Raw genomic sequence first — 57,671 nt, 5'->3', positions numbered from 1 at the left:
CACCTTTTTAGAAATGGATGCTCAAAAAATGACTTTTGAGGATGAATCATTTGACTATATTGTAGCGAGTTTAATTCTCTCTGTTGTACCGGATGAAAATAAATGCTTTGGAGAGATGATAAGAGTATTAAAGAAAAATGGAAGCATGCTAGTCTTTGATAAATTTGCGTCAAATAATCAAAAAAAACCACTCGCCCAAAAAATGTTAAGGCCCATTATTAGCCTTTTAGGTACTGATATTGGTCGAAACTTTGAGGAATTGTTTAATAAAAATAATCAAAGGCTTAAAATTATAAAGGATGAACCAATCATGTTAAGTGGTATGTATAGAAGTATTGAAATAATAAAACTTTATTAAAAAACGTTTGAAAATAGGCATGATGCTTTTATAGCGAAATGCCTATTTTGGTAGTAAGATATTTCTTATTTGTAGTTAATTAAAAGTCTTCACTTGATGAAAAATATCCTTTTATTCTTTTTTCAATAAGTTAATTTTTTTATAACCATTTACAGATAATAAAAGAGTCTTTTGTTCATTCCATACACTATAAGGAAATACTAAATTTACAATAGTATAATCGCTCTTATGTTCAACATTTGCAGCATTTGCATAGAATGCTTCATTTTTGTCGGTTAAAAGTGCTATATCCATGATGAAGTTTTCATCGTCTATACTACGGTTGATTAGTAAGGAGATATGCATCGAACCGTTTGTTAACGTAGCTTGCTGTAACTCAAGTCCTGGAACTTCATTTTCCGCAACAAAAACTTTAGATTCGACTGTCGCCGATTTTAAATCAAATGCCCATTCTCCGTCCACAGAAATGATACCTTTTTGTTTGCTTGAAAAATTGACCGTTTCAATGACTATTTTCGCACCCTCTAAAGGAGGAATAGCTTTTACACTAGACTCTATCAGCATTTCTAAAGTTGCAGTATATTTATTTACATTACTCAATTTAAACGTGCCACTACTAAAAATTCCAGATGCTGTTTTTGGTTTCCTATCGGATACAAAAGCATCGATTTCTTCACCATTTTCGTTATAAAGGCGATATTCTACGTTCATATCGTACAAGTCGTCCAGTTGTATATCATCCGATTCGATTTTTAGCTGCATGGCGTATCGATACGCATCTGTAAAAAAGTGTTCCAGTGAAATGGTGATATCTTCTGATTGCTGTGATTGTGCCACATTCTCTACATCACCATGATCACTCGCTATCTCTATCCCAGGATCATTTAATCCGAAAAAGGCTTGTAATTTCGCTAGAACTGTATCATTTTTAAACATTACAACAGAAGCTAGTATAATTGTTGCCATTGCTACTGCAATAGTCGTAAGCCATTGTTTTTTAGGTTTTTTCTTTGATTGTTGGAGAAGCTGTTCATAGGTTTGATCCAATGCTATTCGAACTGTTTGTGGTAACTCTTGTTCTTTATTCATATCTCGCTTTAAACATTCCTCAATACTGTTTTTCATAGCAGTTGCGTCCCCTCCAGATAATAGTCATTTTTCAAATATTGCTTTGCCCTTGAAAGTCTTGATTTTATTGTACCTTCTGGTTCATCTAGCAATTCACTTATTTCCTTAGTCGTTAATCCGTTTACATAATAAAGTGTTAAGGCAATACGATAATTATCTTCTAAGCTATTTAATGCATCTTCTAACTCTATTGGTAAATTATCATGATGAGCTAGTTCGTTTAATGTTTCTGAATCAAGTGTTACAATCTTCTTATTCTGTCTCATAAAACGATAACAGTTGTTTAATAAGATGCGGCAAATCCACGTATTAAAAAATTGAGCCTTTTTTAAAGTAGATATTTTTTCAAACGCGGTTAATACAGTCTCTTGTAATATATCTGCTATATCTTCATCTTTTAAACCAAATGTCTTTGCAGTACGATAAAGAATTAATTCGTAATGCTTTATTAACTGAATAAAAGCCTCCCCATCCCCTTTCTGCGCTTTTGATACTAGAAATGCATATTCCATTTTTAACACCTCTTCTTCCTTCTCATACCGTTAGAGCATTTTGAATAGCAATTAGTTGCATAGAATGTAAATAATTTCATCACTCTATTTTAACGTGGTTCTTATTTCAAATGGGATGCACTATTAATAGTAATTCTAGAGTAGATGTTGTGTTGCATTTTTCTTAGAGTAAGCAAAACAATATGATACTTGGATTGAGGTTGTATCCCTTCGTCCGTGCTTATAGGATATAGTCGATATTATGTTCCATTACATACTGCTGTTCCCTGTATATTGCAATTTATAAATTTAAATATATCAACAAAAAGCACAAAAAAGGCACCTCCTCGATGCTGAAACTGAATCGGAAGTGCCTTGAATTTATATAAGATTATGATTGGACTTAATTTCTAACTCAATTAGTTTGTAAAGTCGATTACCATGCGGCCAGTAATTTTACCTTGTTCCATTTCTTCCATGATGTCGTTAATCTCTTCGATTTTACGTAATGCCACTTTCGGTACAACTTTACCTTCGGCAGCAAATTGGAATGCCTCTTGTAAGTCTTGGCGTGTACCTACTAATGTGCCAATTACTTGGATTCCATCTAAAACTAAACGAGGGATATTTAAATCCATGCTATCTACAGGTAAACCAACTGCTACTACCCGTGCGCCAGCTTTTACAACATCAATTGCTTGGTTAAACGGTGTTTTAGCTACGGCTGTAATGACTGTAGCATCTAAACCTTTACCATCTGTCAGCTCTTTCGCCTTTGCCACAGGGTCTTCATTTAATAAGTTAACCACAACGTCTGCACCTACTTCTTTCGCAAAAGCTAGCTTTTCATCACTGATATCAAATGCCACTACTTTTGCGCCATAGACATTTTTCGCGTATTGCACAGCTAAGTTACCTAGCCCACCTATGCCAAAAATTCCAATCCATTGACCAGGGCGAATATTTGACACTTTTACAGCTTTATAAGTTGTCACACCTGCACAAGTTACAGATGAAGCGGCTGCAGGATCTAAATTATCAGGTACTTTCACAGCATAATCTGCTGATACGATTACTTGTTCAGCCATCGCCCCATCTACTGTATAGCCTGCATTTTTGACGTCACGACATAATGTTTCACGTCCAGTTGTACAATATTCACAATGTCCGCAGCTTTCGTACATCCAAGCAATGGATACACGGTCTCCGACTTTTAAAGAAGTCACACCATCAGCAATTTCAATTACTTTACCTATACCTTCGTGTCCTAATACAATGCCAGTGACATCACCGAAATCAGCATTTTTCACGTGTAAGTCTGTATGACAAACACCACAAAATTCAGTTTGTACTAATGCTTCCCCGTATTTGATTGGTCGAAGTTGTTTTTCTTCTACACTGACTCTTTTGTCTTTCGTTACGACTGCTGCTTTCATAATTAATATGCCTCCTTAAATGTAAGAAATTCATTTTAATTAATAAGCGTGCATGCACTTAAATGTGAATTCGCTTCCATTTTATAAAGGATTTAAAATGATTACAATATGTTTAAATAAATTCATAAAAAATAAGGCTTGTTAACTAAAAAATAACTACATTCTTATAAAAATGAAATTTTCTGTCTATAATCGTCTGACACAGATTTGTTAACCTTTACTAAAAAAAATAAAGGATATTATATCACCTTCTGTACAAACTATTTTGCAGGAGGTGATATTCAATGGCTAACAATTATAAAACAGATGTGAATCATGTAAAACAACAAAACCAAAAAGCTGAAGCGAACAAACAGTATGCTTCTGGCGCAGCAAACTCCATGAAATCAATGGATGTAGAATTTGGTACTGAAACAGATGTGAATCATGTAAAACAACAAAACCAAAAAGCTGAAGCGAACAAAAAAATGGCTTCAGGTAATTATGGAAACGAAAACACTTCAAAATAAGTAAGCTAAAAAAACCGGCATTTTATATGCCGGTTTTTATATTCCTGTAAACAGTGTTTAACAGCATGTATTTGCTTGATTGACATGATTAATACTACATACACCGGTTTCTGGTAAATCCAATTCTACACGCTTTGACGCTTCGACATTACCAGATAAATAAGCTGTTATTGAACGTACTTGTTCATAGCCGGTTGCCATTAAAAATGTTGGTGCGCGGCCGTAGCTTTTGGCACCGACAATATAAAAATTATCTTCCGGTTGTCTAAGTATTTCTTCCCCGTGGGCTCTAACGGTTCCACAACTATGTTCATTTGGGTCAATAAGTGGTGCCAATGCTTGCACACTTTCTGTGGCTGGATCAATGGCAAGACGCAGTTCACTGTTGATTGTAAAGTCAGGACGATTGCCTGCATTTACAATCAGTTGATCAAAACCTGTTAACACTTGCCGTTCTCCGTTTATAGTACCGACAATATTAATGTTTTGCTCTTTTAGTAATTGTAAAATATAGAATGGTGTTATTACTTCCACTTTACCAGTATCCACTAATTCATGAATACGTGCTCCGAGTGCACCACGGGCTGCCAATGCATCTTTTTCTTCGCCACCATAGGCTTCTTCTACAGAATTTTTTCGCAATATCCAAACCAGCTTTGTTAATGGGTGCTCTTGTTGTAGTTCTGCAAGTGCTAGTAACGTATTAATCGCTGAGTGGCCACCTCCAATTACAGCAATTTTTTTATTGGCATATTTTTCACAAGTTGTATGAATATCTGGAATGCCATACGTTATAGAATTTGCTAACGCTTTTTCAGTTTGCAACCAGACGCCTGTAGTATTTGCTGGGTTTGGATTGCCCCACGTTCCTGTTGCGTCAATAACGGCTCTTGCCTCGATTTCACGAATATCATTTTCTTGTTCTACATAAACAGTCAAGGCCTGTGCTCGTCGATTTTTCGTCTTCATCTTATCATTCAATTGTCGTGCTATTCCTACAACTTTTGTATTTAACTGTAAGTTTACTTTAATTTGTTCAAGTTCGGATAAAGGTTTTAAATACAAATCAATGAATTCATGTCCAGTTGGTAACGCCTCTAAATTAGGTTCTTGCCAATCAGTGGCATCTAGTAAAGACTTTGCTGCCTTATTGATGTTATAGCGCCACGGTGAAAATAGCGTCACATGACCCCAATGACGAATGTTATGTGCTATTTCTCGTCCAGCCTCAAGTAAAATAAAGGCTTGCTTTTGTTCGACTAAATGAGCAGCTGCAGCTAAGCCAATGGGACCTGCACCAATAATTACAATTGGTAATTGATCGTTGTTATTTTGAGCAGCCTGCGGTACTTCAATGTCCTTAGTTGAGGTACAACAAGATCCTTGTTGGTTTATTGGTTTTAGTGTAATCATTATTAATCTCCTCTTTAATAAATTTTATATAAGCATTCACTTATATAATTCTCATAAGATGTAATTATAAGTAAACTCATTTGCCTGTAGGAATATGACAAAAATATTTCTTGGTAATACGTTAGCGTGATTAACTGTTATTTATTCATCATTCAATAGTCCAATTATCTAATTGTTGTAAAGTATTTTTTCTGCCACCGTAAGGCCACCGAAACAAGTGCTATGAGAACAGGTACTTCTACAAGTGGACCAATAACAGCGGCGAATGCCACGCCACTATGAAGACCGAATACGCCAACTGCGACGGCAATAGCTAACTCAAAATTGTTACTTGCAGCTGTAAATGAAAGGGCTGCTGTGACAGGATATGATGCGCCTGCTTTAAGGGAAGAGAAAAAGGAAACAGCAAACATGACTATAAAGTAAATAAATAAAGGAATTGCAATGCGTCCTACATCAAGTGGTAGCTCGACTAATTGTTCACCTTTCAAGGCAAACATCATCACAATCGTGAACAGCAGAGCAATTAGCGTCAGTGGTGAAATTTTCGGTAAGATCTTTTTCTTATACCACTGTTTTCCTTTAGTTCTAATCCCTATCCAGCGTGTGAGGAACCCTGCAGCAAATGGAATACCTAAGTAAATAAGTACACTCTTTGTAATTTCCCACATTGAAATGGATACATGAAAATTTGCTAACCCAAACCATCCAGGTAAAACATTTAAGAAAAAGTAAGCAAAAATTGAATACGTTACGATTTGAAAAATAGAGTTAAAGGCAACTAAACCAGCTACATATTCACGGTCTCCACGAGCTAAATCATTCCAAACAATAACCATAGCAATACAACGAGCTAAACCAATCATTATGAGCCCTGCCATATATTCGGGATAATCGTGCAAGAAGATGATGGCTAAAAAGAACATGAAGAACGGTCCTAGTAACCAGTTTTGAAAAAGTGATAGTAAAAGCACTTTCCAATCCTTAAATACTCGCCACATTTCTTCATACTTTACTTTCGCCAATGGAGGATACATCATCACGATTAACCCTATAGCGATCGGAATGGATGTTGTACCAATAGACATGGACTCTAATGCTTCACCAATATTGGGCATGGTGAAACTGAAGACAATGCCTATGCCCATCGCCACAAATATCCAAAGAGTGAGATATCGGTCTAGAAAAGAAAGCTGCTTGCTTAAAGAGCTATTATTCACTATCCTTTCCCCCTAGATGGCAACTATCTGTACTACAATTGCATCCGTTTAAAGGATGGATTTGCTCTAAAATGCCCTGCATTAGTGGCGTTTGAACCTCTACTAAACGGTAATGCTTCCAAGTTCCAACTTTTCGTTCCGTAATAATACCTGCCTCCTTTAATTTTCGTAAATGCTGGCTAACTGCTGGTTGTGATATGCCTAGAACATCCACAAAATCACATACACAAACTTCTCCATTTTTCATGCATGCAAGTAATTTAATGCGATTTAAATCTGCTGCTGCTTTTAATTGTTTTTCAATTAGGCTGTTTTCCATTTATTTGGCCCCCCTATATAATCATTTACTTATATATTATTTAAATAAAATCACCCATTAGAAGGGTTAATATATATGTATATAACTATATTCTTATATTATGTTAATTTGCAACTATTATGTATCCAATCTGAAAAAATTATTGCCATTAGGTTTGTTGTAACTACCCATGTTATGTTTATGTATGCAGAAACCTTATTTGCTCTATTTACGTAAATAAATCTATGTAAACCAATAATAGAAAACATCTTTTCTTCGATGTTTTTAAGTGGTTATGCTATATTCAAAAAGTTAGGAGTGAGTTGATGAAAAAGTTTTTAACAATTACCGCCGTAATTCTTATTTTAATCGGAGTAGCTGGCTATGCTTTGTGGCATTTTGGGACTAATATCGCTTCAGAAAAAATCATCGAAAAAGTGGAATCTAATTTAGATAATGAAAAATTAGAAGAAGTGAAATCTTATATTGAGAATGATTCGACTGTTCAAGATATTGTAAAAGAAGCAGCAACTACAAATCCAGATACACTTCCCTTCCAATCGAAGGAAGAGGCGACACGTGTATTAATAAAAAAAGTGGGCGTTACTCGTTTACTTGAAATTCAGGAACAAGTGCAAAATGGTTCCATTAGTAAGGATGAAGTATTATCCGAAATTGAAGGTAAATTATCCCCAGAAGAAATTTCAGCTTTAAAATATGTTTTATATAAGGAATTGAATAAATAAAGCTACCTCTAGCACCGAATTATCGTATTATCGAAACATTTTAATGTTCGTGTTTTATTGCAATGTAGTTGTGTCTGGCCGCTGAGCAAAACGCATTCCCTAGTTTTGAAAACGAACATTTTTAAGTAAAAAGCGAAATAAAGTTCGTGTTTACTGTTTATTATTCTTTTTAATGAGAAAAAGGCTTGTCAACACTGGTTGACAAGCCTTTTCTTTAACTATTTACAGCCTCTTTTTTAAAATATATTCCCTTTTTATTATCTAATACTGCTTTCAACGCTAGTAACCCAAGGAAGAAGAATGCACCTGAAGCGATTAAGCCAACAGGACGGATTGCAGTTAATTCTGCTACTAAGCCGATTAAAATCGTTAATACCACAATGCAAATGGCTTCAATGACACTAAAGATGCTGCCAAATCTCCCCATCATCTCTACAGGCACATGATTTTGATAAAAAGTTAAATAGCCTGTATTCGCAAACGTGATAGCAAATCCAATTAAAAAGACAGCTAACCCAGCACTAAAAAATCCACTCGCGCTATAAAACACTATATAACCAATTGCGGTGACAATGGTACCACCTCCTATTAAGAGATTTACAGCAAGTCGTGTAGAAAATACTGAATTAATAATAGAGCCTAAAATTATTCCAGCTCCAAAGACAGTTAACAAAAACCCATAATGGGTATCTGATATTGAAAGTATGCCTTTCGCGAAGGCAGCCTCGAGTGAATCGATGGCGGTCATAAATATTGTAGTACCAGAAAATAATAAATATATTTTTGTAATATAAATTTCGTTCTTACTGAACGTCCAAACAACACAAAAATCATCTTTAATTACATCCCACGTGAGTTTTCGCCCCGCTGTCCTTTGGCTTCTTGCATCAACATTTGGAAGTATCATAATGATGAATGCTGAAACAAATAAAGCTACTGCATTGATATAGATGGCAGTATTAGGGGTACCTAACCAAAATAATATGCCAGCAACCGCAGGGCCGATTAATGAACCACAAGAGTTTATAAAACTACGGAGTGCATTAAAGCGTTGCCGATCTTTTTCAGGTATTAATTTGGTCATGTAAACCATCGAAGTAGGTTGAAAAATCGCACTTGCCATATTTATAAAAAAAGCGAGTACATAAACATACATTAGCGAAGGTAAAGAAGGTATAAAAGCAATGCACAGTGCGCGAAAGATGTCTAATCCCATCATCAGTCGCCTTGTATTAATACGGTCAATTAAACTACCTGCCCAAGCATTAGTACAAATTGTTGCAATGGGGCCTAGAATATACAATATAGCTATGGCAAGGGGAGAACCTGTTTCATTTAAAAGTATCAAATTGAGTGCGATAAGGTAAACCCAGGCACCTATATTTGAAATGCCTATTCCCCCTAATAATATGAAAGGATATTTCCATCTGGACATCGTCACCACTCCTATTTTATTTATCAAAAAACAAAATAAAAAAACTCACCCCCAAGATATTATCTTGAGGGCGAGTTATATCGCGGTGCCACCCCAGTTCATTTCTACATTGCTGTAGAAGCCTTATCGAGTACGGCATCATAAATTATCAGCGATACTCTATCTCGTTAACGTGAGAATACGTTGCATCATCATTGTGTCCAAAAACAAATCCAATGCACAGCTCCAAGACTTGGTTCAACACATTTCCTATCCCTCTTTTTCAGCTTCCAGAGGTCTCTTTTGATAGTACGTATGTTTACTCTTCTTTTCATCGCTTTTCCTATCGATTTTTGTAAATTTTATACTATTCTAAATTAAATTTCAATACCATATTCGTCTGTTTTTTAAAATAACAAGTTATTAGTAAATTTTAGTCAGATAGTAAAGAAATTTTCTCGACAATATTATCAATTAAAGTATGTAAATCTGCTTCGCCATAATAACGAACATACATTACGGTATGAAGATGAGCAACTAAGACTTCTTTAGAGATCATTTCATCTTTCACAAGCAAATAATCTAATTGTGGATGATTCATTGCAATAAAATCTGTCTGATCTTCTCCATAACTGTATTTTTTGATTAAATCATGCATTAAATATTTTTTTAACGCTGCAACTCTCAACTGATATACCAAAGTATGTATATCTGGTGTATATTCACCACCAAGGTTGTCCCACTTTTTCCCTGGAACACGTCCACTTTCATTTGTCTCATATTGCACAGGAGCTAAAGGACCCCACTTAAATGTATAGCGATTTCCCCAATCAACATTATCATTTATGTATGATTCGACTCTAGTAAAAGAGGAATTATTTTCAACATCTGCTAATCGAACAATTGGTAAGCTTATCTCTGCTACTGGCAAAGTTTTTGTATCACTTTTTGCCAGCTGAATAAACGGAATGAAAGCACTTAATAAAAAGACTATAGTAAAACACAAAGATAACGTTTTATTTAACCGAAAAGACTGTTTCCAATAAGCTTGATGATTAATCGGTTTTCCTTCCATAAGCCCTTTACGCAAAGCTCGAATAGATAAAGCAGCTTGTAGTGAAGTAAAGTTCATATATCCGAAAAAAATAGTTAAGACCGTTTGTTGAATAGCTAACCCATCAACTAACACTAAGGTTGGTGTGCCGTCAAGAAACCAAACTGCTAGCAGCGTACAAATCATCATAATCATCGTCACACTAAAAATAATAGCATTCTTCGTTAGTTTCTTTTCTAGTTCATCAAATGTTTGAGCTTGTACCGTGAAATTGCTAAATAGCTCTGGCGCATTGCGTTCAGCAGGTGATGAAAATACATGGAAATAATAATAGCTTGTGACATATTGCCAACCCATTTTTTCAAAGTGTTCCATTTGGTCTTGTGAAATTTGTTTACTTGAGGATACATTAATTCTGTATCTTATTTCTTTCGGTTCCCCTTTAATAAAATGAGCAAAGGCACCCATCTTAGATAAATGAAGTCTCTTTGCTGCCATATCAGTAAACCAAGCCTCATGTTCACCGATACGCCAATATTGTCTTGGCCGAAATTTTAGAACCTTTTTATGCATGTTAACACCTTTCGTTATATGTTGTTTAGTATGTATTAAGAGATAATATGAATTCCCCTTCCTAAAAACACTACCACAAATTATACTTTTTCTCAAAAATACCCTTTACTGTATTGTAAGTAAAAATGCATTGTGCTGTTCATCCCTACCCTATGTACCAATGCATTCGTCTCGATTTGCTTTCTCAATATTGCACGCTGTATATCAATCGTTTATTGTTGTATTCAACGATTTGGTTCATTAACTTAAACGATTCATCTAATGATTGGAGATTTTACAGAATGAATAAGCGGGAGCAACTAGATATTATCAAAGAGGATTTTCTGCAATGTCAAAAAGTACTATTGGCTATTGGTGATGAAACACGCCAAGCGATATTATTTGTTTTAATGGGAACGGACTGCCAAACAGGATTACGTGTAGGTGAAATTACTGAACAAACACATTTATCTCGACCTGCTGTGTCCCATCATCTGAAGGTTTTACGTGAAGCCGGCGTTATTTTAATGCGTAAAGAAGGCACAAAAAACTTTTATTACATTAACGTACGTACAGAATTAGGACGACTAAGAACACTTATGTTGGATATAGATCAGTTCATGCAAAACTTTTATAACAATGATAGCCAATTACACTCTTAATTTGGAGGAATGACAATGAAAGCAATGATTATTGATGGCTATGGACAAGTTCCAATGCGACTTGAAAATATGCCAACGCCTGAAATTGGTGATGATGAAGTACTAGCAGAAATCCATGCTGCTAGCATTAATCCAATCGATTTTAAAATACGTGACGGCCAAGTGAAATTATTAGTTAAATATAACATGCCGTTAATTTTAGGCAATGACTTCTCCGGTGTTGTGGCAAAAGTTGGCGCTAAAGTAACTCGGTTTAAAGTAGGTGACGAAATTTACGGACGTCCTCGTAAGAGTAAAATCGGTACATTTGCTGAATATATCGCCATTCATGAAGATGATATCGCCTTCAAACCAAAAAATATAAGCTTTGAAGAAGCAGCTTCGATTCCATTAGTGGGATTAACCGCCTATCAAGCACTAACAGACATCTTACAACTACAAAAAGAACAAAAGATATTCATTCAAGCGGGAGCCGGTGGTGTGGGTACATTTGCTATTCAGCTCGCTAAATTAATGGGGGCAACAGTTGCTACAACAGCCAGTAAAGCGGGCGCGAATTTAGTAACATCTCTTGGGGCTGATAAAATCATTGATTACAAGTCCGAAAAATTTGAAGAGATACTGAAAAACTATGATGCTGTGTTTGATACACTTGGTGGTGAAACGCTCGAAAAATCATTTAAAGTGCTAAGAAGTGGAGGGAAAATTGTTTCTGTTTCTGGATTGCCCAATGCTCGCTTTGGAAGAGAAAATGGTTTTGGATTTTTTAAAACGTTGTTGTTTGCAATAGCTAGTAATAAACTGACTAAACTTGAAAAGAAGCATAAAGTCCACTATTCATTTTTATTTATGAAGCCAAGTGGAGAGCAGTTACGCATCATTGCTAACTATATTGAAGAGGGTAACATCAAACCGATCATTGATCGTGTTTATCCTTTTGAAGATGCTCAAAAAGCATTGGAATTTGCGGAATTAGGAAGAGCAAAAGGGAAAGTTATTGTAAAAATTAGATGAAAAAAGCCAAATTTCTCTTTTAGTGCAAGGGGAATTTTGGCTTTTATTTTATTACTAAAAGTTTACTTTTAACTCCCGATCGTTTCCTCATCAGCTGAGGAGCCGTACATGCCGGGAACTGCAATATCGAGAAGGCGCAAGTAGACCCCCAGTTGTGCCCGGTGATGGACTAAATGACTTAACCCGATGGTACGAAATGCTACCGCTCGTGGTGCTTGTTGGATAATATGGTCACCATGACGCAAAGTCCATTTTTCAGCGAGCTTTTGGACGTCACATTCGGCGAGCAACTTTGTAAACTTATTACAGTTAGCATCAAACTCTTCTAGAACATCGACACGTTTTTCCAAAGCCTCACGCCGTAATGGTACTGTCGCAAGATTATAATCCGGGGACTGAAAAATCGCGATTTGCCAGTTCAGTAGGTTGACTAAGTGTGTAGCCAATCCACCAAGCGTCATCGATTTTTCATGTGGCCGCCATAACATGTGTTCATCGGGCAAACATTCTAAAATTCGACGTGTAGACGCTAGCTCTTGCATTACGTCGCCAATAATCAATTCTTTAACCATTAAACCCTCTCCTCCTCATTATGCAACATTATTTCTTCTGCTATCTTCAACAAAAAAAGCATTAATCCTTCTTCGATTAACGCCTCGTAATGATGTGACTAGAAAACTATATTTATTTTTAAGCTCAATTTACCGATCTTGATTCTCATAATAGGCTTCATCCGCATATTTTTCGTCTGTTCCTTTAAGATATGCCAATAGCATTTTTGGTCGTTTAAGTAATATCCAGTCTCCATGTTTATCAAATTTTCGGGTAGAGGTAATCATCCCATTTTGAATTGTCCCGTATTTTTTACCCTGTTTTTTACCAAAATCTTTTAATCGTTTAGCGAAATCAGCATCTTCTGCCATTAGCATCTTTTCATTAAAGCCATTAATAGATTGAAAATCCTTTTTGTAGCACCAAAAAATACCGACAGAAATGGCACCATATTTAACGAGAAGCGGCCCAATTAATAATAAAGTAGAAACAAATATACCGAATGACATTCTTTCGAATTTTCCTGTAACGCCGCCACCAATGTACTTGCCGGTAGTTAAGTTGTTGTCTGCCTTTAACAAAACATGTTCGTTCATCATGGTATCCGCATCTACGGTTACAATGATTTCACCTTTAGCGATGTTAACTCCTGCGTTCCTAATTTTAGAAAGGTTTTTATCGTTATTTTGTAATGTGATACAGTTAAATGATTGTGCAATTTCTTCTGTCCTATCCGTACATCGATTTAACACAACAATAACTTCAACTTTACCTTGCAGTAATGTTGAAGCTTTCGCAATTGATTCTAAACACTTTGCAATGTACTTCTCTTCATTATGAGCGGGTATGATAACCGAAATTTTTATATCCTCTTTATTCTTATCTTCAGAAGCATTCATACAATCTCCCCCACCATGATACATAATATATATAAAATATATTCAAAAGGAAATGTGGAAATGCTCGTAAACAAAAAACTAGCCTCTGCTTTTGCGGGCTAGTTTTTATACAAGGAATGTTTGCTTCAGCCATTATTGGACAAACGACTAAACATTTTGTTTCTCATATTCAAACGGTTCATCACACGAATAAATTTCATGGAAAAAGCCTTTAAACGGAATATTGTCTTCCAAGCATTTAATAAGATAAGCTAACTCCTCATCACATACCAGTTCTTCGCCATTGTTCCGCATGACCTCAAAGGCATCGACAATATTTTCCATAAGATTCACTTGGATAAATAAAGGCAACTTATCCAAAAGTGAATTTTCGATTGTCGTCTCGGATGTATAGCCATTGAGAACTGTTTCGAAATATTCATCCATGAATTTTTTTCGTTTATCAACGTCTGGTTCAAAATGTATCCAGCCAACTCCTTGTGTCCATAAAGCTGCCAAATCAAACATATACCAACAGAAACATGAATTATCGAAATCATAGACAGTAATTTGGCCAGTATTAAAATCTATTGAATAATTTCCGTCATTGTAATCAAAATGGACCATACCGAAAATTTCACTATGTTTGTCCAAATCTTCTAAAGTATTTAATAGCGCTACCATCTTCTCCTTAAGCAGAGCAAAAGTATCCGGTATCAGACTATTGATATACTCAATATTATATTTATCAAAGAAACTATAACGGCGGTGAACGGGAGTATAGCCTTTTGACAATTGGTGCAGTTTCCCAAGAACTTTACCGCAATTATAGTAATATTCCGTCATAGGTACGCCTTCGCGATACTGATAGTGGTTTTCTACAAGCATTTTCCCTTTAGCCTTTTCAAAAAGACAGACAAAAAAGGTATGATTATTATGAGTGACCTCTTCCAGTAAATTACCTTTCAGAGAGTTGACTACATCCGAAACACTTCCGCCGTGTTCGAATAAATATCTGATATACTCAACTTCACCAAGAAAATCTTCTCGACTTCTGTCTTTTAAGAAGGCAATTCGAAGTATTTTTGGATTGGTGCCCTCTTTTTCACAAGTATAAACCACATTACGCCCTCCAGTATGGGCATTAACCGGCTTGATTTCATAACCTTCCAATCCATATATCTCTGATATTAATGGAAGTAAATATGCATCACCGATTTGAACAACTTCGTTATAAACCATACAATTCCCCCTAACAATATAAATTGCTTACATGTATTCTTTAAATTATGATACGCATTTTTTTGCATATATTAGCAAATCATTGCATCGAACTATACTATCTAAAGTTTAAGTTCAACTATTCATAACCCAACTTTATATTAACATATATATCCAAAAAAAGATAGAACTGAATTAAATTAACCATTATATGTATTTTTAATTCCATTCGTTTTATGAGTGAATAATTTTACTTTCTGCTGATTTTATTGAATTTGATGAACGCTCCCCAGTCACTGAAGAAATAAAAAACTCTAATTTTTCTGCTGAGCGTAGAAAAATTAGAGTGAAATCTTCATAAAGGTTCTTTATTTGTGTTTGGTGAAGAACACATCTTAGAGTTAATCACCCTTTAGTTTTTGTGCAATTTAAACGAAATAATGGCAACAATCAGTGCCATACAAGTGATGGTTCCGCCGATTATGGCGTTTAGTTCAACAAAGTACGAGTCAATGAGGGTACCGCCAATAGTTGTTCCTAGCGCCATCCCAATATGAGAACCAGAATTATTTAAGCTTTGATGTATATCCGATGTCGTCTTTGCGCAAGAAACGATATAACTTTGTATAGCCGGTTGCAGTGACCAACTTAGCAAACTCCATAATAATATGGCCCCAATAAAAAGAACAACAGAAAATTTCAATAGTGGTATGGCTGCAATGGTTATTGTAAATAAGGATAATACGATAATAACTGTTCGTTTTGCACTAATACGATCAGTAAAATATCCTCCTAATAAACTGCCCATTATTGAAAATAGTCCAATAACTAAATACATCAAGCTAAGAGATTTCTCTGATAGATGTAACGTTGACTGAAGAAACGGTGTTAAATAAGCATACAGCGTCATGTGACCTGTAAAAAATATGATAGAGATTGCATGAATGAGTAAAATCTTCTTATCTTTTATTGCTTTTAATTGTGCTTTTAAAGGCAAATTATTTTTAGGTTCAATTGTTCCCAATACAAGGAATACAATTAACATAAGCAATAATGTCAAAATAGCAATAAATAAAAATGGTGCTCTCCATCCTAATGCACTTCCTAGCCATAAACTAAACGGAACACCAAAAACGAGAGAGGCACTAACCCCCATTAAAACAAGGCCAATTGCTCTAGCTGTATAAGAATCATCACTTATTTGAGAAGCGATTGTCATACATAACGAAACAAGCAGCGATGCACACATAGCTGATAAAATTCGAGCCGCCATAAGAAAAATAAACATATTACTAAACACAATGATTATATTCGTCACAAAGAAAATGAATAATACTATTAGAAATAACTTTTTTCGTTCTATTTTTGATGTTAAAGATAATAATATAGGGCCTGATAGTGCAAAACTTAACGAGAACATAGAGATTAATGATCCCACTTGGCCATATGTAATGTTCAAGTCTTCCGCAATAAGTGGCAGTAATCCGCCAATAACTAATTCAACTAGACCTACTATAAACGTAATAATTGACAATAGGTAAATTCTTTTATCCATTCATATCACTCCTAAATAACATAAAAAAGCAGCACCCCCTGTAGTAGGAGGCGCTGCATTAAAACATTTTCTTTGTCAATTCGCTAACATGACGTCCAAAGTCATGTCGCCATATTCGATTAAAAAATACAATACCACTTTGCCATATTCAAAGTCAATTAAAATTTTTAATGCTAAGAACAACAACCACATAGTAAAAATTTTTGCCCTTATTCTTCTTCAAGTAAAATAACACTTTCTAAATTATTGACAAATCTCCTTAATTCCTTTGAAACTGCATTATTAATAATGCCATCTCGATACCATTCATTAAGAAGACTTCGTTGTGCCTCGATGGCAATTAAAGCTAAGTGTTCCTTTATTTCTTCTCGTTTTGAATCGTCCACTTTATTTTTTGATGAATATTGTAAGTGACGATAATACATCTCCACTCGTTGCGCAATATCAGCAGGATAGTCATTTGTTTCTTGAACATGCTTTACAATAGATGAAGAAACAAAATCGGTTAGATCTTTCTTAAATTGATTAATTTGTTCAAGGACGTGGACTGGTAATTTACTCAATTTGCGTTCACGTAACACAAAGCGCAAACGACGTTTTAATAAAGTAAAAGATCGATTATTCAATATATCTCTTCGTTCTTTCAGAATAAAATTCACTTCTTGTTGAATGGATTGGTTAAATCCATGCATAGCCATATACTGATTTGTATAGTAAATTTCTAATTTCAAGCCGATTTCTCTGGCTGCCAGTATTTTTTGTCTGTACGTTTGAAAGGCTCCATCTGATTGTTCCTGTTCAATATTAATTAACATAGCGTTATATTGATGAATCAAACTTAGAGCAATAGGAGCATTTTCTTCTACTGTTTCCAACTGAATACTATGAATGGCATGTTCAATCATTTTTCGTTTTTCATGCATTAAATTTGATGGTTGCGATGGCTCTTGTGTGCTTAATAGCGGTAAAAATATTGTGGCCATTACTAGTGTGAATAAAATGACACCTGCAGCTAAGAACAGCAGTAATTGTCGCTCAGGAAATAGTTCTCCACGATTTGTTAATAGCGGTAATGATAGTATCCCTACCATCGTAATTGTTCCACGAACCCCGACAAGAGTAGTAATAATATGGTCTTTAAAAGTTGATATGTTATTGTTTTTAAATAGTTTGTTATCCAGCAAGCTGAATAACATCGTCCACAGCAAACGTATGAATAACACCATTAAACCAATTACAACTATATATACAATAAGGACACTATTGTGAATTTCCTCACTCACGAGAATAGCATTTGTAGCAGCAGGTAGCATTAAGCCGAGTAAAATAAAAATTATTCCATTCAAAGCGAAGGTCAATATAGACCATACGTGTTGGGTTACCACTTGTTCTTGTGCAATAATACTTTGTGCTTTTTCTTTTATAATGGAGGTAATGATTCCTCCAGCTACGACCGAAATGACACCGGACGCATGAAACACTTCTTCGGATAGGAAAAATAAGGTGAAGGGTGTTAGAACTTGTAGCAAAACGTAAAATGTTACATCATCTATTCCTATACGACGTAAATGTAGACGTATCCAAAACAAAGCTAAAGAACCGATTACACCAATTAGTGCACCGATAAAGAACATGTAAAGAAAGTCAGTTGTTGCTGATTGTATTGAAAAATAACCTGTTACAATGGCTGCAACTGCATATTTAAACGCGATTAACCCCGATGCATCGTTAATTAATGATTCTCCACGCACTAAATTCATAATACGCTCTGGAATATGCACGCGTTTAGCGATACCATTTACTGCTACTGGATCAGTAGGCGATAAAATAGCCATTAATGCAAAGGCAGCAGCCAAAGGAATCGATGGAATCATCCAATGAACAAATAGTCCACCAATAATCGTTGTTAATAATACTAGTACGATAGCATTCCCTAAAATAGGTAAACGCATTTTCCATAATTGTTCACGTGGAAAATGTGCCCCATCATAATAAAGTAATGGTGCAATAAACAATAGTAAAAACCACTCTGATTCAATCTCTATTGTGAAATTTCGGGCTACTAAAGCAACGAAAATACCAACAGCAATTTGTATAAGTGCTATAGGGATGAATGGAATATAATGTGCGAGCACATTGGTAACTAATAATAGTACAAGTAAAAATAATATGGATATTAAGATTTCCATGAATAGCCCCCTTATAAAAATAAATCACCATTACTTAATGTACCCATATTTTTTCTTCTATAGCATATGACTTCTCAGACTGGCTTTACTTTTATTTTTTGCCTCAATAGTTAAAGCCGTTTCATTTTAGCGAAACGGCTTCTCATAACTGTTTAACATTGTTAACCATGTAGAAAATAATGACTTTTAGTAGTAGCATACTTCTTTCGATAATTCTCAAATGCAGTAAAAATAACTAATGCAAACAAAAGTGTAAGTACCCCAGACAAAACATTTGTATTTGGAATATAGATTTCCCAAAATGAGTTAATTAAGGCATGAAAAATAATACAAAGAAAAATACTTCTCGTAAATAAATAAATGACTGTTAATAAGAATGATAATGCCAAAGCAACTAGTGTAAACCAAAGAAAGTTCATACTCATTTGATTTGACCCAACCACAAACCATAATGGCAGATGCCAAATCGCCCAAATTACCCCTACAATGAGTGTACTGGTGAAAGGTGACCATTTCTTTTGCAAAGTAGGTTGTAAATAACCCCTCCAGCCAATCTCTTCTAGACCACCGCCAATAATCATAATAGGAAAGTTAATCAATGCTAAATAGAGAGGATTTTCAATAGTTGCCCCACCCCAAAATGTTGGTAGAAAACAAGCTATAAAGGCAAGTACAATAGTAAATAGATACCAAGCTATTGGTAGTCTACTATTTTTTAAATTTCGAATAAATATCCTAAATTCTTCTGCAGAACTATACCTCTTTTTTAGCCAAATCTCGCTAATTGCAGGGGCAATCCCCCCAAGAACAAGCATTATTATTGAAGATGTGGTTCCAAACTTAAGTAGATTGCATTGTGTTAAAATCGCTAAACCGCACCAAAATAACCATGACAATGAAAATGTAAAGAAGAGAAACCTTCCTACCTCTTTCCCCATGTATGCTTCCCCCTCAACTACAACCTAACATCGATTGTACAGACTTACATAAAGTATTCATTAACCGTACTTCATCAAAAAGTGCCTGTTCATTTTGGAACATACCGTAACATTTTTGTAAAACTACATCTCTTACAATCCCATCAATGGAAGTTACTATAAATGAAAATAAATCTTCTAATGCTACATCAGACTGAAAGCACTTGAAAGCAATACCCTCGTGAATTGTCATAAATATTTGCTCGACTAAATATCGTCCACTTTCGTTTTCTGTAATATGAGGCAGAATTTTCTTTTGTCTTTCAGGATTATTTGCAAACAAAATTGTAAGTTCAAAATGAATTTTACCAACTGTTGATAAATTATCTTTAATATATTCGCCCAGAAATGTAAACAGCTTTTCTAACCTTATGTTAGGCGTATCATTCTTATCGATAATGATATCTATATCCTTCTTATAATCAGCATTTGCATTAGCCTGATTTATTATTGCTACAAGTATTTCATCTATATCAGTATAATAGCGATAAATGCCACCTTGACTTACTTTAGATGCTTTAATAATATCTCTCATGGTTATGTCGTAGAGCGGTTTAACTTTACATACCGATAAAGCGGCCTCTAATATAACATTTTTCTTTTTTATTACATAGTCAGGACTTACCTTTGGCATAGTTACCTCCTTACATTAAAAATGACACTAGTGTCATTTTATTGTATGCCTCGAATCACTTTTCGTCAATCTTAAATTGGTACAAATTACATTTAAATACATTTCGCGAAATTTATTTCAAAGGAGTATGATTATTTGTCCCCAACATTTTTAGCCCTCCATTAACAACGGCAAAAAGAGGTTAAGAGCCCATTCAATAGACTAATTAACCTCTATATCTTGCTATATCGAGCACTAATACGCTTAATCATACAAAGGCTGTATTCTTGCAGACTTTACAAACTAGCCCTTTGGTCATTGGACATATAATGGATTGAAAGGGATGAATAACAGTCAGCGCTATTTTTTAGCCTCTTTTGGTCAATAATGCTGTTAACAAGATGCACAACTCTTCCTTGTGCATCTATCTGGAAATAAATGATGAACGCCTTTATTCACCTGCTTTCAGCAATGCATCCCCCAAAACTGTAGCTGTTTTACCAGCGTGAAACGATAGAAATAAATAAACTGATTACCAATAGTCCAAATGCAGTTTGTATAATGATAGCGTGTGTTAATTCAGTTTTTGTTTGTTTTCTTTGCTTTTTTATTCTTTCTAAATGTCGAAAATAAAAAGAGGCACTAAAAATCAGTACGACAATAGCAATGGTGCGTAAAATTTCCGCTAAAAATAACATACAAATTGTCTCCTTTTTTAAGCAAATTTTTAGCTGTAGATTGTCTAATGTAGAAAGTCACTTTCGCTACATTTATCTCAATATTATCCATTTTCCCATAATTTCTCTCTGAAAACTACTTTAACTAGCCCTTTATTTTTATTTGCTATTCATCCCGCTTCTAGCGCATTCAGCACAAGTTTTCTTTAAAGCTATGTCGATAGAGCAAGCTAACTCCCCGCTTCATCACGTAAAATACGTATATACTGCTAATCGTCTTTTTTTAATATCATTCGTGTTTTACAGCAAACGCCTTGTATCCAGCCGCTGGAGAAAGAGCATTTTGATAACTTAAATACGAACATTGTAAAATATAATACATTAAAAAGTTCGTTTTTCATAGGCTTTGCCATATGTTTATAAGTGCAGAAACTTTTTTAAGCATTTTTTGTAAATTTCCACATGTTTTATTTTGTGTGAAAAAGTAAAATAGAAATATATAACTAATAAACATGAGGTGAAATAAGTGAAGATAAAATTGATTTTGATTTTCCTAATAAGTTCTCTGCTATTAGTAGCTTGTAACAAGGATGAAGAACCAACACAAACGATAGAAATTCAGCAATTAATTAATTTTGAAGAAGTACAACCCGACACACTTCAAACAATAACTGATAAAAAGGAAGTTAAACTTATAGAGCAGACCTTTAAAAAGGCTAGAAAATTTGGTGAAGTGGATAACGACATTGTTCCACAATATAAGATTAAACTGAACGGTAATGAGTATTATTTATGGATAGATCAAACAAATACAGGGACAATAGCGGACGTCACGAATAGAAATATGTTTTACAATATCCTTGCTACTGACCAATTTAAAGAAGCTATTCATTATCAAATACAGAATCAATAGCTTCTTGTATCAAATCATTGTTTCAAGTTATCCTTAAGCTTTCCTTTTACCCATCATTCGTTCTTGCGAGTCACGGTGTAACAAAAGAAAAGAGCCAGTCCTGAATTTGGATTGGCTCTTTTTTAATCACTTAATCAATAGTTCCAGTACTTTTTAAATCGACATCAACAGTAACTTTTATTGGTAATGTCGGATAGCTTTGTTTCCACTTCTGTAAGATATCTTTTTGGTGTAATTGCATCGTTCGATACTTGAGGCCAAACCCAAAAGGATCGAGTTCTTCTTTTTGAAGAATGGTAAACATTTTCTCGAATTCCTTAGTTAATTCTTTAGCAGCTAATTTATTATAGTCCTGTAAATTATCAATTAATAACGTTTTGTTTGACTGAGTTATGACACCCGACATAGCAACATCCACATGGATAGCACGTGGTTGACCATTTTCTGTAGTAATATTGTATTTTACTTTAGGTTTGGTCATATTTAAGAGTAATCGATAACCATCACTGTCAAGTTTAAAACTAAAGCCAGCCACACTGTTTTTAAGCGCATTAAAAGCCTGTGTATCACTAGATGACAGTTCAAATGTCTGACCCTTTTCACTAATGACTAATAATTTATTTACAATTAATTGACTACCCGCTTCATTTATCTCCACTATAGGTAAGATAGCATCAATTCCTTTACTGTGAAAATCCCTTCGAATTTCATATAAATAGACAGATACTACATACGGACTATCATTCCCCGTATCACCAAAAAACTTGGTTAGTGGAGAAGCTACCACGGATTCCCCTTTTGGTAAAGTACGTAATACTTCTTCAGCTGTTTTTTTTGTTGCCCCAATATAGGCAATCGATTGGATATCTCCTCTTCGGAATAAATAATCCATAAAGTCCTTTAAATTGTGTTCTAACAGGGCTTCATTAATTAAGATGACCTTCGCATGGCCAAACTCTAAAACTTTATCTGTATGGGTCTCTAATATTTGAATAATTTCTCCGATATTATCTCCCTCATGCACTAAAAATTGATAACTTGTTTCTCCCTTTTGTTTAACAGATACAGGTATCGCTAATTTTAAAGTGACTTTATATGCTCCCTCGTCTTTTTCAGATGGATCGATACCGATGCCTGTTACAAATACACGATTGTCTATATCTTTAAAACCACAGCCCGCAAGAATGCTTATAATGACAACGATAAAAAGAAAATACTTGAGATTTGCCATTATCTTTTAAGCCTCCGTTTAGCGATTAGTAAACTAATGATTAAAACACTATAAAAGATGGGTAATAAATCATAAAAATACATCGATAATTTTACTAATTCAAATTCATTAATTTGGCGTGTCACAATGATAGCGATTAAACCGAATAGCACCACTAAACAATAAGAGGTGATGTTCTTTGCTTTCTGTTTTAATTGATGAAACTGGAAGATACTTTCGAATAATTTTAATGACACATACCAATGGATTAAAAGGCTTATAAAGGCGACCCCTATAAATACGATAACAAAAAGAAAAGTGAGTCGTTCAATAATTGAATATTTCATCCGAACGGAATCACTCGTAGTGACCCATGGAAACGTAAGGTCACCAATTTGTTCAAATCCGTTAAAGCCAATCGGAATAAAATAAGTAGTAAATAAAGTAAAGAGACCGATAGCACTTAATATCGCTATTTGCTTTAATCCGGCTTTCTTTTTAATTTTCATGTATTTATTAAAAATAATGATGTTAACGGCGCCAATAAAAACATACGTGGAAGCGGAAAAGGTATTATAGCCTGGTAATGTATTCATATACGTCATCGCCACCTTGACAAAATCCCACTCTAATTTAGGATCGGTATAAATTTTAACAATCAAGAAGAAAATGACGGGTAAAAAGATGATTAATACAAGCTCCGTAATATACAGAATGCTTTTTTCTTTCATTAACAGTCCAAAGGAAATAATAAATAAGAATGCTAAAGTCGTCACGGTAATTGAGGTCTCATAGGACAAAAATGTATTAAAAAGTAAAACATATGTTGTCAGTGTGATGAGGCCCGCACCATACCAAGAAATTGCGAAATAGAATAAGACAGGATAATAAAACCACTTTGAAGTACTTTTCTTTAAAATTTCGGGAAAGGTCATATTGGGAAAATAGCGAAATAAGTTAATGACTGTAATCGTTAGCAAAACGCCCGCAATTACAGCAAGCACCATCGATAGTATGACACCATTTTCACTTTCTCTCATTAAAATTCTTGGTACAGAGGCTATTAGGTTGGTCACCATCGTGACAATGATAAAGTAATATAAGTAGCGGCTCATCCTTTCGTTTGCACCTCTGTTTCCTCCCTATCTCCCTTCCAATACAGTTTTAAATAAGGTACCCCGAAACTTCTTTTATTTGCTAAGAACATTAACAGTCCCAGTGAACCTAAAATAAGCCCAAGCATACCAAATAATGTTGTATAGATAACTAATAAATAGCGACAAATACGAATTGAAAAGCTCATCTCTGTAATGGGAATTACAAAGCTTGTAATAGCGACGGCCGATACAATAATAATCATAATATTTGAGGCTAATGTAGCTTCCGTAACGGCAGTCCCTAAAATAAGTCCGCCAACGGTCGTCGCTGTGGCACTAATAGCCTTAGGCAAACGAATACTGGCCTCTGTTAGAAACTCCATAAAAATAAGCATAAAGATAACCTCGATAAAAGACGGATACGGAACACCAACTCGACTTCCGGCAACTGTCAGAGCCAACTCTGTTCTCGGGATATCTGGCGTAAAGGATGTGATGGCAACATACATCGACGGTAAGATTAAACAGATGAATAAACCGATATACCGGAGAATCAATGTAAAGGTTGTAATCCAATACGTGTGATAATTATCTTCCATTGAAACCATAAAATCATAAAAAACAACAGGTGCAATTAAAGCATGTGGACTACCATTTAACAAAATGATTACTTTCCCAGCTGCAAGATTATAAGCGATTCGATCGGGTCTTTCCGTTAAAATGGTAATTGGAAAAAGGGAAAATCTCGATTTGTTTAAATAAAGCTGTAATTCTCCTGTCGATTGAATAAGTGGCACATCGATACTTTTTATTTGTTCTTTGATAGTTTGAAGGACAGATGGTTTCACCGTTTTTTCATCATACATAATGACCAATGACTGATGAGACTTCCCCTCTAATTGATGTGTCTCAAACTTTAAGGTAGGTTCATGATAACGTTGTCTCATAATATTTAAATTCGTCTCAATATCTTCACTTAAAGCGGTTTGAGGCCCATATACTGTAGGTTCAATGACCGTTTGATGTAAAGCAAGCACATTCACCAATCGTATATCCAATAAATAATACTGATCATGAATTGCTAAAAGGACAAACCCTTTCGTTATTTCAATGAAAAGTTCTTGTCCTGCTTTCATAGGCGATAGATTAGGTAATGATTGTATATAGGATGAAAAACTTTTAGTCGATTTCATATCGAAAAAAGGTTTTATTAGTAACTCATGCAACTTTGCCCCATCGATTGCTGATTTTAAATAGCAAATAAAGACCGTTTCATCTTCTATTTGTAATGGCTTTAAGCACATGTCATCTGAACCGGCAAACTTTTTTGACAGTTCAATCATTAATGGAGGAAAATTCAACTCATCCAAACGCAATACACCTCCATTTTCGTGTAGTATAAGTACAATTAGGTTAACCGTATGCACTTTATACTAAACGTCCTCTTGGCCTATCTATTTGGTTGTTTATAACTGACAAAAAAAGACAACATCAGCTTGTTGTCTTGTCAAAATTATGACGTGAGAAAGTTTACTGTAAGCGTGCTCTTTGTAGTTTAATAGCACCTTTTTTACCTTAATCCGAAGTGGTTGGGTTAGCTAGCGTGGACATTACGCCTAGCGCAATATATAAAGAACCTGTGATGCGATTTTGTAACTTTGCATTAGCTTTGCTACCTAGTAGTCTCTTCCGAATCGTTGCTGCAAGCAAAGCGTATAGACCATCACTCATTAAAGCTAACAGAATAAAAAGTGTTCCTAAAATCAAAAATTGACCCGTGACCGAGCCGGCAGATGGTGAAATGAATTGTGGGAAGAATGCTAGGAAAAAGAGCACTGTCTTCGGATTTATAGCTTCTACAATGGCGGATTGATAAAGAATGCCATTGCAGATGTCATGAGAATTGCTGACGCGCCAATAGCACCAGCTACTAATATGAAGCGAACCACCTAATGAAACACCAAGGACAGATACTAGTCCGGCTTTTTTTCCTTGATTAATGCTGCGTGCCATAATATAAAACACAGCTGGCCCTGGGATGATTAACAACGTCAAAGCAGCCAGAATAAAGTACCAAATAGTTAACAATTCCATACAATGTAACTCCTTCTTATATAAAACAATATCTAATAAAAAATCATATTGTAGGACCACTTGAAAAGAAAACTACAATATGAAACAATCCACCATGTCAGCAGTTTGTTTAACTTAACTACAAAAAAGAAAGATTCCCATTAAAGGAACCTCTCGAGTTCAACTATGTTAAATGCCTTCCATGCTTTCCTCTAATGGCAACTCTTCAATAGTTATATTGTTTTTCTTTTTCATTCCGCTTGCAATTAAAATACAAAGCATACTTATAATAAATAGTCCTAAAAAGATAATCCAAGCCACTTTGTAGCTTTGAGTAAGATCATAAATTAAACCGGACACGATAACTCCAAGTGAACTCGTTGCTACGAAGAATACTTGCACGAAGCCGAAAATTGCACCGAAATCCTTTTTGCCAAACAAATCATCTGTCATAAACGGAGGACCAATCGATGCAATGACAATACTAAATCCATACGCTACAGCAAATATGAATGCAAAGCTTTTGGTATTGGCCATTAGCAATGATAGCATCGCAATTGTCATACAAACACCGACAAACAGAATGCCACCCTTTGTTTTAAATTTATCAAAAATCGCTCCAAGAATGAGTTTCCCTAGCGTATTGGATAATGACAACAGTCCAAAAATTGTGCCCGCAAATAGTGCAGGATGACCAATATCAATTAAATAAGCAGGAATATGCATTTGGACGCCACCAGCAACAAGGGCAAAGCATACGACGCCGAAGATAAAGAGCCAAAACATGCCTGACTTTTTTGCCTGTGCCAACGTTACACCTGATTGAGGGGTATTGGCTTGTCTTTCTTCCACGCGATCTGCACCCAGTGCCATTGTTCCTTTCTCGGCAGGGCTTTTTTTCGTAAATAACAAAATAAGTGGTAAGGAGATGACAATAATCAATACACCTGCAATAACATACGTTGTGCGCCATCCATAAGTGGAAATCAACGTCGTTAAAATAGGGCTAAGGGCTGCTGTACCGATACCGGAACCAGCAAATGCTAAGCCCATTGCCAATCCCTTCTTTTCATAAAACCAATTCGTCAGCATTATAGATATCGGAATATTGGAAAAGCCTGCAACACTTACTCCGATACAAAAAGCGATTATGGCAAAATGGACTGGCGATTGTGCAAAGGAGTAAAGCATAAATCCACAGCCTGCCAAGATAACACAAATTGACATAATAAGCTTCATATTCCCTTTGGCAAGTAGCTTGCCCATAAATGGTGAAGCGAGCGCGATGCCAAGCCCACCGACTGAAAGAACGATGGAAAACGTCGTACGTGACATGCCCAATTCACTTGTTACCGGCACAAGAAATAAACTGTGGAGAGAATTGACAATAGAAAAGGCCGAAAACATAATCAAAAAGCTTGTTAAAACAATATACCATCCATAAAATAGCCCGTTTTTTGCTTGTGGCATACTATTCCCCATTTCATTTGTACTTGTTCTTACAAAATGGAACCACTCCACTAAACATTCTTTTAGGAGTGATTCCATGTTATTACTGTCCTATCAACCTATTAGCCAATTTGAATATAGCATGTTTTTTCACGTGTAAATTCAAGCACGGAGTCTGTACCAAAGCCGCTCGATTTTTGTCCACCAAATGGTAGTTCCGTTCCGACGATACGATACGTATTGACCCATACATTACCTGATTCGATTGAGCGTATCATGCGATGTGCACGATTTAAATCAGACGTCCAAACGCCCGCACCTAATCCGTACTCTGTGCCATTCGCAATAGCAAGCGCCTCTTCTTCCGTATCAAACGGTATCACTACGGCAACTGGTCCAAAAATTTCTTCTTGGCAAACTTGTAGGTTATTACTTTCGACTTTCAATAAAGTCGGTTCGATCCAATAGCCATCTGCAAATGCATCTTGACCTGGTAACAAGTTAGCACCACCGGATCGTCCGCCAATGATAATTTCTCCACCTTCTTGTTGCCCTATCTCAATATAGGAGCAAACCTTTTTGTATTGCATTTCGTTAGCAACAGGTCCCATTGGCGTTTGCATGTCTAATGTATCGCCTAGGTGAATATGTGTTGCAATTTCTTCTTTCATTAGTGTAATCATTTGATCGAGCACAGATCGTTGAATTAAGATGCGTGAACCACCGACACAAAGTTGTCCAGCATTGCCTGTGAAAATGCCATTAACCGTGACGCCATTGGCCGCTTTTGCTAAATCAGCGTCTTCGAAAACGATGTTCGGTGATTTTCCACCTAATTCTAATACCATGGATTTTGGATTTTGCGCAGTAGACTCGGCGATTGCCTTCGCCGTTCTGCCAGAACCTGTTAAGCTTACTTTATTAACGCCAGGATGACGCACGAGCGCATCGCCAACTTCAGCGCCTGTACCAGAAATGACATTGAGCACACCTGGTGGTAAAATACTTTGAATAATTTCCCCGTAACGAAGCGGTGCAGCTGCAGCTAACTCTGATGGCTTAATGATAACCGTGTTGCCACCTGCAAGGGCCGCTGCTGCTTTCACAGTAAACGTCCATAAAGCGGAATTCCATGGAATAATACCAACGACCACGCCGTAAGGTTCACGTATTGTAAATCCAACCGTATCCGGTCCAAGTTGCACTGTTTCGCCTTTACTGCCAACCTGTACAGCAGCCGCTGCCGCATCATACCACATGCTTGCAAGAATCGGAATCAGGCCGAACTTTGTTTCACGTATTACCCAACCATTATCCTTCGTTTCGAGTTCAGCCAATTCATCGCCATATTGGGCAATACTATCGCCAATACGTCGTAAATAATTCGCTCGTTCACTAGCGGGCAATGCCGACCAGCTTGGAAGAGCAGTTCGCGCAGCAGTTACTGTCGCATCTACGTCTTCTGCAGTACTACTAGGAATGGTCGCCCATACTTTTCCTGTTGAAGGATCATAACTATCAATTTTATTACCTGAAGATGATGGAATTGCCTGGCCGTTAATGACATTTTGATAGTCTTTTAAATTATTCAATGTTTTCAATGTCTTTTCCCACCCTTTCATATACGCTTGCTTCACCATTGCAAACGTCTGCCTTTGCAATGGTGAAGACGCAAGATAATCTATTTGTTGAACCTACCAACCTAATGCAACTGCTGCTTGTTCATAATATTGCTGCGTACTACCTAGGTAATTTTCATAGAAGCGAGCTCTTTTTACATATAAATGGCAATCAATTTCTTCTGTAAAACCGATTCCACCATGAATTTGAATATTTTGCGAAGCGACTTTAATAAAGGCTTCTGTTGCAAATAAACGAGCGCTGGAAACCGCTTCAACTTTATCAGCAGCATCACTTTCAATCGCCCAGTTGGCATAATAAGCTAATGAACGAGCTGTTTCTAAATCCATTTTCATATCAACTAGTCGATGTTTAATTGCTTGGAATCTGCCGATTGGTTGATTAAACTGCTCGCGAATATTAGCATATTCAACAGCTGTTTCCACGATTTTTTCCATACTGCCGACAATCGTGGAGCAAAGCGCGGCATTAAATGATAATAAGCCTTCTTGCAAAGCGTCCCATCCTTGATGAACAGTGCCCACAATTTGCTGACTTGATACTTGCACATTATGGAATGTTACTTCAGCCAGTAAACGCGTTTCATCTATATTTTTTTGAGATTGCACTTGCAATTGCGCCTCGTCACAATCCACGATCACTAATGAAATCCCGTCTGTACCTTGTCCTTCTGCAGTACGTACTAGCACAAGTAAGCTGTTTGCAAGTTCTACATCAGGCACTAATGCTTTGACACCATTCAACGTTAATACGTCTCCTTGCAACGTACCATGGCATTGCACATTTGAAGGCTTGTAATTGCCACCTGGCTCTAACCATGCAACGGTAAACATATGCTCACCACTTGCAATAGCAGCTAAATATTTCGCTTTTTGCTCCTCCGTACCGTATTTCTCCAATAGTGGGACCACTAAAGCATTCGTTTCTAAAAATAAACCTGGCAGTAATGCGCGACCCGTTTCTTCTAGAATAGGGACTAAATCTAATTGACCAAGCCCCATACCACCATACGCTTCTGATACATTGACACTTGCACAGCCAAGTTCAGCTAAGCCGGCATACAGCTCTTGAAATGAGCCTGTGTTGCCTTCAGTAAACTCACGGGCCACTTTTGTTTGCCCGACATCATCTAAATATTTGCGTACATAGTTGCGAAACATTTCTTGTTCTTGATTTAACGAAAAATCCATCTTTTACACCCCCGCTTTTTATCGTCCCATATCTTTTGGTAAACCTAGAATTCGTTCAGCAATGGTATTCTTTTGAATTTCACTTGTGCCCCCGCCGATTGTTTGACCAAAAGAGTACAAATAATTGTCCTGCCAATAAGAACGATCTATCAATGCGTTTTCTTTCCATAGCACACCATGATGCCCTTGCATTGAAATAGCTTGAGCGAACAGTTCTTGTGTTAACTCACTAACGAGAAGCTTATCCATCGAGCTTTCCGCACCTGGATGGCCATTTTTCAATTGCTTTGTTAAATTGCGATAATAGTTTAATAGAGAGCCGCGTGAACGTGTATAAAGGTCTACCATTGATTTACGAATAAATGGATTTTTAATGAGCGGCTCATCATCATCATTTAACTCTTTCGCTAAGGCAACTAAATCATTAAATTGTTGCTCAAGCGTAAATACTTGGCCACCGATACCCGTACGTTCGTGCATGAGCAAGGCAATAATTACCTTCCAGCCCTCATCTACTTGGCCGATAATTTCTGCATCATACGCAACAGCATCATTTAAATACACTTCATTAAAATCTTTTTGTCCATCCATCGAAACGATTGGTCGTGTTTCCACTCCGGGCTGATGCATATCTAACAAGAATACTGTGATGCCTTTATGTTTTTTCTCTAATTTGTTCGTTCTTGTAATTAAGAAGCAACGATCAGCTACATGACCGAAACTCGTCCAAACCTTTTGCCCGTTTATAATCCAACGATCGCCATCTTTTACTGCTGTCGTTTGGATAGCAGCAACATCTGAACCGGCATTCGGCTCTGAATAGCCTTGGCACCAAACTTCTTCACCTGTAATAATTTTTTCAATATATTTTTCCTTCTGTTGTTCCGTACCGATTTGCATTAATGTTGGGGCCACCATATGTAACCCAACATAGTTAATGAGCGGTGGCGCCTTGACACGTACCATTTCTTGTTGATAGACGATTTCTTCCATCAACGTTGCATCACGGCCACCATATTGTTTTGGCCAAGCAATTGCAGCCCAACCACCTTCATATAATTTCTTTTGCCAGTCTCGTAAAAATAACTCATATTCCTTCGATTCTTTATCTAATTGCACTTCTCCTTGCAACCAGCCATCTGGTAAATTGGCTTCCAACCAAGTTCGTAACTCTTGGCGGAATTGCTCTTCTTTTTTAGTAAATGAAAAATCCATCGAATCAGTCCTTTCTAATTATGCTTGTATCCATTGTGGAAGTGCGCGATCTTCCGTAATATCTTGCCACGTCATTTTTACAGGCATGCCAATTTTAATTTCTTCTGGTGGGCAGCCCAGTACATTGCCAATAATTTTTACTTCTTGTAAATGATCGAGCTGTACGACGACGATGATTGTTGGTAAATCGTCTTGGAAGCCCGGTAAGAAAGGACGATAAGATACGACATATGAATAAATTGAACCCGTAATATCAGACCCTTGGCTTTCCCAGCTAAGTTCCGTAGAACCACATTTCGCACATGCCGGACCAGGTGGGTGATTATATGAATGACATGTATCACATTTTTGTAGGACTAGCTCATGACGATCAGCTGCATCCCAATATGGTTGATTATCTTGTGTTTTCAGTGGAATTGGTTTTTGATAACTCATGATTTTCCCTCCTAGTTTCTTAAAATCATTGCACCCGCTATATCTGGGCCGGACCAGCCAGTACAAATGCCAATTTCGCAATTTTCTACTTGACGGTCAGTTCCTTTATAGTCTTGACGAATTTGACGAACGATTTCAAGGACGTTGTTCATGCCGTGCGTATATCCTTCAGAGAGCATGCCTCCCGCTGTATTCGTTGGTAGCTTACCACCCATTTTTAGATTGCCACTTGCGACGAAATCGCCTACTTCACCGCGCGCTGCAAAGCCATATGCCTCTAACTGGCGCAACACAACCCAACTAAAGCAATCGTAAATCGATGCCACTTGAATATCTTGTGGTGTTACCCCAGCCTTTTTATAAAGGGAAGGTGCCACGAAATCGGACGCTACTTCATCTAAGTTCGTCCAATAGTGCGCATGAGAGACCGTGCGTCTCGCCTCAATGCCCATAATATAAACCGGCTTTGATTTGCAATCCTTTGCTTTTTCAGCTGATGTGACGATAATGGCATTCGCTTCGTCTGACTCTAAGCAAAAATCATGTTTCGTAAATGGATAGCTTAAATGAGGGGTTTTTAAATACTCTTCCATCGTTAAAGGTTTGCCATAGAAAAATGCTTTCGGGTTGCGTTGCGCATGTTCATAAAAGCTTACACAGACATGCCCTAAATGTTCTTGTGTAATGCCCGTTTGTTGCATATGGCGTGTGGCAAATAAACCGAACCATTGGCCGGGTCCACCAGCCCCGTACGGTATGAAAAAGCTTCCACCATCCATTGCACCTTGCAACATATTGACATCCCAACCACCGCCACCCATACGAACGCCAGAACGACCATTCATCGCACGATAAATCAGAACAGTACTCACTTGACCTGTTTCAATTAAGCCAATGGCATCTGCAATGAGCATTTCTGTACTACTGCCGCCGCCCATAATGTCTTTCACATATTTTGGACGAGCACCTAAATAGGTTGCTAATTGATGGGATGTACAAGAATCATTTTCCGAATAGCTCATCACACCATCAATTTCTCTCGCTTCTAAACCGGCATCGTTTAATGCTGCGCGTGCAGCGTCTAATGCTAAATGTAAAGGTGTAGTACCTGAATTTTTTGAACGTTCACTTTCTCCTACGCCTACGATGGCATAGCGATCTTTAATAGTAGCCATATGGCCAACCTCCTTCATTGCTATAGTTAAATCATTTGTAATGTTGCTTCACCAAAGCCCACAATTTTCCCTGGCGCTTTTTCTGCGTACAGTTCCAAATCAACACATTGTTTTGCTTGGTCTTCATACACTTTTTTGACGATAGCGGAACAAGTAATCGCATCACCGGGTCTTGTCATCGCACCAAAACGCATTTTAAAATTTGTTGGGGTAGCAGATGTACCTGCTAGTTCCATAATGTATTGACCGAGAAAGCCCATTACAAGCATTCCATGTGCAATGACACCGGGCATTCCAATGCTTTGCGCAAATGCATCATCTGTATGTAAAGGATTGAAATCCCCTGATGCACCAGCATATTTGACAAGCTGTACTTTCGTAACAGCTGGCTTCACAAGTGGTTCAAGCTTTTGTCCTTCTTGTAATTCTTTCAATTGCAGCATGATTGTTCCCCCTTATTAATCGATTGAAAGTTGAACGAAGAGTTGAGCATCTTCGTTCAACACTGGTTACGCTTTACTACTTACAACAGCACGATAAATGATATTTGTCCGACTAATTACGACCAGTTCATCGTTGTCATCTTTCATTTCCGTATCCATAACTAAAAACTGCATTGGGCCATTTTTGCCTTCTTTTTCATAAACGTTTGTCACTTTCATTTGACAATGCAAACGATCTCCTGGCCGAATTGGACGATGATAGATAAACTCCTGCTCACCATGCAACATGCGACTATAATCCAATGGCAGTTCAACGCCTTGACCACTATCAGCCCCTATCGCAACTGGAAAACTCGGTGGTGCAATAATGCCACCATAAATCGTTGTTTTTGCGTAATCTTCGTCTACATATAATGGATTTGGATCGCCAATTGCTTCAGCAAATTGACGAATATGTCTTTTTTCTACTTCAAAAATATATTGTGGTCCCGTTAAGCCTATTAAACTTTGATCTAGTTCCATAAGTTTTACCCCCCGACAACTGACTTTTCTAAACTATCTCGACTTACGACTATCATCGCATCTGCCGCTTTTACACCGTCTTCATAAACGATTAAAGGATTAATATCTAATTCTTCAATAACTGCTTCATTTTCCGTAACAAGTTTCGATACTTTTAGCAACACGTCTATAATCGCTTCGATATCGCTATGTGCTTTTCCGCGTGCACCTTTTAGTAACGCCTTCCCTTTGACTTCTTCAATCATCTCTACAGCATCGGCTCTTGTAAGTGGAGCTACTCTAAACGAAATATCTTTAAATACTTCAACAAAAATCCCACCTAATCCAAACATAACGACAGGACCAAAATTCGGATCTTTTGTCGCTCCGACAATTACTTCTATCCCTTCAGGTAACATTTCTTGTACAGCGATGCCATTTATATGCGCATCAGCTTTATAGTTCCTTGCATTATGATAAATATCAGTAAACGCTTTCATTACTTCGGTCGCTGATTGGACATTAAGTCGAATAGCATCTGCTTCCGTTTTATGAGGGATGTCTGCAGAATCAACTTTTAATACGACTGGGTATCCAATCGAATTTGCAAATTGCACCGCTTCCTCCGCCGTTGTCGCTACAGTCCGTTTTGTCGTTGGGATGCCATAAAGATCTAAAATGTTTGTTGCTTGCGCTTCACTTAAAGTAGTGCCCGATACAAGGGCCATATCTAATTGTTGCTTCGATGTATCCTCTTCTTCGCTGTTGGATTGCTGATGTTTGTGATAATATTCACTATACTCAACAAGCTTTGCTAAGCCTTTAATTGGATTTAAATTACCCGGAATAACGGGAATGCCATTTTTCTCAAGTTCATCTTTTCCTTTAGGGACAGACATGCCATCTAATGGGAATGTCGTAATAAACACAAATTTATCGGAGTTTTTACAAATATCAATAAACTCTTGTAAATGCGGATTATCCGCCTCCCAATACAATGGGAATTCCGTTAAAATAATATTATGCACTTCTGGATCTGCTACAAGCGCGCGTAATGGCGCAATATATAGTTCCGGATTCGTTACGGAAGCGGCGGCTGTTAAGTCAATTGGATTAAGCGCACTTCCGAAAGAAGGAATATGCTTTTTAATCTCGGTTTTTGTTTTCTCGCTAAGGGGTAGAATATTTAATCCTAAACCTTCGCAGCGATCTGCCTCGTTAATGCCACGCCCACCAGAACTTGTAATTAACACAGTGTTTTTACCTTGTGGTAGTCGATTCGATAAAAATAGTTTTGAGAACGTAATAATATCCTCGTAGTCATCTACTCGGACAATGCCACTTTGTCTGAAAAACGCATCATAAATTAAATCTGAACCCGCAAGTGACCCAGTATGCGATGCAGCTGCTCTACTGCCAGCTGAACTTTTCCCTGTTTTCATTAATGCAATTGGCTTTTTTTGATCAAGCGCTTCTTTCGCTAATCGTCGAAGCTTTTTAATATCTTTGGCTCCTTCTAGATAGCCTGTAATTACTTTTGTTTTTGGATCATGAATCATGTATTCCACGACATCTGAAAATTCTGTTTCCATTTCGTTGCCGACACTTGCAAAATAATTAAAGCTTAAGCCATTTTGAGCAGCAGCCATATATGTTAAAACACCAAATGCGCCACTTTGCGAAACGTAGCCCACTGCTTTTTCTTCATGCAATGGTACTGCTAATATGGCTGGAGAGAACGTGCCAATCATGCCATTTGTTGTGTTCACTAATCCCACACAGTTTGGACCGATAATTCGAATGCCGTGTTCCTTTGCAATGCTCGCTAATTGCTCTTGCAACAAGATACCTTCTTCTCCTGTTTCAGAGAATCCAGATGCAAAAATAATGGCCGCTTTCACATTCTTTTTCGCACATTGTAAAAGATTGTCCAGAATTTGTTCTGCACCTACACAAAAGATTGCTAAATCTACTTCGCCTGGAACAGCATTGATTGAAGGGTAACAAGTACATCCTTCTATTTCACTTGCTTTTGGGTTAATCGGATAAATATCTCCTGCAAACCCACCGTCTATAAGCGCTTTCAATTGAATATAACCAATTTTATATGGATTCGTGGAAGCACCTAGTACTGCAACTGACTTTGGATTAAACAAAGGTTCTAGCGTTTCATAAGCTTTTATTTCTTTCGTCATTATTTCACCTCGGTATCGAATAATAGAAAAACATTTGATTATGTTGTCTATTGTAACGAACGTATTTTAAATATTCAGAAAAAAGTATATGTAAAATGATTTAATTATTAGGGAGTAAAAAAAAGAAAAACGGTAGAAAAACATAGGCATAGCAAGGTTTAAATTGTTCACATTTTATTTTCTGTGCACACTAACCCCGACATCTACACACAATAGCCTCGACTTATGGGAAGGATAATAGCTAGCAATTTAACTAAAATTGATGAAAAGATAACAAATGTACAAGATAAAAGAAGCCTGATTTCACAAAAAAAACTGCCTTTCCATACCGTATTGGCACGATTAAAAAGGCAGTTTTCCTATTCCAATATTTTTTTAATAAAATTTTTGCATCCAACGATTAATCATATTTTGAATTTTGACAGATGGTGTTTTTACGCCTCTTTCTATATTGCTAATATAAGAAGGCGATATTTCAAGCTCTTCTGATACTTGTAACAGGGATAAATCATACTGTTTGCGGATCGCTCGTAATTGCTTGCCAATTGTGGCACCCTTTGCTTTATGCTGAGCATTATCTTGGATATCCATTGTATAATGTACTGTATTTTTAGTCTTTTCAATCGACCGATACTGTTCTTTAATAATGTCAGGTGGCTCAACAAGGATCGTTGAGTCTAACCATAAGCGTACCCATCCTTTATTATTAGCAATTGTTTCATCCCATTTATGATAATGCCAAGCAGATAGTACGCCATCTTCAAGCAACTGATCCAAAGCTTTTTCTAAACGATCTCTTGTACGAGAAGGTGTGCGCTCATTTATATTTTCGCCTATGGCTTCTAGTAATGTCCGAATTTTATTAGGCTGCAAGAAATCTCCTTTTCTTGCTTGCGTTCTCCAGCGCCAACTTAAATATCTTGCCAACCTTTTTTCCCACTTTTGACTGTAGGGATTGTAGTGTAAGGTTTGAATCGGTAACAGCGCAATTTGTCTTCCGGAGCCATACAAATACTTGGTAAAGACTTTATCCACTGTAAAGGTAAAGGTCTTTTGATTATTTAATTGGGCGATATCATATTCATTGCGGTTAGGATCGACAAAAAGGAATGTTCGCCCTTGTAGCTGTGTTTGAACGGCTTTTCCCTTTTCATAAACAGTCGCTTTGTTTAATTCAAGCCATAAACTTTGTATTTTTGTAAGCGATTGCAAAACCTTGTCCTTTTGTTGTTGCTCATAGCCGCCTCTACGCCCTTCCCCACCTAACTTAGGTTTTAAACCACGAATCATCAATAAATCATTAAAGTGGATTTCAATAATATCCTCTGTATGGCGTGCTTTTGATAAAAAAATACTACATAAAGCATCAAACATATCCACGTCTAAATCAGTTAAGTTTTGCGCTTGTTTATACGCTTTTTCAAGCAGCCATGGAGAAGTTTTCGAATGCTCTGAAGTTTGAAATGGCCGAATTTGAATGATACCTTCTAAATTCCCTTTATATAATGGGGTAGTAGGCCACGGTGTGTTATCAATACTATGAAAACTATTTTTATATAATGCTTCCCTGACATATTGGTAAGGTGCATTATTCATCACATGTAGATGTTGTTCTACTCCTAAAGTTGAAGTAATCATTTTGCTTAGTGACAGCGAATCTTGATTGCTTGGTGTGGCGATTTGGAGCATTGTTTCAATTTCTGCTGCTGTTAAATCTGCTAGCTTCATTGACGCACTAATTTTATAAAACCAGTCGGTCATATAGTTATTTACAATATTTGTATATTTAGAAAGAAATGTTTCGTTGGATGCCAAATTTTTCGTCAATTGCTTATAAAATAATTCATTTAGTTCTCCTGCGCTCATCTGATGCATCGTTTCAAAGCCATAGACACTTTCTAGCTCTTCAAGAATCCATTCTGTTAAATATACTTGAAACCATGAACACAATTCCTCCCATGCTGTATCCTCACCAAGAAAAGTATTAGCTCTAATGATTTCCTCTACTCGATGAACATATTGCTCAAAATGAAGTGCGGAATTATGAGCGAATTTACTCTTTTGCGCTTCGTTTAGCTGGTCCTCATATTTTTGCAGTAATAGTGAAACAACGTTTTTAGATATCTCTATGATGACGCGATTTCTAGAAGATATCCGTAAATTCATAAATAATTGTTCACTTTCTTTATACGTGTGGTCCCAAATGACAAAGGAACTCGATATTACATTTTTAGTCATTGTAATCGCTTTGCTGTTATGATCATTACGTGCTATTTTCTGTTGTTCATAAATACAAAGTACATAATAGTTATCAATTTTATTGAATAATTTTCTATTCATTTTCGTTCTATTAATTTCATTTCGAAGCATTTCCAATTGGTTAAAGGCAACAGTCTCGTAATCCGTTTTATTTATCATTGAATACCTCCTTGAAAAAATGCGAACAGCTTGACTTGTAACTTGTATTATATGTTTATATTAATAATTTTATCACCAGTTAACAGAATATTCTATATTTATCTTCTGGATAGTGTTAATTAGTAGGTCTTAGTTTACAGAAACATTGATGACAACTCATAGGGATTTCCGCTACGTGTTGCTGCTTTTCCACAGGAGTCGCCAATCTTCCGCTCCAATCAACTGTATAGATATGGAAACAGCGTATTATCGATTCCTATTACAAGCTAAAATTGCAAAGGAACAATTTAAAGCAATAAGAATAAATAAAGTAATAGAAGTCTAGTTAAAGGAAGTATAGAGATTACTATTTGTATTAAAAAACGACAAAAGGCCACAAGAGTGAAATACTTGAGCCATTTGTCGATACCTCATTTCCACAAAATGAGGTCTTTAAACGTTATTGTAAGGAGTCTTGATTTATTTGCTCCATAGGTACAGCTTTAATAAAGAGGCAAAAATAACGAACAAACTAACGACTCCAATCCATACGAGGACAGATACTGGCAATAATCCCTTTTGTACCTCTTCGTTACGCTCCACAATAACCCATTTAACAACAGGTTTCTCATCATACTTGTTAATCACGGGGGACATTGCTCACCTCTCTGGCTGCCAAACAAGCCATTAAGAACAAGCCATTTCACTTACTTGTTAAGCATTCCTTTATAGTAAAAAAAGTCCTCATATTAACATGAGGACTTTTGGTTAAGTACTATTTTTAAATAAAACGCCAATAATATAAATCTGCTGTTTCTTTATAAAAAACAGCACCTGCTTTTTCTAATACTCTATGCGATGCGAAATTATTTTTTTCTGTATCAGCAACAACCGACTTTACATGCGCTTGGCTTAACAACCAGTCTTTTAACACAACAATTGTTTCTGTCATATAGCCGTTACCTTGGTAATCCGATAACGTGTAATACCCTATTATGACCTCACCTTTGTTATTGGGAGTACCTTTTAACATAATCCCGCCAATACTGCAATTATGACTTTTCAAGACAATTAACCAATTGGTATACCAAATATAATTTTCCTTGTCCCCTAATAACTTGGAAAGTCGAATTTCCAGCGCTTGTTGCAGTGCTGAATCTAAAAAATTATCGGATGATGTTAAAGATAATTGCTGGGCTAAGAGCTTTGGATCATCAATAAGATTTTTTAGATTTTCCGCATTTAATGGTAATATTCTTAATCTTTTCGAGTGTAATTCTAGCATTATTCATCTCCTATTATCATTTTTGACGTCAATGTTAGACAAAAATAGTAAAATAGGTATTTGTTATTGGCAGCTACTCCTATACATTGTAATGAAAATTGAATATAGATATTATTCAATTGTTAATAAATTTTAACATTTATTATAATAGTTGTATATACAAGTGCTGACTATCTATTGAATGAGTTGCTTACAGAGAAATGCTAGTTACTTCGACAATTGTTTCATTATTAAATTGACGACATCTTGTTGAGACAGTTCATTCGACAATCGTATTTCACCTGCCACTTCAAGGTAATCATGGGGTCTCCACCAGGCACGTAAAGACTCTTCCCCAAAGTCCTTCTTTTGTGGCCTTGTTTGATGTCGTTTAACTGTTTCCTCAAATGATAAATCAAAATAATAACTATAAGTCATTGGCGCATACAATTGAATTAAACTCTTGAGCATATCACCATAAAGGCTTTTATATAAGATTCCTTCGACAATGACAAATGAGCATTTATCCTTGCCGTATTCCGCTATTTGACGCATTAATTCTATGGATAGATTTCCTTCTCTATCTTGCACTTTCAACATGTCACGACGCACGACATCCTGTGAAACAAGTAGCGTACCACGTCCCAATTGCTCTTGTAATAATTTTGCTGTCGTTGTTTTTCCACTGCCAGCGTTTCCACGTATTATAATTAGCTTTGATGTCATTTTTCTACCTCCAAACATGCAGTATTAATCCACCTCTAATGCAAAAGCATAAAGGGCATCTCCAATCGAAATATTGTCCTTCTGCCATCTAAGACTAAAAGAGAAATAATAAATTCCTTTTTGTGTTGGTGCTGCAAAATGAAAATCTTGCAGCTCCATACTGATTTTCTCCTCATTTTCGTTCAATATAGAGAGTTCCATCGATGTTGGTGGTAGTTCAACCTCCATTTTCAGCTTAATAGTTTCTCCTGTTCTCACTTTCATGGGCTCGCTCTCTTTTAACATGTCGATTGGACCCGATGTATCAACACATTTTTCTTGCCAACAATATGTACCAAGCTTAGTTGGATAACTGACATTTGCTATGTCAATAACAACTTTAGGTGGGCTATCCCCTTGAAGAGTAGTATTTGCACAACCTGATAAACAAGCACCAAGAAGAACTACTACATATATTATCCATTTTGTAATACTCATCCCCCCTTACTGAAATAATCAATTAATACCAATTCCTTATATTACCATAAAATATGTGGCGAATAATAGCTATTGTACAAGAAAAGACGTTAACCATGAAGATTAACGTCTACCAAACTAATATTTTTTGCTCTTTCTCCAATCCTCTTTCTGCAATGTATAATGTGCAAAAACAAGCTCTTCTATTTCAATATTTTCTATAAATTGAAAGTTGCATTTTGCAATCACTTTGGCTGAACTTACATTACAAGGTTGGACGATTGTATTTAATCGTTCCACATTTGTCTGCTCGAACAAAAATTTTATTAGTCCCTTTACTGCTTGCGTTGTATATCCGCGATTTATGTAATGTTTTGACATAGCATAAGCAATTTCGCGGTTTGGTTCACGCAGTTCCTCTTTCAAGCCGGTATTGCAAAAGCCGATAAATTCACCAGTTTCCTTTAATATGATGCCTAGCTTTAAGTAATTTTGATCAATGATATTCGGCAATGCTGATAAAAACGCTTTGTTTGCTGGTATCTCGTACTGCAAAAGCCAATTAAGCCTTTGTTCTCTTGTTGAACGCCAATCGGGCAAAAATGCATATACTTCCGGTTGTGAAGTAAGTTCATAAATGGCATCTACATCTTCCACACGAAACTCTCTTAATAAAACGTCACCACAATCAATTGTAAATAAAGTGTCCACAGTATTTCCTCCATCTTTCAAGGTGTTAAATCCTTTTTTAAATAGTAATGCTGAAAATCTCTACCTACGTTGTTTAATGTTCCAAACAGTTGATATCCGTGTTTTTCATAAAAACCTAACGCTTGAAAGCTTAATGTGTCTACCTTGATAAAATCACATTGTTTCGCAAAAGCGATATCTTCAAGCGCTACTAATAATTTTGTGCCGAATCCACATTTTCGTATATTCTCTTCGATTAAAAACGAATGAATTTCTAACCAATTCCAACATATTTCTGGAAGAATGGCACCACGTATATGATTATTCTCATCTTTTAGGAATAGCTGGATTTCTTCATATTTGCCTCTTAAATCCTCCGGAAAATGCTTTACATTAAATTTATATAGCTCGTTTTCTATCCGTTCCTTGGCTTGTCTATTTACTTCTTTTGTTATATAAAATGGCATTTATTATCTCTCCTACTAGCTCATATGCTGACGATAGTTTCATTATATAAGCCTGTCATATTAGGAAAAACCTTATCGTTGTTTTATAAAAGAAAATAAGCCATGTGGTAAAAAACCACATAGCTTATTTCAAATATTGTTTCTTTTTTCCTTTAATATAATCCGTTGAATACTCTTTATAGATAAGTAATAGCTTGTACTCAAAGTTCCCATATCAGCGCCTGAAAGATAATCGTGATAAATACGTTTGTTTCTTTCAGCTAATTCATTTCTTGTAGTAGTACCCGCCCCCCAACTCTTTTTACGGTCTTGTCTTCGGGGGATATAAATAGTTTCACCGTCTACGTAGTTTTGAATTAAAGTGATTAATTCTGCTGGTAACAGTTTATTTGCTTTTTGATAGCTCATATTTGCACTCCTAAATGTTTAATGTTTTTTAGGAAGAGCAAAGGCTATTTATTTTATTCGTCTTATGCAATAGCCTTTGCTATGCAAAAATTGTGTTCTTTCTCATAGGACCAATCCTCCTTCTTGGAGCTTATATATTCCAAATTGTACCACATTGATATAAGAAAATGTAAATGACTTATAATATAGGTCATAATTATATTATGTAAACTATTGTTTTAAATAGAACACTAGCTCTACTAAAAAGCTAGTGTTCATTAACAAGTTTATTTTAAAATGTTTGTAGTAAAGTCTTCTACTGATAACGGCTTGCTAAAATAATAGCCTTGTACATAGTCACAGCCATGCTCACGTAGCACATTTAATTCCGCTTCCTCTTCGACTCCTTCAGCAACTACTTGGAGGTTCAGCGCATGTGCCAATGAGATCATTGCTGAAATCATTGCGATACCCGTATTCTCTGGCAAAATATCACGCACAAAAGCTCGATCTATTTTCAATACATCAACAGGGAATTTTTTTAAATAATTTAATGATGAATAGCCTGTACCGAAATCGTCTAATGCAATTGTAATACCTAAAGCGCGTAGCTCTTCAATTGTATTGATTAATTCTTCTGTATAATCAAGCATACTCATTTCTGTAATTTCTATTTCTAATAAGTGCGGGTCAATATTTGTTTCTGCAACGACACCACGAACCATTTCCACAAATCCTGGTGTGCTAATATGAATAGGTGAAATATTAACTGCTACGCGTAAATTTAAATCAAATGTTTGATTCCATGCACAAACTTGTGCACAAGCTTTATGTAATACCCATACACCAATATCATTAATTAGACCGCATTCTTCTGCAAACGGGATAAAGCGATCCGGTGGCATTTGTCCTAACTGCGGATCATACCAACGTAGCAATGCCTCCATACCTATTACTTGATCTGTCTTTAAATCGATTTTTGGTTGATAATGCAGCTCTAATAAATCATTTTTTAATGCTTGATGGAGTTTCGTTTCAAGTAATAACCACTTGTCATTTGCCTCATCCATATTATGGCGATATAGCCTATATTGATTACCTCGAGTTGATTTTGCAGCATACATAGCAATATCAGCATTTTTCAATAAATCTTCTATGGAATTGGCGTGATCAGGAAAAATGCTAATACCAATACTTATACTGGCATAAAATTCATAGGCATCTACGATAAAGCTGTCATTAAAAACAGCGATAATTTCTTTTGCCATTTCCTCGATACGCGATACATCATTTAATATCATAACGAATTCATCACTATTATGACGATAAAAAGAATTGGAAGTATAGTCTACATTTCGCAAACGATTTGCCATTTCTATTAGAAACATATCGCCGATGATGTGGCCAAGTCCATCATTAATGTTTTTAAAACGATTTACATCAATGAAAAATAACGCAAACTTCTCACTTGTGCGTCGGGATTGATGTAATTCATTTTCTAAACGTTGTTCTAATTTACGACGGTTTGGTAACCCTGTTAATTCATCATGATAAGCAATATGTGTAATCTTTTTTATGTCTTTTTGCGCGGTGATATCTACTCGAATCGCAATATATTGATAAGGTTTGTCATGATCATCGAGAAAAGGAATGATTGTTGTTTTTACCCAATATAAACTACCATCTTTTGCACGATTGCACACTTCTCCATTCCACATATCACCTTTTCCGATAGTTTTCCACATTTCTCTGAAAAAAGATTTTGGATGGAAGCCTGAGTTAAGCAAACGGTGATCTTGTCCAATTAATTCTTCACGCGTATATTTAGAAATTTTACAAAAATGATCATTAACAAAAGTAATTTTTCCGGTCCGGTCTGTAATAGCAACGATGATCGAACTGTTCATTGCTGAAAAAATATCTTGTAATTCTTTCAAGCTGTAGTTCACTTGATTTATACTACTAGGCGTGATATTCATCATCTTCATTCTCCGTTCATTAAAATAGAGGGTTTAGTACTTTGTCTTTATCTAGTAATAAGGTATAAAGTTGTGGTAGATGGCCCTTTTTTATGTAATTATATTATAGTCTTAGAAAAGCAGTTAATTCAACCCAAATATATGATCTGCAAATTTCTAATACTAAACATTTCTATAATTTAGACATAAAATAATGACTTTTAACGCACTAATTTTAGTGAATTTTCATGACTGATAATTACATTTGACCTACTGTTTATACTGTAATTATACTATTTACCTTTTAAACAAAATTGACGAATATTATATAAATATAAAATGCCTTACTGTCACAGTCGGGCAGTAAGGCATTTTACATGTTATGAGACTTCATATTCTATTAAACCTCCAACGATTTTTGCTTGTTCATTATAAGCATTCAGTTGTTCATGTGATAAATTTAAAATATAGTAGTGAAAGTTAACGGGCTCTAAGCCATAATTCACACATATTTGGCGATAAAATTCATAACCTTGTCGATAATCTGTCATCCAATGAACTCCCTTTCTTGCGCTGCTTCATTGTAATACGCTAATTGTTCCTGCGATAACTTTTTCATGTAATAATAAAAATTAATAGGCTCTAAATTAAATTGCTCGCATTTTTTGCAATAGTATTCATAACCTTGTCGATACTGTACCATACTAATTACCTCCCAATTTTGTACTATAACAGTTGTGTTTTTGTATTAATAATATATAACAGTTAAACCTTACAGTCAATAATTTTTCTGAAATTTCTTTCATATTTATAAAAGCCCAGTTGACTTAAAAAGTTAGACTGGGCTTTTAAAAACTATTTATGATGGCGTCCGTCATAACCACATCCTTTGTCGTCCGTGTTTTAAATTCCAAGTTGTTTTGCTTGCATATTATAAGCTGACAGTTGTTCCTGTGATAATTGAATGATGTATAACGGAATGAAATGGGTTCAAGACCATAGCGCTCACACATTTCACAATAAAACTCATAACCTTGTCGATACTTAGACATAATAAATTCCTCCTGACGAAAACTGTTTTATAACAGTTGTTATTATTTTTATTTAATATATAACAGATTATGCGATTCGTCAATAGGTTATGCACTTAGAATAAGTAAAAACCCGATTTCTCCGTACGTATAAGTGAGAAGTCGGGTTTATCTGTTTGTCTTATTACAGATTTTTTGATAGCCTGATCAGGAGTCTTGGTATCCACATGATGATTGTCCAAACCACTTCGAAAATAAAGCAGTCTCTAAGTTCCAAGTAGATTTTTTTCATCAATAGTTTTGTTCTTTTTTTCATCATTTGCTTTTCTTCTTTTGTCATAATTGCTGTGCGATTAACTCCTAAATCAGTTTAACTGACAATTTTTTTGCTTTCCTGTATTTGTTCGATGTGGCGTTGTTCATGCAAATACACTTGCTCTATCCATTGGTCAAGTGCTAATTGACCGAAGGCCGGATGTTTAACCGCCTTTTTCGCTAGCAAAGATGGTTCTGCGATTCCAAGTAAAAAAGCAGTTAGTTGTTCCCTTGTATCACTTAACAATGTTAGCATTTGCAGCACTTCAAAAGGTTTATCTGTCGGCTCCACAATGTTTGGTGCTGCAAGCTTTGTCGTACGATCCGTTAACAACAGTACATTGAGCCGTTGTGGTTGTGTCGTTGGTTGTGAGGCTAATCCCCATGCAACAGCTTTAATAGTAGACGCTTCTACTAGCACTAAGTGATGACATATTTGTGCAATACTCCAACTGTTCGCATCTGGTCGTTGATTGAATTGTTTATCATTAAGTAACTCTATTTCTTTCAGTAACTGCGCTCTTGTGGTCTTTAACTGGGCTAATAATGTTGCAATCATTCGTATCCCCCTCTTATTCAATCCTACAATGTATATATGCAAGATTCACATTTGTATTCTTCTATGCTATCTGTTGTCCACGATATTAAATGGATTATTGTCCAGTACATGTTGTAACTGTTCATCCTCAATATGGGTATAAATTTGTGTTGTCGCAACACTAGAGTGGCCCAATATATGTTGTAAACTTCGAATATCGGCCCCTGCCTTATACATCATTGTCGCAGAAGTATGACGCAGTTTATGTGGCGTTAGGTGGTCCTTTTGTAAGCCAGACTGCTTGTTAATTTGTTTGACGATTTTAGCCACGGTTTGTCGGGTAAAGCGTGTTCCCTTTTGTGACACAAATAGCGGCTCTTCACCTGTGCCTTTGTAAGTTGTTTTTCCACTTTGCTGATAATTCTTTAATGCTTGGAGGCAACTATCATTTAAATAAACGGTGCGTTCTTTATTACCTTTGCCGATAACGGTTAAATATCGGCCTTGAATCGAAGAAGTATTGAGTTGGCAAAGTTCCGATACACGAATGCCAAGATTTAAGAAAAACATCATCATGCAATAATTACGCGGTGAAGCACGGTGTATTTGAATACCCTCGATAAACTGTGTTGCCTCTTCCATATTCATATAAATTGGTTTTCGACGCCCAATCTTAGGTGTTTCCAACTCTTCAGCTGGATTTTCCTCAATTAGACGACGTTTGCCTTTAATGTATTTAAAGAATGACTTTAGAGTGGCTACTTTTCGTGCTCGTGCAGAAGCAGAGTTATGACGGTGCACCTCACAATATTCCATAAATAAATAGAGATCCTCCAATGTTATGTCTTGGATTTCTTCTATTGTAATAGTTGCAATATTAATGTCGCTTAGTTGTGTAATATCAATATCATTTTGTATTGCTAAATGAAAACGAAAGAATAAAGTAAGATCGTATTCATACTCTTTTCTTGTACGCTGTGATTTTCCTTTAATGGTCGTTAAATAAACGAGAAAATCTTTTAATATTTTTGGTAGTTGCGTTTGCATAAAATCACCTCTATTTTCACTATTTTACCACAAAAAACGTTCCCAAATATAAATTTGGGAACTTTATTGCTAAAATACTTTCAAATAAGAATAAACGTTCTTATTTTAGGTCTAAAAAAAGATGATTTCTAAATAGTAGAAATCATCGGCAACTGTCCATCATGATTATTTTTGTAATCACATAGTTAATCAAACACAGTTAAAATTTGTCACAATAGAACATGGAAATTTGAATTAAACATTATTTTCATGCATAAATCCATCGTCAAATGAATATTAAACTCTAGTATACTATTATGCGTTGAGACGAATCGAAAAATGATTAGACGGATAATGGTACAAGTCGATACGTCTCACAATGCGCATGGTATTAAATGGATAAATGTAATTATTTAGCGAAAATGCGATATGTACCATCTTTTTGCGTTGCTATCGTCCAGTTAATGGATAACATGTTTTTAATCTTCAATAACGTTTCTTCGTCGCACGTTAAATTTGTTATTCCTGTATCTTCCAACATAAAATTCTTTGTTTCTTCTAAATTAAAACGAAGATGGAGTAAACGTTGAATGCCGGGTAATGTCACATACTTAATTCGATAATGGCCATGCAACGCGTTTAAAAGATTTTGTTCGCCTTCTTCATATAGAGCCAAAGTTTCATTGAATTCAAAGTTTGGGACCAATGAACGCCAAGAAGACACATCCCCTGTTCTTACTGTTTGTAAAATCTCCTCGTCAGATAAACCAAGTTTTGATAGCTTGTCTAACTCGTAAGCTTGCATTAAATTAATGTTTGTCATTTTTTACTAGCTCCTTTTATGTATTTCTATTAGTGTAACACGTTTTTACTACTACTTAAATTCGGAGGCGGTTCACATGATGAGATTGTATGATTCTGGTTCGTTTTTTGATGAAATGTTAGATGGTGATCAGCCGAAACCCCATTATCTCTCCTTCTATCGTAAGCTAAGTGCCTTTACACAAGAACAGCTAGAAGAAAAATATCAGCAAGCGCAATCAAGCTTCTTACGACAAGGTATTACTTTTACTGTATATGGTGCTCAAGGTGGGACTGAGCGGACAATGCCTTTTGATTTTGTACCGATTATTATCCCCCATGACCAATGGCTTATTATTGAATCGGGGATGAAGCAGCGTGTTAAAGCATTAAATTGTTTTCTACATGATGTTTATTCAAAACAACAAATTGTAGCAGACGGAGTTATTCCGCGAAGTCTTATTGAACAAAATCCGTATTACTTTCCGGAAATGCTTGGCGTGCAAGTACCTATTCAAAATCATATTTTTTTGGCGGGCATAGATTTAATTCGCGATGAACATGGAGTCTATCGCGTGTTAGAAGATAATTTACGAAATCCTTCTGGCATTTCTTACGTTTTTCAAAATCGTTATGTCATGAAGGAAGTATATCCTGAATTTTTTTCTAAACATACAATTCAATCACTTGAAAAACAAATGGCCACGATGAAAAAAGCGCTCCTTTCTCATCGACCACCGGCTTTGCAAGCCCATGTTGAACCGAAAGCCGTCTTGTTAACAGCAGGTATGTTTAATTCCGCCTATTACGATCATGTATTTTTAGCGCAACAGCTTAATATTCAACTTGTAGAAGGCCGGGATTTAATTGTGCAAGATCTTAAAGTTTATATGAAGACAATTTATGGTTTAGAGCAAATTGATATCATTTATCGACGCATTGATGATGACTTTTTAGATCCTACGGTTTTTCGGCAAGATTCTTTACTTGGGGTGCCACATTTAATAGCGGCATATAAGGCTGGAAATATTGCTATAGTAAATGCTGTAGGTAATGGTGTGGCAGATGATAAAGCGATGTATAGTTATGTAACTGATATGATTCGCTATTATTTAAACGAAGCGCCCATTTTAGAAAATGTCACGACCTATCATTTGGATGATGACTGCCAACGTGCATGGGTACTTGATCATTTACACGAGTTAGTCATAAAAAATGTTAGTGCTTCCGGTGGCTATGATATGCTCATTGGACCACACGCCAGTGCCGAAGAAATCAGTAATTTCCATGAAAAAATTGTTAAACATCCACATCAGTACATTGCACAACCGACCATTCAATTATCCCGTGCTCCCGCATATCAGAATGGGAAGTTCTATCCTTGTCATGTTGATTTGCGAGTCTATGTCATGAAGGGTGACGATATTTTTGTGCTGCCAGGTGGTTTATCGCGTGTAGCATTAAAAGAAGGTTCGTTAGTTGTTAATTCATCACAAGGTGGCGGAGCCAAAGATACATGGATATTAAAGGAGGAATTGCCGCATGCTAAGTCGAGTAGCCGATGCGCTATACTGGATGGCAAGATATAGTGAACGTACAGAAACCAATGCTCATATATTACAAGTACAGCTGTTGAATATGTTGGAGCAATCTGGCAATGAACATGAATATCTCGATCATTGGGAAGCCATTTTAGATATTTGTGCATCTAAAGAAGAGTTTATGTCAAGCTATGAAGTGATTCGCGTCAACCCTCTAATTGAATACTTATTATTTTCCGAGAACAATAGCAATGCACTGCATGCTACGTTAAGAGCCATTCGTGAAAATGCACGCATAACACGGGATAGTATCCCGATTGAGCTTTGGGAATTGCACAATGCTTTTTACTTATATATGCAGCAAGAAATAATGGTACGGGAACGACCTTTTCCGTTAATTTCGCTTCATTATTTTTTACACAATGTGCGTAAGACATCATTAACGGTTACAGGATTAATTGAGGATTCTATGGAACGAGATTTGCCGTTTTATTTTATGCAAGTCGGCAAATGGCTTGAACGTGCTGAAAAGATGATGCGAATGATGCTCATCATGCTTGAACAACAAAAAAAGATGACGAGTAAATGGACTGATGTTGATGGAACGTTTTTACTTGATCTATCAAAAGCGACAGAGTCCTTTCATCGTAAATATCCTCAACCAAAACTAATGTATGTTATGCAGTATATATTACAAGATGAACATTTTCCACGTTCAATAATGGTTTGTCTAAAAAAACTTGAAGAAGCATTTATTCATATCGAAAAAAATCAGGTAGCAGCACGATTTTTAGCACTAAACACATCATTAAAGGCTTTGTTAACCGCAATTCACGATATTGATATTTCTTCATCTTCCTTAGAGGAAGTGATATTTTTAATGGAGGAAAGATTGTGTCAATGTATTGATTTTGGTCATGCATTTTCTACAATTTATCATTTATATGAACCCAGCCTACAAGCTTGAAAGGAACAACGCACAGCTCCTTTTCAACACGCAAGTCAGTAATCAGAAGGAAGCGGACACAATGAAATTTGAAATCCACCATACTAATACTTTTCAATATGAATCTGAAGTCGATCAAAGTTTGAATACTATCCGCTTAAAGCCTCGCAGTGATGAGCGTCAACGCTTGCTGTCCTATCGGATTGCAATTTCACCTTCGTCATTAACACGCGAACATGCGGATATATGGGGCAACACGGTGGGGACATTTTATATTCCTGAACAGCATCGAGAGTTAGAGATAGAAACAACGTCAATTGTCAGTATACAACGAGCTCCGTTTATTCATCGCATACAATATTCGCCCGAAATGCAGACAATTTTTCATTCTCAGCTCTTTTATGAACATTATTTACCCTACTTAAAATCAACAAGTTTTACGTATATGACTGATGCTCAAATAGAAGAAGTTTTTCATGCAATTGGTCATGCAGAAAATCCAGTGTTATTCTCGCTCAACTTAATGCAATATTTATATTCAACATTTGACTATGATCCTACTGCAACAACTGTCACGACAACTGCCAGTCAGGCCTTTGATTTAAAAAGAGGTGTTTGTCAGGATTTCACCCATGTTATGCTTGCGATTTTACGTGCAAAAGGAATACCCGCTCGTTACGTTAGCGGCTATTTGTATGTCGAAGAAAATTCAGGCTTAATCGGTGATATCGCCACCCATGCTTGGGTTGAAGTCATGATACCTGGCATTGGCTGGATTGGCTTAGACCCAACGAATAATGTGGAAGTATTAGAAAATCACATTATTTTATGTATTGGTAGGGATTATAGTGATATTAGTCCTGTTGAAGGTGTGTATACAGGCGGTAAACATCATTTAACGGTTAAAGTTCATGTCAAAGCATTGAGCCATTTATAAAATGACGTGCAGTAAGTAGTGTAACTGCTAATTTACTGCACGACTATTCAAAACGTTGTCCTCGTTCCGTTAACACCCATTTTCGAACATAGCCCATTTTTTGTTGAATGCTTTCGATTGTTTCATCACTCTGTAACGCTCTCTGTAGCACTGTATAACGGACATCTGTCGCACGCACATTAAAGTCGATATCTTTAGAAATTGTTTGAAAAATGCGTTCAATAGTTTTCGTCGTAATTGGTTTTGTTTGGCTTGCCTCACTTACCCACATCCATTCCCCTACATTCTTGTTGTGTATTCCCTCTGTTGCAGTTTGGTAGTGCAACAACATCTGCATAAAAAGAGAGGAAAGCCTTATTTCTCGCTTGCCATTATGATTTGCGATCTCCATAACCGATGAATCCATGTTAAGATGAGCCCACTTCATACGAACAAGCTCTGCTGGCTTACACCCTGTTTCAATAAACATTTGCACAATACAGCCATTCCTTCTTGCAAGCCAAGCATGCTCTTGTGTTTTTGCATATTGAAAATAGGTTGGCCATACTTCTACAATGGTCATTAACTGTTCTTTTGTAAGCAATTTCAAGGATTCTTTAGCTCGCTTCTTTGGCTGTAAAATACTTTCATAGTCAAATGGTTCAGCCCATTCTCGCAAAAAAATAAAGTCTAAAAAACTGCGAAGAGAAGCGATTTTATGATTAAATGTATTAATATTTGGATAGTTCTCTTTTAAAAAACTACTATAGATAAATATTAATTCTTTCAATTGGTGGTCTATATTATCAATATTTTGCTCACTAGCAAAGGCTAAAAATTGCTGACAATCGATATTGTATTGCTTTTTTGTTGCAGCACTCTTTTTTAGGGCTTCTAAAAACAATAAATAGCTTTGCCCTGCTTGACTTAATGACACCATCTTGTTTCCTCCTTATTGATTGGGCGTAAGGTAGTTAAATTTTATAATATATATCGGGCGTAATGTAAATTAATTTATAAAAATCTTAGTGTCGGATAATCTGTAATTTCATCCTAATTCATAGTGCTAGAACATCAAATACCCTATTTCACAAGGAAACAAATGTTCCTATGGTAGTTTCTCATATCTTTTGCTTTATTACAATAGCATCCCTTCTGTTGTTGTACACTTGCTACAAAATGCACACTATATTGTATAACAGGTTGAAAAAACTTGGAAATTCGTATTATTTAATGTATCCCCTTTTTTGTGTTATATAATATAGGTATTACTTTTAATGTAGGAGGCTTCCCAATTATGCAAGTAAGAACAACTCGTCTTGAGGCTGAGGATGCAAAGATTATTTATCAGGAAACAGCTGGACTTGCGATTATTACTATTCACCGTCCCCAGGCGAAAAATGCGCTAACAGCAAATATGTGGGATCAATTAGCTAAAATTGCTTTAAACGTCTTAGACAATCCGAAAAATAAAGTACTTCTTTTACGTGGTTCTGGTGAAAATTTTACAGCAGGTTCTGATATAAAAGAATTTAACGCGATTTCTCTTGAAAAAGCAGAAGAAGCATTTTTACATATGGAGAAAACGATATCAACAATCGAACGTTTGCCCATTCCCACAATTGGGGTAATTAATGGCCCTGCCATGGGCGCTGGTTTAGAACTTGCATTAGCCTGTGATATACGCATTGGCTCTGACAAAGCAAAATTAGGTATTCCCGTAGGCAAATTAGGCATCACGTTAAACAATAAATTTGCGCAGCGTCTTGTCCAACTTGTCGGCCCTTCTACTACAAAAGATTTAGTGTTTACCGGCCGCATGTTTAAAGCCGAGGAAGCATTTAAGCTGGGTATGCTTAACTACTTAGTTGCTGAAAAAGACATCAATAAGTTTATGATTCGCATGGGCAAGCTTGTTGCCGGTATGTCACCCGATTCCTTACTTGCTGTAAAACGGGCTGTACAAGAGTGTGTAGACAGTGTACCGACATTATGGCAAGGTTCTACACCATTTGTAGGCAGTGATTTTACAGAAGGATGCCGAGCTTTTGTAGAAAAGCGTCAACCTCACTTTACAAGACCTTCAGAATAACAAAACAGGTACTCTTGACGTCAATTTGAGCAAGAAGTACCTGTTTTTTATTTCTTTTTTTGCAAAGCGGAATGGACGTAAATGTTAATGTTATCTAGTTCATAGCCGAAATGTTGAAAAAAGGACTGTTGCACTGCTTCCTGTAACTGATATACACGACGTGGTATGGAATAATCAATTGGCATTTTTAATTGCAGCGCAATGGTCGCCTTTGCGTGTTCTCCCAGTATAAACTGAATGTGTTCAACCTTGTGCACAATGTCTTGCTGTTTGCAGCTGTGTGCTAATAACTGCACATAGACTTGTTTGTCAATTGCAATATATTCTTGTTGAAAATCAGGAAGAACAATTGTTGTTTCACCTATTTTTTCACGTTTTGGCGTGAAAATTTCCTTGCCTTTTTGCACAAGACGTTTAAAGAAGTTTTGTTCCACTTGACGATAAGGTATTGGCATTACATGTTTCCCTTGCGTTTGGCGAATAAAACGGGCTTTTTGAATTTCTTTTTGTGAGCGAATATCCTCGACATAATAATATGTTTCGATTGGTCCTAGCTCTAATCGGTGCGCAATGTTTTTTGTCATTTTATCGGACGTACCAATCACTAAAATCGATTGGATATTATATGTAATGAGTGCTTTCATCACTTCCTCACGATGACCCTCATCCGTAAAAATTGCCCGACGGACAGCCGTTATTGTATTTTTCTCAAATTTTGCTGATACCCCCGCTACTTTTATGCCATTTACAATTAATAAACCATCATCAATAATGGCTTCAACGCCTATTTTATGAGCAAATGCTAGCGCACTCGTACTTTTCCCAGTTCCACTTGGCCCACTTAATGAATATACCTTCATGTCCAATGCCACCTTCCTCGCTCCATAATAGCAGAAAAAATGCTCTATATTGAGTAAATAATCAACAAGCCATCATCATCTGTCATATAAGCTTAAATATTTCTGCTAGCCTATGCAAGCATCTTCTCCATTACAAGAATATATTCTTTTTTCAGAATAACTTTCCCTTTCTGTGCTTTAGTATGATAAAATGTGAACTACTATTCTGTTATACAACTATAAGGAGTGTACTAGATTGAAAATCGTACCATCTAAAAAAATGTCATTATTTACCCCAGCAATTTTCGGAGATTTAAAGAATTTTGCCAAACAACAACAAGAAAAAGGCATGTCTTTAATTGATTTAAGCTTAGGTAGCCCTGATCTTCCACCGCATGCGAAAATTCGTGAGCAATTATCGTATAGAGCGGGTTTAGCAGAATCATATGGCTATACGTTAACAGGCACACAACGTTTTTATGATGCCGTGAGCCGTTACTATAAACGCCGTAGTAATGTGGATTTAGATCCTGCAAGTGAAATTATCCAAACAATTGGTTCTCAAGAAGGTTTGGTCCATCTACCTATCGCATTTTGTGATCCAGGAGATATTGTTCTATCAACTAACCCAGCGTATGTAGCTTACGATGCTGGCATCCATCTTGCAGGTGCAACACCCTACTATATGCCACAAACAGCAGAAAACGATTATTTACCAGATCTAGATGCAGTACCAGAAGAGATTGCTCAAAAGGCAAAACTACTAATATTAAATCTCCCTGGTAATCCTGTACCTGCAATGCCTTCCATTGCTTATTTTGAAAAGGTCATTGCTTTTGCTAAAAAATATAATGTTATCGTTCTTCATGATGCAGCTTACTCTGAGTTTTATTTTACAGGGGATGGTCCAATTAGCTTTTTAGCAACGCCAGGGGCAAAAGAAGTTGGGATGGAAATCAACTCCCTTTCAAAAAGCTTTAGCTTAGCTGGTACACGAATTGCCTATATTGCTGGTAATGCCGAAATGATTGCTGTCTTAAAACAACTTAAATCAAATTTAGATTTTGGTATTTTTGAGCCGATTCAAGATGCTGCTGTCGTAGCATTAGATAATGCAGAAGAAATTACAGAAAACTTACGTGCAATATTCTCAGAACGTCATCAAACATTAATGAACGGCTTACGTGACCTAGGTTGGGATGCAGCCCCTTCAGATGGTGGTATGTTCGTTTGGGCAAGATATCCATACGATATTGACTGTACAGACTTGGCATTTAAGCTTATCGAACAAATTGGTGTTGTAACCGTACCAGGAACCGTATTTGGCACTGCAGGACAAGGTTATCTACGCCTTGCCCTTGTTCAACCAAACGAAGTGTTGCAAGAAGCCGTAAAACGTCTGAAAAACGTCTCCATCTAACAAATAAAGCATGTGATAAGGTATTTTCTATCACATGCTATTTTTATCATTGAATTTGTTTAATTTTTATAAGTTTTCTAATAATGAAATACCAATTTTTTCGTCAGCATTTTTCCCTAATCTGTAATTGGCTAAAACAACAGCAGCCGCTTTCTTTTCTTTATCAATGACTAAAAATGTACTAAAGCAACCTGTTCCCCCTCCATGCAAAATAACATGAGGATTGTTTTTTAAAAGCCACCATCCAAGACCCATATCATACTTTTTATTTCCCGCGCCGTGTTGTTTATAACTTAGTGGCAAATATGGTTGTGTCTCATTTATAATAATTTTTGCATATTGAAGTAAATCTTCAGCGGTTGAACTTATTGCCCCTGCAGGTGATATAAGATTGTCCTCATTCCATTGCCAATTGCCACAATCATTGTTTTTTCTATCATAACCTACTAAATTATTTGCAGATGTCCCTAAATAAGTATTGTTAAGTCCGAGTTCATGCTGAAGATAATCATTCATTGTGTTCCAGTACCCTTTACCTGATACTTTCCCTAATACATAGCCAATTAGTGCAATACCGAAATTTGAGTATTTCCATGGATAATCCTTAACTTTCAGTTTATGTTGTTCCATTAACTGTTTCATCTTGTTTAAATCCATACTTAATGGATTATTCTTATTTATATCACCGCTCCCCTTAATCAGATCTAAAAATAGATTAAGATATTGCCAATTGTTTAATGGCAAACTTGCTCCATAGCCAGAGGAATGAGTTGCAAGACGAAGCAATGTTGGATAATACCCAGTACCCTGAAGTTGTTCAACATACACTTGGATTGAATCGCTAAGTGAAACCTTGTTTTCAAATACATATTTTGATAGTAATGATGTAGTAAAAGTCTTTGTAATTGAACCAATTTCATAATGATATTTTGTTGATGGTTCGAGTTCGCCATTTTCATTAAAAACTTTTATCACAGCATTATTATCAATTAAATATCCAATTGTTAGTTTTAAATGAGTTTTCCCTCTACAGGTCTTATTAATTAAGCGTACTGTTTCTTCATTTATTTCAAACATAATAATGTACCTCCTTATATGGACCAACTTCGTTTCATTTTTTTATCGCGTTCATTCTTCGTAATTCAAATTCTTTCAAAACGCTCGATTGTAATTGGGTATGGTCTTCATCCAGCGGTAAATTTACATCTTCTTCAAATCCATCTTGTTCTTCACCATCAAAACGATATAGTTTTTTTAAAAGATACCACATTGTTTCCAGTTCTTCTGTTGAAAACTTTTGAAAAAGTTCTTCTAACAGGTAGACGCCTTTCTCTGAAACAACAAGCAATGCCTGTTCTCCAGTTTTT

57 protein-coding genes, 1 pseudogene and 1 other annotated feature (2 of these 59 only partly in view) are annotated in these 57,671 nt (G+C 36.2%); of the genes and pseudogenes, 11 read left to right on the top strand and 47 right to left on the bottom strand.

What is annotated here, in order from left to right:
- Positions 1-358: the 3' portion of a class I SAM-dependent methyltransferase gene (locus tag ACIQXI_RS05940; protein ID WP_402922538.1), read on the top strand. Its footprint begins 263 nt before the window's first position; only the last 358 of its 621 coding nucleotides appear in the window; its start codon lies off the left edge, out of view; its stop codon occupies positions 356-358.
- 111 nt (positions 359-469) lie between these two features.
- Here the strand turns inward: ACIQXI_RS05940 and ACIQXI_RS05935 are convergent, their stop codons facing one another.
- The 3 genes from ACIQXI_RS05935 to adhP all read right to left on the bottom strand — a co-directional run bounded on the left by ACIQXI_RS05935 (position 470) and on the right by adhP (position 3,413).
- On the bottom strand, positions 470-1,483 hold the full coding sequence (locus tag ACIQXI_RS05935; RefSeq protein WP_402922536.1) for a DUF4179 domain-containing protein: 1,014 nt from the start codon (positions 1,481-1,483) through the stop codon (positions 470-472).
- The gene (locus ACIQXI_RS05930) at positions 1,480-1,998 is read right to left on the bottom strand and encodes a sigma-70 family RNA polymerase sigma factor (RefSeq protein ID WP_402922534.1); all 519 of its coding nucleotides are present in this window, start codon (positions 1,996-1,998) and stop codon (positions 1,480-1,482) included. The genes ACIQXI_RS05935 and ACIQXI_RS05930 overlap by 4 nt, the downstream gene beginning before the upstream one ends.
- Positions 1,999-2,396: 398 nt before the next feature.
- Positions 2,397-3,413, bottom strand: a complete 1,017-nt coding sequence (gene adhP, locus ACIQXI_RS05925) for an alcohol dehydrogenase AdhP (RefSeq protein WP_402922532.1) — start codon at positions 3,411-3,413, stop codon at positions 2,397-2,399.
- A gap of 284 nt (positions 3,414-3,697) precedes the next feature.
- On the opposite strand from adhP, the gene ACIQXI_RS05920 reads away from it, so the two are divergent.
- Positions 3,698-3,922, top strand: coding sequence for a gamma-type small acid-soluble spore protein (locus ACIQXI_RS05920; protein WP_402922531.1), 225 nt, complete (start codon positions 3,698-3,700; stop codon positions 3,920-3,922).
- Positions 3,923-3,979: 57 nt separating this feature from the next.
- Here the strand turns inward: ACIQXI_RS05920 and ACIQXI_RS05915 are convergent, their stop codons facing one another.
- The 3 genes from ACIQXI_RS05915 to ACIQXI_RS05905 all read right to left on the bottom strand — a co-directional run bounded on the left by ACIQXI_RS05915 (position 3,980) and on the right by ACIQXI_RS05905 (position 6,874).
- Positions 3,980-5,335 (bottom strand): NAD(P)-binding domain-containing protein, encoded by a 1,356-nt coding sequence (locus ACIQXI_RS05915; protein ID WP_402922529.1) that lies wholly within the window; start codon positions 5,333-5,335, stop codon positions 3,980-3,982.
- 164 nt (positions 5,336-5,499) lie between these two features.
- A complete protein-coding gene (gene arsB / locus ACIQXI_RS05910; protein WP_402922527.1) occupies positions 5,500-6,555 on the bottom strand; it encodes an ACR3 family arsenite efflux transporter in 1,056 nt (351 codons plus the stop codon).
- Positions 6,548-6,874, bottom strand: coding sequence for an ArsR/SmtB family transcription factor (locus tag ACIQXI_RS05905; RefSeq protein ID WP_402922525.1), 327 nt, complete (start codon positions 6,872-6,874; stop codon positions 6,548-6,550). Before ACIQXI_RS05905 ends, arsB begins: the two co-directional genes overlap by 8 nt.
- Before the next feature lie 305 nt (positions 6,875-7,179).
- On the opposite strand from ACIQXI_RS05905, the gene ACIQXI_RS05900 reads away from it, so the two are divergent.
- Complete coding sequence (locus ACIQXI_RS05900; protein WP_402922521.1) at positions 7,180-7,599, top strand: hypothetical protein; 420 nt, start codon at positions 7,180-7,182, stop codon at positions 7,597-7,599.
- A 214-nt stretch (positions 7,600-7,813) separates the two neighbouring features.
- Here the strand turns inward: ACIQXI_RS05900 and ACIQXI_RS05895 are convergent, their stop codons facing one another.
- Both ACIQXI_RS05895 and ACIQXI_RS05890 read right to left on the bottom strand, forming a co-directional pair.
- Positions 7,814-9,034: an MFS transporter gene (locus tag ACIQXI_RS05895; RefSeq protein WP_402922519.1), complete on the bottom strand. Its 1,221-nt coding sequence runs from the start codon at positions 9,032-9,034 to the stop codon at positions 7,814-7,816.
- Positions 9,035-9,097: 63 nt separating this feature from the next.
- Positions 9,098-9,357: a binding site (T-box leader), on the bottom strand.
- 89 nt (positions 9,358-9,446) lie between these two features.
- A complete protein-coding gene (locus ACIQXI_RS05890) occupies positions 9,447-10,640 on the bottom strand; it encodes a DUF2812 domain-containing protein (protein WP_402922517.1) in 1,194 nt (397 codons plus the stop codon).
- A 281-nt stretch (positions 10,641-10,921) separates the two neighbouring features.
- Between ACIQXI_RS05890 and ACIQXI_RS05885 the strand changes: the two genes are divergently transcribed.
- On the top strand, positions 10,922-11,281 hold the full coding sequence (locus ACIQXI_RS05885) for an ArsR/SmtB family transcription factor (RefSeq protein ID WP_402922515.1): 360 nt from the start codon (positions 10,922-10,924) through the stop codon (positions 11,279-11,281).
- Between the two features lie 15 nt (positions 11,282-11,296).
- Entirely contained in the window at positions 11,297-12,295 is a 999-nt protein-coding gene (locus ACIQXI_RS05880) for an NADP-dependent oxidoreductase (protein ID WP_402922513.1), read from the top strand.
- Between the two features lie 68 nt (positions 12,296-12,363).
- Here the strand turns inward: ACIQXI_RS05880 and ACIQXI_RS05875 are convergent, their stop codons facing one another.
- The 8 genes from ACIQXI_RS05875 to ACIQXI_RS05840 all read right to left on the bottom strand — a co-directional run bounded on the left by ACIQXI_RS05875 (position 12,364) and on the right by ACIQXI_RS05840 (position 20,978).
- A complete protein-coding gene (locus ACIQXI_RS05875; protein ID WP_402922510.1) occupies positions 12,364-12,867 on the bottom strand; it encodes a DinB family protein in 504 nt (167 codons plus the stop codon).
- A gap of 129 nt (positions 12,868-12,996) precedes the next feature.
- Positions 12,997-13,746 carry a glycosyltransferase gene (locus ACIQXI_RS05870; RefSeq protein ID WP_402922507.1) on the bottom strand — a complete coding sequence of 250 codons (750 nt, stop codon included), beginning with the start codon at positions 13,744-13,746 and terminating at the stop codon, positions 12,997-12,999.
- Between the two features lie 147 nt (positions 13,747-13,893).
- Positions 13,894-14,967, bottom strand: coding sequence for a phosphotransferase enzyme family protein (locus tag ACIQXI_RS05865; protein ID WP_402922505.1), 1,074 nt, complete (start codon positions 14,965-14,967; stop codon positions 13,894-13,896).
- A 391-nt stretch (positions 14,968-15,358) separates the two neighbouring features.
- Entirely contained in the window at positions 15,359-16,501 is a 1,143-nt protein-coding gene (locus ACIQXI_RS05860) for an MFS transporter (protein WP_402922503.1), read from the bottom strand.
- 209 nt (positions 16,502-16,710) lie between these two features.
- A complete protein-coding gene (locus ACIQXI_RS05855) occupies positions 16,711-18,690 on the bottom strand; it encodes a Na+/H+ antiporter (RefSeq protein ID WP_402922501.1) in 1,980 nt (659 codons plus the stop codon).
- 161 nt (positions 18,691-18,851) lie between these two features.
- Positions 18,852-19,628, bottom strand: coding sequence for a CPBP family intramembrane glutamic endopeptidase (locus tag ACIQXI_RS05850; protein ID WP_402922498.1), 777 nt, complete (start codon positions 19,626-19,628; stop codon positions 18,852-18,854).
- A gap of 13 nt (positions 19,629-19,641) precedes the next feature.
- Entirely contained in the window at positions 19,642-20,301 is a 660-nt protein-coding gene (locus ACIQXI_RS05845) for a TetR/AcrR family transcriptional regulator (RefSeq protein ID WP_402922496.1), read from the bottom strand.
- 476 nt (positions 20,302-20,777) lie between these two features.
- Entirely contained in the window at positions 20,778-20,978 is a 201-nt protein-coding gene (locus ACIQXI_RS05840; RefSeq protein ID WP_402922494.1) for a hypothetical protein, read from the bottom strand.
- Between the two features lie 505 nt (positions 20,979-21,483).
- On the opposite strand from ACIQXI_RS05840, the gene ACIQXI_RS05835 reads away from it, so the two are divergent.
- Entirely contained in the window at positions 21,484-21,870 is a 387-nt protein-coding gene (locus ACIQXI_RS05835) for a hypothetical protein (RefSeq protein ID WP_402922492.1), read from the top strand.
- A gap of 130 nt (positions 21,871-22,000) precedes the next feature.
- Here the strand turns inward: ACIQXI_RS05835 and ACIQXI_RS05830 are convergent, their stop codons facing one another.
- The 27 genes and pseudogenes from ACIQXI_RS05830 to ACIQXI_RS05700 form a co-directional block, all read right to left on the bottom strand.
- Entirely contained in the window at positions 22,001-23,101 is a 1,101-nt protein-coding gene (locus ACIQXI_RS05830; RefSeq protein ID WP_402922490.1) for a Ger(x)C family spore germination protein, read from the bottom strand.
- Positions 23,101-24,195, bottom strand: a complete 1,095-nt coding sequence (locus tag ACIQXI_RS05825) for a GerAB/ArcD/ProY family transporter (RefSeq protein ID WP_402922488.1) — start codon at positions 24,193-24,195, stop codon at positions 23,101-23,103. The genes ACIQXI_RS05830 and ACIQXI_RS05825 overlap by 1 nt, the downstream gene beginning before the upstream one ends.
- Positions 24,192-25,547: a spore germination protein gene (locus ACIQXI_RS05820; protein ID WP_402922486.1), complete on the bottom strand. Its 1,356-nt coding sequence runs from the start codon at positions 25,545-25,547 to the stop codon at positions 24,192-24,194. The genes ACIQXI_RS05825 and ACIQXI_RS05820 overlap by 4 nt, the downstream gene beginning before the upstream one ends.
- A gap of 205 nt (positions 25,548-25,752) precedes the next feature.
- Positions 25,753-26,271, bottom strand: a pseudogene (locus tag ACIQXI_RS05815) (LysE family translocator).
- A 168-nt stretch (positions 26,272-26,439) separates the two neighbouring features.
- Entirely contained in the window at positions 26,440-27,798 is a 1,359-nt protein-coding gene (locus ACIQXI_RS05810) for an MFS transporter (RefSeq protein ID WP_402922484.1), read from the bottom strand.
- A 23-nt stretch (positions 27,799-27,821) separates the two neighbouring features.
- Entirely contained in the window at positions 27,822-29,300 is a 1,479-nt protein-coding gene (locus tag ACIQXI_RS05805) for an aldehyde dehydrogenase family protein (protein ID WP_402922482.1), read from the bottom strand.
- 93 nt (positions 29,301-29,393) lie between these two features.
- A complete protein-coding gene (locus ACIQXI_RS05800) occupies positions 29,394-30,530 on the bottom strand; it encodes an acyl-CoA dehydrogenase family protein (protein WP_402922481.1) in 1,137 nt (378 codons plus the stop codon).
- An 18-nt stretch (positions 30,531-30,548) separates the two neighbouring features.
- Entirely contained in the window at positions 30,549-31,745 is a 1,197-nt protein-coding gene (locus ACIQXI_RS05795; RefSeq protein WP_402922479.1) for an acyl-CoA dehydrogenase family protein, read from the bottom strand.
- A gap of 18 nt (positions 31,746-31,763) precedes the next feature.
- The gene (locus ACIQXI_RS05790) at positions 31,764-32,180 is read right to left on the bottom strand and encodes a Zn-ribbon domain-containing OB-fold protein (RefSeq protein ID WP_402922478.1); all 417 of its coding nucleotides are present in this window, start codon (positions 32,178-32,180) and stop codon (positions 31,764-31,766) included.
- An 11-nt stretch (positions 32,181-32,191) separates the two neighbouring features.
- Positions 32,192-33,355, bottom strand: a complete 1,164-nt coding sequence (locus ACIQXI_RS05785) for a thiolase C-terminal domain-containing protein (protein ID WP_402922476.1) — start codon at positions 33,353-33,355, stop codon at positions 32,192-32,194.
- 26 nt (positions 33,356-33,381) lie between these two features.
- Positions 33,382-33,798: a MaoC/PaaZ C-terminal domain-containing protein gene (locus tag ACIQXI_RS05780; RefSeq protein WP_402922474.1), complete on the bottom strand. Its 417-nt coding sequence runs from the start codon at positions 33,796-33,798 to the stop codon at positions 33,382-33,384.
- Positions 33,799-33,864: 66 nt separating this feature from the next.
- Positions 33,865-34,320, bottom strand: coding sequence for a MaoC family dehydratase N-terminal domain-containing protein (locus tag ACIQXI_RS05775; RefSeq protein ID WP_402922473.1), 456 nt, complete (start codon positions 34,318-34,320; stop codon positions 33,865-33,867).
- Positions 34,321-34,325: 5 nt separating this feature from the next.
- Positions 34,326-36,494 (bottom strand): acetate--CoA ligase family protein, encoded by a 2,169-nt coding sequence (locus ACIQXI_RS05770; protein ID WP_402922471.1) that lies wholly within the window; start codon positions 36,492-36,494, stop codon positions 34,326-34,328.
- A 375-nt stretch (positions 36,495-36,869) separates the two neighbouring features.
- Positions 36,870-38,912, bottom strand: coding sequence for a helix-turn-helix domain-containing protein (locus ACIQXI_RS05765; protein WP_402922470.1), 2,043 nt, complete (start codon positions 38,910-38,912; stop codon positions 36,870-36,872).
- Between the two features lie 459 nt (positions 38,913-39,371).
- Positions 39,372-39,548 carry a hypothetical protein gene (locus ACIQXI_RS05760; protein WP_402922468.1) on the bottom strand — a complete coding sequence of 59 codons (177 nt, stop codon included), beginning with the start codon at positions 39,546-39,548 and terminating at the stop codon, positions 39,372-39,374.
- Positions 39,549-39,672: 124 nt separating this feature from the next.
- Positions 39,673-40,176, bottom strand: a complete 504-nt coding sequence (locus ACIQXI_RS05755; RefSeq protein WP_402922466.1) for a GNAT family N-acetyltransferase — start codon at positions 40,174-40,176, stop codon at positions 39,673-39,675.
- A gap of 207 nt (positions 40,177-40,383) precedes the next feature.
- On the bottom strand, positions 40,384-40,881 hold the full coding sequence (locus tag ACIQXI_RS05750; RefSeq protein ID WP_402922464.1) for a kinase: 498 nt from the start codon (positions 40,879-40,881) through the stop codon (positions 40,384-40,386).
- Positions 40,882-40,905: 24 nt separating this feature from the next.
- A complete protein-coding gene (locus tag ACIQXI_RS05745) occupies positions 40,906-41,358 on the bottom strand; it encodes a hypothetical protein (RefSeq protein ID WP_402922462.1) in 453 nt (150 codons plus the stop codon).
- A 117-nt stretch (positions 41,359-41,475) separates the two neighbouring features.
- On the bottom strand, positions 41,476-42,048 hold the full coding sequence (locus ACIQXI_RS05740; RefSeq protein ID WP_402922460.1) for a GNAT family N-acetyltransferase: 573 nt from the start codon (positions 42,046-42,048) through the stop codon (positions 41,476-41,478).
- A 17-nt stretch (positions 42,049-42,065) separates the two neighbouring features.
- The gene (locus tag ACIQXI_RS05735; RefSeq protein WP_402922458.1) at positions 42,066-42,494 is read right to left on the bottom strand and encodes a GNAT family N-acetyltransferase; all 429 of its coding nucleotides are present in this window, start codon (positions 42,492-42,494) and stop codon (positions 42,066-42,068) included.
- A gap of 129 nt (positions 42,495-42,623) precedes the next feature.
- Positions 42,624-42,902 carry a CD3324 family protein gene (locus ACIQXI_RS05730; protein ID WP_402922456.1) on the bottom strand — a complete coding sequence of 93 codons (279 nt, stop codon included), beginning with the start codon at positions 42,900-42,902 and terminating at the stop codon, positions 42,624-42,626.
- A gap of 266 nt (positions 42,903-43,168) precedes the next feature.
- Positions 43,169-44,863: a putative bifunctional diguanylate cyclase/phosphodiesterase gene (locus tag ACIQXI_RS05725; RefSeq protein ID WP_402922454.1), complete on the bottom strand. Its 1,695-nt coding sequence runs from the start codon at positions 44,861-44,863 to the stop codon at positions 43,169-43,171.
- Positions 44,864-45,219: 356 nt separating this feature from the next.
- A complete protein-coding gene (locus ACIQXI_RS05720) occupies positions 45,220-45,390 on the bottom strand; it encodes a transcriptional regulator (RefSeq protein WP_402922452.1) in 171 nt (56 codons plus the stop codon).
- Entirely contained in the window at positions 45,387-45,542 is a 156-nt protein-coding gene (locus tag ACIQXI_RS05715) for a transcriptional regulator (protein WP_402922450.1), read from the bottom strand. The genes ACIQXI_RS05720 and ACIQXI_RS05715 overlap by 4 nt, the downstream gene beginning before the upstream one ends.
- 698 nt (positions 45,543-46,240) lie before the next feature.
- Positions 46,241-46,744: a DinB family protein gene (locus ACIQXI_RS05710; RefSeq protein ID WP_402922448.1), complete on the bottom strand. Its 504-nt coding sequence runs from the start codon at positions 46,742-46,744 to the stop codon at positions 46,241-46,243.
- A 66-nt stretch (positions 46,745-46,810) separates the two neighbouring features.
- Positions 46,811-47,770: a tyrosine recombinase XerC gene (locus ACIQXI_RS05705; RefSeq protein WP_402922446.1), complete on the bottom strand. Its 960-nt coding sequence runs from the start codon at positions 47,768-47,770 to the stop codon at positions 46,811-46,813.
- Positions 47,771-48,158: 388 nt separating this feature from the next.
- Entirely contained in the window at positions 48,159-48,572 is a 414-nt protein-coding gene (locus ACIQXI_RS05700) for a hypothetical protein (RefSeq protein ID WP_402922444.1), read from the bottom strand.
- 76 nt (positions 48,573-48,648) lie between these two features.
- Here ACIQXI_RS05700 and ACIQXI_RS05695 point away from each other — a divergent pair, with 76 nt between their 5' ends.
- The 3 genes from ACIQXI_RS05695 to ACIQXI_RS05685 all read left to right on the top strand — a co-directional run bounded on the left by ACIQXI_RS05695 (position 48,649) and on the right by ACIQXI_RS05685 (position 51,974).
- Positions 48,649-50,139 carry a circularly permuted type 2 ATP-grasp protein gene (locus ACIQXI_RS05695; protein ID WP_402922442.1) on the top strand — a complete coding sequence of 497 codons (1,491 nt, stop codon included), beginning with the start codon at positions 48,649-48,651 and terminating at the stop codon, positions 50,137-50,139.
- Entirely contained in the window at positions 50,093-51,058 is a 966-nt protein-coding gene (locus ACIQXI_RS05690; RefSeq protein ID WP_402922440.1) for an alpha-E domain-containing protein, read from the top strand. Before ACIQXI_RS05695 ends, ACIQXI_RS05690 begins: the two co-directional genes overlap by 47 nt.
- A 61-nt stretch (positions 51,059-51,119) precedes the next feature.
- On the top strand, positions 51,120-51,974 hold the full coding sequence (locus tag ACIQXI_RS05685) for a transglutaminase family protein (RefSeq protein WP_402922438.1): 855 nt from the start codon (positions 51,120-51,122) through the stop codon (positions 51,972-51,974).
- A gap of 43 nt (positions 51,975-52,017) precedes the next feature.
- Here ACIQXI_RS05685 and ACIQXI_RS05680 read toward each other — a convergent pair whose 3' ends face one another.
- Entirely contained in the window at positions 52,018-52,893 is an 876-nt protein-coding gene (locus tag ACIQXI_RS05680; protein WP_402922437.1) for a tyrosine-type recombinase/integrase, read from the bottom strand.
- A 357-nt stretch (positions 52,894-53,250) separates the two neighbouring features.
- Between ACIQXI_RS05680 and ACIQXI_RS05675 the strand changes: the two genes are divergently transcribed.
- Positions 53,251-54,045, top strand: a complete 795-nt coding sequence (locus ACIQXI_RS05675) for an enoyl-CoA hydratase/isomerase family protein (RefSeq protein WP_402922435.1) — start codon at positions 53,251-53,253, stop codon at positions 54,043-54,045.
- A gap of 47 nt (positions 54,046-54,092) precedes the next feature.
- Here the strand turns inward: ACIQXI_RS05675 and ACIQXI_RS05670 are convergent, their stop codons facing one another.
- Complete coding sequence (locus ACIQXI_RS05670) at positions 54,093-54,905, bottom strand: hypothetical protein (RefSeq protein ID WP_402922433.1); 813 nt, start codon at positions 54,903-54,905, stop codon at positions 54,093-54,095.
- A gap of 235 nt (positions 54,906-55,140) precedes the next feature.
- Between ACIQXI_RS05670 and ACIQXI_RS05665 the strand changes: the two genes are divergently transcribed.
- Complete coding sequence (locus ACIQXI_RS05665) at positions 55,141-56,304, top strand: aminotransferase class I/II-fold pyridoxal phosphate-dependent enzyme (RefSeq protein ID WP_402922431.1); 1,164 nt, start codon at positions 55,141-55,143, stop codon at positions 56,302-56,304.
- Between the two features lie 66 nt (positions 56,305-56,370).
- On the opposite strand, the gene ACIQXI_RS05660 is transcribed toward ACIQXI_RS05665, so the two are convergent.
- Together ACIQXI_RS05660 and ACIQXI_RS05655 are read right to left on the bottom strand one after the other, a co-directional pair.
- A complete protein-coding gene (locus ACIQXI_RS05660) occupies positions 56,371-57,381 on the bottom strand; it encodes a serine hydrolase domain-containing protein (RefSeq protein ID WP_402922429.1) in 1,011 nt (336 codons plus the stop codon).
- A 34-nt stretch (positions 57,382-57,415) separates the two neighbouring features.
- On the bottom strand, positions 57,416-57,671 hold the final stretch of the coding sequence (locus ACIQXI_RS05655) for a MarR family winged helix-turn-helix transcriptional regulator (protein WP_402922427.1). It continues 299 nt past the right edge of the window; only the last 256 of its 555 coding nucleotides appear in the window; its start codon lies beyond the right edge, outside the window; the stop codon is at positions 57,416-57,418.

The organism is Lysinibacillus sp. NPDC097195, from assembly GCF_044762075.1.
GTDB lineage: Bacteria > Bacillota > Bacilli > Bacillales_A > Planococcaceae > Lysinibacillus.
This window is presented reverse-complemented; position numbering and strand designations above follow the sequence as displayed.

Coding starts and splice junctions, on each gene's coding strand:
- ACIQXI_RS05935 (WP_402922536.1), bottom strand. CDS start 1,483: ATGAAAAACAGTATTGAGGAATGTTTAAAGCGAGATATGAATAAAGAA.
- ACIQXI_RS05930 (WP_402922534.1), bottom strand. CDS start 1,998: ATGGAATATGCATTTCTAGTATCAAAAGCGCAGAAAGGGGATGGGGAG.
- adhP (WP_402922532.1), bottom strand. CDS start 3,413: ATGAAAGCAGCAGTCGTAACGAAAGACAAAAGAGTCAGTGTAGAAGAA.
- ACIQXI_RS05920 (WP_402922531.1), top strand. CDS start 3,698: ATGGCTAACAATTATAAAACAGATGTGAATCATGTAAAACAACAAAAC.
- ACIQXI_RS05915 (WP_402922529.1), bottom strand. CDS start 5,335: ATGATTACACTAAAACCAATAAACCAACAAGGATCTTGTTGTACCTCA.
- ACIQXI_RS05905 (WP_402922525.1), bottom strand. CDS start 6,874: ATGGAAAACAGCCTAATTGAAAAACAATTAAAAGCAGCAGCAGATTTA.
- ACIQXI_RS05900 (WP_402922521.1), top strand. CDS start 7,180: ATGAAAAAGTTTTTAACAATTACCGCCGTAATTCTTATTTTAATCGGA.
- ACIQXI_RS05895 (WP_402922519.1), bottom strand. CDS start 9,034: ATGTCCAGATGGAAATATCCTTTCATATTATTAGGGGGAATAGGCATT.
- ACIQXI_RS05890 (WP_402922517.1), bottom strand. CDS start 10,640: ATGCATAAAAAGGTTCTAAAATTTCGGCCAAGACAATATTGGCGTATC.
- ACIQXI_RS05885 (WP_402922515.1), top strand. CDS start 10,922: ATGAATAAGCGGGAGCAACTAGATATTATCAAAGAGGATTTTCTGCAA.
- ACIQXI_RS05880 (WP_402922513.1), top strand. CDS start 11,297: ATGAAAGCAATGATTATTGATGGCTATGGACAAGTTCCAATGCGACTT.
- ACIQXI_RS05875 (WP_402922510.1), bottom strand. CDS start 12,867: ATGGTTAAAGAATTGATTATTGGCGACGTAATGCAAGAGCTAGCGTCT.
- ACIQXI_RS05870 (WP_402922507.1), bottom strand. CDS start 13,746: ATGAATGCTTCTGAAGATAAGAATAAAGAGGATATAAAAATTTCGGTT.
- ACIQXI_RS05865 (WP_402922505.1), bottom strand. CDS start 14,967: ATGGTTTATAACGAAGTTGTTCAAATCGGTGATGCATATTTACTTCCA.
- ACIQXI_RS05860 (WP_402922503.1), bottom strand. CDS start 16,501: ATGGATAAAAGAATTTACCTATTGTCAATTATTACGTTTATAGTAGGT.
- ACIQXI_RS05855 (WP_402922501.1), bottom strand. CDS start 18,690: ATGGAAATCTTAATATCCATATTATTTTTACTTGTACTATTATTAGTT.
- ACIQXI_RS05850 (WP_402922498.1), bottom strand. CDS start 19,628: ATGGGGAAAGAGGTAGGAAGGTTTCTCTTCTTTACATTTTCATTGTCA.
- ACIQXI_RS05845 (WP_402922496.1), bottom strand. CDS start 20,301: ATGCCAAAGGTAAGTCCTGACTATGTAATAAAAAAGAAAAATGTTATA.
- ACIQXI_RS05840 (WP_402922494.1), bottom strand. CDS start 20,978: ATGTTATTTTTAGCGGAAATTTTACGCACCATTGCTATTGTCGTACTG.
- ACIQXI_RS05830 (WP_402922490.1), bottom strand. CDS start 23,101: ATGGCAAATCTCAAGTATTTTCTTTTTATCGTTGTCATTATAAGCATT.
- ACIQXI_RS05825 (WP_402922488.1), bottom strand. CDS start 24,195: ATGAGCCGCTACTTATATTACTTTATCATTGTCACGATGGTGACCAAC.
- ACIQXI_RS05810 (WP_402922484.1), bottom strand. CDS start 27,798: ATGGAATCACTCCTAAAAGAATGTTTAGTGGAGTGGTTCCATTTTGTA.
- ACIQXI_RS05800 (WP_402922481.1), bottom strand. CDS start 30,530: ATGGATTTTTCGTTAAATCAAGAACAAGAAATGTTTCGCAACTATGTA.
- ACIQXI_RS05795 (WP_402922479.1), bottom strand. CDS start 31,745: ATGGATTTTTCATTTACTAAAAAAGAAGAGCAATTCCGCCAAGAGTTA.
- ACIQXI_RS05790 (WP_402922478.1), bottom strand. CDS start 32,180: ATGAGTTATCAAAAACCAATTCCACTGAAAACACAAGATAATCAACCA.
- ACIQXI_RS05785 (WP_402922476.1), bottom strand. CDS start 33,355: ATGGCTACTATTAAAGATCGCTATGCCATCGTAGGCGTAGGAGAAAGT.
- ACIQXI_RS05780 (WP_402922474.1), bottom strand. CDS start 33,798: ATGCTGCAATTGAAAGAATTACAAGAAGGACAAAAGCTTGAACCACTT.
- ACIQXI_RS05775 (WP_402922473.1), bottom strand. CDS start 34,320: ATGGAACTAGATCAAAGTTTAATAGGCTTAACGGGACCACAATATATT.
- ACIQXI_RS05770 (WP_402922471.1), bottom strand. CDS start 36,494: ATGACGAAAGAAATAAAAGCTTATGAAACGCTAGAACCTTTGTTTAAT.
- ACIQXI_RS05765 (WP_402922470.1), bottom strand. CDS start 38,912: ATGATAAATAAAACGGATTACGAGACTGTTGCCTTTAACCAATTGGAA.
- ACIQXI_RS05760 (WP_402922468.1), bottom strand. CDS start 39,548: ATGTCCCCCGTGATTAACAAGTATGATGAGAAACCTGTTGTTAAATGG.
- ACIQXI_RS05755 (WP_402922466.1), bottom strand. CDS start 40,176: ATGCTAGAATTACACTCGAAAAGATTAAGAATATTACCATTAAATGCG.
- ACIQXI_RS05750 (WP_402922464.1), bottom strand. CDS start 40,881: ATGACATCAAAGCTAATTATAATACGTGGAAACGCTGGCAGTGGAAAA.
- ACIQXI_RS05745 (WP_402922462.1), bottom strand. CDS start 41,358: ATGAGTATTACAAAATGGATAATATATGTAGTAGTTCTTCTTGGTGCT.
- ACIQXI_RS05735 (WP_402922458.1), bottom strand. CDS start 42,494: ATGCCATTTTATATAACAAAAGAAGTAAATAGACAAGCCAAGGAACGG.
- ACIQXI_RS05730 (WP_402922456.1), bottom strand. CDS start 42,902: ATGAGCTATCAAAAAGCAAATAAACTGTTACCAGCAGAATTAATCACT.
- ACIQXI_RS05725 (WP_402922454.1), bottom strand. CDS start 44,863: ATGATGAATATCACGCCTAGTAGTATAAATCAAGTGAACTACAGCTTG.
- ACIQXI_RS05720 (WP_402922452.1), bottom strand. CDS start 45,390: ATGACAGATTATCGACAAGGTTATGAATTTTATCGCCAAATATGTGTG.
- ACIQXI_RS05715 (WP_402922450.1), bottom strand. CDS start 45,542: ATGGTACAGTATCGACAAGGTTATGAATACTATTGCAAAAAATGCGAG.
- ACIQXI_RS05710 (WP_402922448.1), bottom strand. CDS start 46,744: ATGATTGCAACATTATTAGCCCAGTTAAAGACCACAAGAGCGCAGTTA.
- ACIQXI_RS05705 (WP_402922446.1), bottom strand. CDS start 47,770: ATGCAAACGCAACTACCAAAAATATTAAAAGATTTTCTCGTTTATTTA.
- ACIQXI_RS05700 (WP_402922444.1), bottom strand. CDS start 48,572: ATGACAAACATTAATTTAATGCAAGCTTACGAGTTAGACAAGCTATCA.
- ACIQXI_RS05695 (WP_402922442.1), top strand. CDS start 48,649: ATGATGAGATTGTATGATTCTGGTTCGTTTTTTGATGAAATGTTAGAT.
- ACIQXI_RS05690 (WP_402922440.1), top strand. CDS start 50,093: ATGCTAAGTCGAGTAGCCGATGCGCTATACTGGATGGCAAGATATAGT.
- ACIQXI_RS05685 (WP_402922438.1), top strand. CDS start 51,120: ATGAAATTTGAAATCCACCATACTAATACTTTTCAATATGAATCTGAA.
- ACIQXI_RS05680 (WP_402922437.1), bottom strand. CDS start 52,893: ATGGTGTCATTAAGTCAAGCAGGGCAAAGCTATTTATTGTTTTTAGAA.
- ACIQXI_RS05675 (WP_402922435.1), top strand. CDS start 53,251: ATGCAAGTAAGAACAACTCGTCTTGAGGCTGAGGATGCAAAGATTATT.
- ACIQXI_RS05670 (WP_402922433.1), bottom strand. CDS start 54,905: ATGAAGGTATATTCATTAAGTGGGCCAAGTGGAACTGGGAAAAGTACG.
- ACIQXI_RS05660 (WP_402922429.1), bottom strand. CDS start 57,381: ATGTTTGAAATAAATGAAGAAACAGTACGCTTAATTAATAAGACCTGT.